The 53146-nt window shown below is 64.6% G+C and carries 66 protein-coding genes and 1 pseudogene (1 of these 67 cut by a window edge); 51 read left to right on the top strand and 16 right to left on the bottom strand.

Going from position 1 to position 53146, the window contains the following annotated elements; genetic code table 11:
• Positions 1-51, bottom strand: partial view of a CTP synthase gene (gene pyrG, locus G9Q80_RS24110; protein ID WP_043137979.1) — the start only. It extends 1593 nt beyond the left edge of the window; only the first 51 of its 1644 coding nucleotides appear in the window; it begins with the start codon at positions 49-51; its stop codon lies off the left edge, out of view.
• A gap of 334 nt (positions 52-385) precedes the next feature.
• On the opposite strand from pyrG, the gene G9Q80_RS24105 reads away from it, so the two are divergent.
• Positions 386-775 carry a hypothetical protein gene (locus tag G9Q80_RS24105; RefSeq protein ID WP_088715481.1) on the top strand — a complete coding sequence of 130 codons (390 nt, stop codon included), beginning with the start codon at positions 386-388 and terminating at the stop codon, positions 773-775.
• A 60-nt stretch (positions 776-835) separates the two neighbouring features.
• Here G9Q80_RS24105 and secG read toward each other — a convergent pair whose 3' ends face one another.
• Both secG and G9Q80_RS24095 read right to left on the bottom strand, forming a co-directional pair.
• Entirely contained in the window at positions 836-1219 is a 384-nt protein-coding gene (gene secG, locus G9Q80_RS24100) for a preprotein translocase subunit SecG (protein ID WP_043137974.1), read from the bottom strand.
• Positions 1220-1315: 96 nt separating this feature from the next.
• Positions 1316-1600 (bottom strand): hypothetical protein, encoded by a 285-nt coding sequence (locus G9Q80_RS24095; protein ID WP_088715482.1) that lies wholly within the window; start codon positions 1598-1600, stop codon positions 1316-1318.
• A 131-nt stretch (positions 1601-1731) separates the two neighbouring features.
• Here G9Q80_RS24095 and nthA point away from each other — a divergent pair, with 131 nt between their 5' ends.
• The 3 genes from nthA to G9Q80_RS24080 are packed head-to-tail and all read left to right on the top strand — an operon-like array spanning position 1732 to position 3325.
• On the top strand, positions 1732-2352 hold the full coding sequence (nthA, locus tag G9Q80_RS24090; RefSeq protein WP_088715483.1) for a nitrile hydratase subunit alpha: 621 nt from the start codon (positions 1732-1734) through the stop codon (positions 2350-2352).
• Positions 2349-3023, top strand: a complete 675-nt coding sequence (gene nthB / locus G9Q80_RS24085) for a nitrile hydratase subunit beta (protein ID WP_088715484.1) — start codon at positions 2349-2351, stop codon at positions 3021-3023. Before nthA ends, nthB begins: the two co-directional genes overlap by 4 nt.
• On the top strand, positions 3020-3325 hold the full coding sequence (locus G9Q80_RS24080; RefSeq protein ID WP_069209109.1) for a nitrile hydratase accessory protein: 306 nt from the start codon (positions 3020-3022) through the stop codon (positions 3323-3325). Before nthB ends, G9Q80_RS24080 begins: the two co-directional genes overlap by 4 nt.
• 3 nt (positions 3326-3328) lie before the next feature.
• Here G9Q80_RS24080 and guaD read toward each other — a convergent pair whose 3' ends face one another.
• Positions 3329-4615 carry a guanine deaminase gene (guaD, locus tag G9Q80_RS24075; protein ID WP_088715485.1) on the bottom strand — a complete coding sequence of 429 codons (1287 nt, stop codon included), beginning with the start codon at positions 4613-4615 and terminating at the stop codon, positions 3329-3331.
• Between the two features lie 107 nt (positions 4616-4722).
• Between guaD and mgtE the strand changes: the two genes are divergently transcribed.
• On the top strand, positions 4723-6117 hold the full coding sequence (gene mgtE, locus G9Q80_RS24070; RefSeq protein ID WP_043137958.1) for a magnesium transporter: 1395 nt from the start codon (positions 4723-4725) through the stop codon (positions 6115-6117).
• Positions 6114-6677 (top strand): 5-formyltetrahydrofolate cyclo-ligase, encoded by a 564-nt coding sequence (locus tag G9Q80_RS24065; protein WP_088715486.1) that lies wholly within the window; start codon positions 6114-6116, stop codon positions 6675-6677. Before mgtE ends, G9Q80_RS24065 begins: the two co-directional genes overlap by 4 nt.
• Positions 6678-6681: 4 nt before the next feature.
• Here G9Q80_RS24065 and G9Q80_RS24060 read toward each other — a convergent pair whose 3' ends face one another.
• From G9Q80_RS24060 to G9Q80_RS24025, 8 genes are all read right to left on the bottom strand, one after another.
• Positions 6682-7617: a DMT family transporter gene (locus G9Q80_RS24060; RefSeq protein ID WP_088715487.1), complete on the bottom strand. Its 936-nt coding sequence runs from the start codon at positions 7615-7617 to the stop codon at positions 6682-6684.
• Between the two features lie 106 nt (positions 7618-7723).
• Positions 7724-8659, bottom strand: a complete 936-nt coding sequence (locus tag G9Q80_RS24055; protein ID WP_069209113.1) for an AEC family transporter — start codon at positions 8657-8659, stop codon at positions 7724-7726.
• 179 nt (positions 8660-8838) lie between these two features.
• Positions 8839-9639, bottom strand: a complete 801-nt coding sequence (locus tag G9Q80_RS24050) for an MBL fold metallo-hydrolase (protein ID WP_088715488.1) — start codon at positions 9637-9639, stop codon at positions 8839-8841.
• The gene (locus tag G9Q80_RS24045; RefSeq protein ID WP_088715489.1) at positions 9636-10439 is read right to left on the bottom strand and encodes a TatD family hydrolase; all 804 of its coding nucleotides are present in this window, start codon (positions 10437-10439) and stop codon (positions 9636-9638) included. Before G9Q80_RS24045 ends, G9Q80_RS24050 begins: the two co-directional genes overlap by 4 nt.
• 64 nt (positions 10440-10503) lie before the next feature.
• Positions 10504-11352 carry a hypothetical protein gene (locus G9Q80_RS24040; RefSeq protein WP_088715490.1) on the bottom strand — a complete coding sequence of 283 codons (849 nt, stop codon included), beginning with the start codon at positions 11350-11352 and terminating at the stop codon, positions 10504-10506.
• Positions 11349-11750: a biopolymer transporter ExbD gene (locus G9Q80_RS24035; protein WP_088715491.1), complete on the bottom strand. Its 402-nt coding sequence runs from the start codon at positions 11748-11750 to the stop codon at positions 11349-11351. Before G9Q80_RS24035 ends, G9Q80_RS24040 begins: the two co-directional genes overlap by 4 nt.
• A 4-nt stretch (positions 11751-11754) precedes the next feature.
• Complete coding sequence (locus G9Q80_RS24030; RefSeq protein WP_088715492.1) at positions 11755-12132, bottom strand: ExbD/TolR family protein; 378 nt, start codon at positions 12130-12132, stop codon at positions 11755-11757.
• A 3-nt stretch (positions 12133-12135) separates the two neighbouring features.
• Positions 12136-12798: a MotA/TolQ/ExbB proton channel family protein gene (locus G9Q80_RS24025; protein ID WP_229754769.1), complete on the bottom strand. Its 663-nt coding sequence runs from the start codon at positions 12796-12798 to the stop codon at positions 12136-12138.
• An 85-nt stretch (positions 12799-12883) separates the two neighbouring features.
• Between G9Q80_RS24025 and G9Q80_RS24020 the strand changes: the two genes are divergently transcribed.
• Both G9Q80_RS24020 and G9Q80_RS24015 read left to right on the top strand, forming a co-directional pair.
• The gene (locus G9Q80_RS24020) at positions 12884-13492 is read left to right on the top strand and encodes a hypothetical protein (protein WP_133066412.1); all 609 of its coding nucleotides are present in this window, start codon (positions 12884-12886) and stop codon (positions 13490-13492) included.
• Positions 13480-14202 carry a hypothetical protein gene (locus G9Q80_RS24015; protein ID WP_088669805.1) on the top strand — a complete coding sequence of 241 codons (723 nt, stop codon included), beginning with the start codon at positions 13480-13482 and terminating at the stop codon, positions 14200-14202. Before G9Q80_RS24020 ends, G9Q80_RS24015 begins: the two co-directional genes overlap by 13 nt.
• 1801 nt (positions 14203-16003) lie before the next feature.
• Here the strand turns inward: G9Q80_RS24015 and G9Q80_RS24010 are convergent.
• From G9Q80_RS24010 to G9Q80_RS24000, 3 genes are all read right to left on the bottom strand, one after another.
• Positions 16004-17233 carry a hypothetical protein gene (locus G9Q80_RS24010; protein WP_133066413.1) on the bottom strand — a complete coding sequence of 410 codons (1230 nt, stop codon included), beginning with the start codon at positions 17231-17233 and terminating at the stop codon, positions 16004-16006.
• 558 nt (positions 17234-17791) lie between these two features.
• Entirely contained in the window at positions 17792-18646 is an 855-nt protein-coding gene (locus G9Q80_RS24005) for a hypothetical protein (RefSeq protein ID WP_088715495.1), read from the bottom strand.
• A gap of 268 nt (positions 18647-18914) precedes the next feature.
• Complete coding sequence (locus G9Q80_RS24000) at positions 18915-19589, bottom strand: S24 family peptidase (RefSeq protein WP_157903838.1); 675 nt, start codon at positions 19587-19589, stop codon at positions 18915-18917.
• A 470-nt stretch (positions 19590-20059) separates the two neighbouring features.
• On the opposite strand from G9Q80_RS24000, the gene G9Q80_RS23995 reads away from it, so the two are divergent.
• From G9Q80_RS23995 to G9Q80_RS23950, 11 genes and pseudogenes are all read left to right on the top strand, one after another.
• Positions 20060-20509, top strand: a complete 450-nt coding sequence (locus G9Q80_RS23995; protein WP_088715498.1) for a hypothetical protein — start codon at positions 20060-20062, stop codon at positions 20507-20509.
• A gap of 11 nt (positions 20510-20520) precedes the next feature.
• Complete coding sequence (locus G9Q80_RS23990; protein WP_088715499.1) at positions 20521-20778, top strand: hypothetical protein; 258 nt, start codon at positions 20521-20523, stop codon at positions 20776-20778.
• Positions 20771-21037, top strand: coding sequence for a hypothetical protein (locus G9Q80_RS23985; protein WP_088669798.1), 267 nt, complete (start codon positions 20771-20773; stop codon positions 21035-21037). Before G9Q80_RS23990 ends, G9Q80_RS23985 begins: the two co-directional genes overlap by 8 nt.
• Complete coding sequence (locus G9Q80_RS23980) at positions 21034-21273, top strand: hypothetical protein (protein ID WP_088672212.1); 240 nt, start codon at positions 21034-21036, stop codon at positions 21271-21273. Before G9Q80_RS23985 ends, G9Q80_RS23980 begins: the two co-directional genes overlap by 4 nt.
• Positions 21266-22147 carry a ParB/RepB/Spo0J family partition protein gene (locus G9Q80_RS23975; RefSeq protein ID WP_088715500.1) on the top strand — a complete coding sequence of 294 codons (882 nt, stop codon included), beginning with the start codon at positions 21266-21268 and terminating at the stop codon, positions 22145-22147. Before G9Q80_RS23980 ends, G9Q80_RS23975 begins: the two co-directional genes overlap by 8 nt.
• Positions 22144-22755: pseudogene (locus tag G9Q80_RS28340) on the top strand (DNA-binding protein); the annotation flags it as partial. The gene G9Q80_RS23975 and the pseudogene G9Q80_RS28340, both read left to right, overlap by 4 nt.
• 145 nt (positions 22756-22900) lie before the next feature.
• Complete coding sequence (locus G9Q80_RS28335) at positions 22901-24244, top strand: transposase domain-containing protein (protein WP_232788228.1); 1344 nt, start codon at positions 22901-22903, stop codon at positions 24242-24244.
• 14 nt (positions 24245-24258) lie between these two features.
• Positions 24259-25008 (top strand): AAA family ATPase, encoded by a 750-nt coding sequence (locus G9Q80_RS23965; protein ID WP_157903839.1) that lies wholly within the window; start codon positions 24259-24261, stop codon positions 25006-25008.
• Complete coding sequence (locus G9Q80_RS23960) at positions 25005-25547, top strand: hypothetical protein (RefSeq protein ID WP_232786171.1); 543 nt, start codon at positions 25005-25007, stop codon at positions 25545-25547. Before G9Q80_RS23965 ends, G9Q80_RS23960 begins: the two co-directional genes overlap by 4 nt.
• Complete coding sequence (locus G9Q80_RS23955) at positions 25544-25912, top strand: hypothetical protein (RefSeq protein WP_069210835.1); 369 nt, start codon at positions 25544-25546, stop codon at positions 25910-25912. The genes G9Q80_RS23960 and G9Q80_RS23955 overlap by 4 nt, the downstream gene beginning before the upstream one ends.
• The gene (locus tag G9Q80_RS23950) at positions 25905-26558 is read left to right on the top strand and encodes a DUF3164 family protein (RefSeq protein WP_232786170.1); all 654 of its coding nucleotides are present in this window, start codon (positions 25905-25907) and stop codon (positions 26556-26558) included. The genes G9Q80_RS23955 and G9Q80_RS23950 overlap by 8 nt, the downstream gene beginning before the upstream one ends.
• A 32-nt stretch (positions 26559-26590) precedes the next feature.
• Here the strand turns inward: G9Q80_RS23950 and G9Q80_RS23945 are convergent, their stop codons facing one another.
• Complete coding sequence (locus tag G9Q80_RS23945; protein ID WP_184757103.1) at positions 26591-26767, bottom strand: hypothetical protein; 177 nt, start codon at positions 26765-26767, stop codon at positions 26591-26593.
• 42 nt (positions 26768-26809) lie between these two features.
• On the opposite strand from G9Q80_RS23945, the gene G9Q80_RS23940 reads away from it, so the two are divergent.
• The 32 genes from G9Q80_RS23940 (at position 26810) to G9Q80_RS23785 (ending at position 52870) form a co-directional block, all read left to right on the top strand.
• Positions 26810-27256, top strand: coding sequence for a regulatory protein GemA (locus tag G9Q80_RS23940; protein ID WP_088715502.1), 447 nt, complete (start codon positions 26810-26812; stop codon positions 27254-27256).
• Complete coding sequence (locus G9Q80_RS23935; protein WP_088715503.1) at positions 27253-27516, top strand: hypothetical protein; 264 nt, start codon at positions 27253-27255, stop codon at positions 27514-27516. The genes G9Q80_RS23940 and G9Q80_RS23935 overlap by 4 nt, the downstream gene beginning before the upstream one ends.
• Positions 27513-27896 carry a hypothetical protein gene (locus G9Q80_RS23930; RefSeq protein ID WP_069210831.1) on the top strand — a complete coding sequence of 128 codons (384 nt, stop codon included), beginning with the start codon at positions 27513-27515 and terminating at the stop codon, positions 27894-27896. Before G9Q80_RS23935 ends, G9Q80_RS23930 begins: the two co-directional genes overlap by 4 nt.
• A gap of 68 nt (positions 27897-27964) precedes the next feature.
• Positions 27965-28591: a holin-associated N-acetylmuramidase gene (locus G9Q80_RS23925; RefSeq protein WP_232788229.1), complete on the top strand. Its 627-nt coding sequence runs from the start codon at positions 27965-27967 to the stop codon at positions 28589-28591.
• Positions 28582-29127 (top strand): 3TM-type holin, encoded by a 546-nt coding sequence (locus G9Q80_RS23920; RefSeq protein ID WP_088715505.1) that lies wholly within the window; start codon positions 28582-28584, stop codon positions 29125-29127. Before G9Q80_RS23925 ends, G9Q80_RS23920 begins: the two co-directional genes overlap by 10 nt.
• A gap of 19 nt (positions 29128-29146) precedes the next feature.
• Positions 29147-29500, top strand: coding sequence for a DUF2730 family protein (locus G9Q80_RS28600; RefSeq protein ID WP_069210828.1), 354 nt, complete (start codon positions 29147-29149; stop codon positions 29498-29500).
• Positions 29497-29796: a VpaChn25_0724 family phage protein gene (locus G9Q80_RS23910; RefSeq protein ID WP_069210642.1), complete on the top strand. Its 300-nt coding sequence runs from the start codon at positions 29497-29499 to the stop codon at positions 29794-29796. Before G9Q80_RS28600 ends, G9Q80_RS23910 begins: the two co-directional genes overlap by 4 nt.
• A 1-nt stretch (position 29797) precedes the next feature.
• Complete coding sequence (locus G9Q80_RS23905) at positions 29798-30364, top strand: phage protein Gp27 family protein (protein WP_088715506.1); 567 nt, start codon at positions 29798-29800, stop codon at positions 30362-30364.
• Positions 30361-30609, top strand: coding sequence for a hypothetical protein (locus G9Q80_RS23900; protein WP_088715507.1), 249 nt, complete (start codon positions 30361-30363; stop codon positions 30607-30609). Before G9Q80_RS23905 ends, G9Q80_RS23900 begins: the two co-directional genes overlap by 4 nt.
• A 5-nt stretch (positions 30610-30614) precedes the next feature.
• Positions 30615-32243, top strand: a complete 1629-nt coding sequence (locus G9Q80_RS23895; RefSeq protein ID WP_232788230.1) for a hypothetical protein — start codon at positions 30615-30617, stop codon at positions 32241-32243.
• A 152-nt stretch (positions 32244-32395) separates the two neighbouring features.
• Positions 32396-33223 (top strand): DNA adenine methylase, encoded by an 828-nt coding sequence (locus G9Q80_RS23890; protein WP_088715508.1) that lies wholly within the window; start codon positions 32396-32398, stop codon positions 33221-33223.
• 3 nt (positions 33224-33226) lie between these two features.
• Entirely contained in the window at positions 33227-34852 is a 1626-nt protein-coding gene (locus G9Q80_RS23885; RefSeq protein ID WP_088715509.1) for a DUF935 domain-containing protein, read from the top strand.
• A complete protein-coding gene (locus G9Q80_RS23880; protein ID WP_088715510.1) occupies positions 34845-36245 on the top strand; it encodes an ADP-ribosyltransferase domain-containing protein in 1401 nt (466 codons plus the stop codon). Before G9Q80_RS23885 ends, G9Q80_RS23880 begins: the two co-directional genes overlap by 8 nt.
• Positions 36246-36254: 9 nt before the next feature.
• On the top strand, positions 36255-36524 hold the full coding sequence (locus tag G9Q80_RS23875; protein ID WP_088715511.1) for a hypothetical protein: 270 nt from the start codon (positions 36255-36257) through the stop codon (positions 36522-36524).
• Positions 36517-37041, top strand: coding sequence for a phage virion morphogenesis protein (locus tag G9Q80_RS23870; protein WP_088715512.1), 525 nt, complete (start codon positions 36517-36519; stop codon positions 37039-37041). Before G9Q80_RS23875 ends, G9Q80_RS23870 begins: the two co-directional genes overlap by 8 nt.
• A gap of 392 nt (positions 37042-37433) precedes the next feature.
• On the top strand, positions 37434-38507 hold the full coding sequence (locus tag G9Q80_RS23865) for an MvdC/MvdD family ATP grasp protein (protein ID WP_168246590.1): 1074 nt from the start codon (positions 37434-37436) through the stop codon (positions 38505-38507).
• Positions 38501-39259, top strand: a complete 759-nt coding sequence (locus tag G9Q80_RS23860; protein WP_133066414.1) for a hypothetical protein — start codon at positions 38501-38503, stop codon at positions 39257-39259. The genes G9Q80_RS23865 and G9Q80_RS23860 overlap by 7 nt, the downstream gene beginning before the upstream one ends.
• A 191-nt stretch (positions 39260-39450) precedes the next feature.
• A complete protein-coding gene (locus G9Q80_RS23855; RefSeq protein ID WP_088715515.1) occupies positions 39451-40455 on the top strand; it encodes a phage protease in 1005 nt (334 codons plus the stop codon).
• Positions 40455-40892, top strand: a complete 438-nt coding sequence (locus G9Q80_RS23850) for a hypothetical protein (protein ID WP_088715516.1) — start codon at positions 40455-40457, stop codon at positions 40890-40892. The genes G9Q80_RS23855 and G9Q80_RS23850 overlap by 1 nt, the downstream gene beginning before the upstream one ends.
• Before the next feature lie 13 nt (positions 40893-40905).
• Positions 40906-41799: a Mu-like prophage major head subunit gpT family protein gene (locus G9Q80_RS23845; protein ID WP_088715517.1), complete on the top strand. Its 894-nt coding sequence runs from the start codon at positions 40906-40908 to the stop codon at positions 41797-41799.
• Positions 41800-41809: 10 nt separating this feature from the next.
• Complete coding sequence (locus G9Q80_RS23840; RefSeq protein WP_088715518.1) at positions 41810-42271, top strand: HI1506-related protein; 462 nt, start codon at positions 41810-41812, stop codon at positions 42269-42271.
• A 97-nt stretch (positions 42272-42368) separates the two neighbouring features.
• On the top strand, positions 42369-42797 hold the full coding sequence (locus G9Q80_RS23835; protein ID WP_088715519.1) for a gp436 family protein: 429 nt from the start codon (positions 42369-42371) through the stop codon (positions 42795-42797).
• Positions 42797-43231, top strand: a complete 435-nt coding sequence (locus tag G9Q80_RS23830) for a phage tail terminator protein (protein ID WP_088715520.1) — start codon at positions 42797-42799, stop codon at positions 43229-43231. Before G9Q80_RS23835 ends, G9Q80_RS23830 begins: the two co-directional genes overlap by 1 nt.
• Complete coding sequence (locus G9Q80_RS23825; protein ID WP_157903841.1) at positions 43228-43374, top strand: hypothetical protein; 147 nt, start codon at positions 43228-43230, stop codon at positions 43372-43374. The genes G9Q80_RS23830 and G9Q80_RS23825 overlap by 4 nt, the downstream gene beginning before the upstream one ends.
• A gap of 3 nt (positions 43375-43377) precedes the next feature.
• Positions 43378-44310, top strand: a complete 933-nt coding sequence (locus G9Q80_RS23820; RefSeq protein WP_088715521.1) for a phage tail tube protein — start codon at positions 43378-43380, stop codon at positions 44308-44310.
• Between the two features lie 13 nt (positions 44311-44323).
• Complete coding sequence (locus G9Q80_RS23815; protein ID WP_088672189.1) at positions 44324-44635, top strand: hypothetical protein; 312 nt, start codon at positions 44324-44326, stop codon at positions 44633-44635.
• 104 nt (positions 44636-44739) lie between these two features.
• Entirely contained in the window at positions 44740-44985 is a 246-nt protein-coding gene (locus tag G9Q80_RS23810) for a DUF1799 domain-containing protein (RefSeq protein WP_210426243.1), read from the top strand.
• A 12-nt stretch (positions 44986-44997) separates the two neighbouring features.
• Positions 44998-47292: a coiled-coil domain-containing protein gene (locus G9Q80_RS23805; RefSeq protein WP_088715522.1), complete on the top strand. Its 2295-nt coding sequence runs from the start codon at positions 44998-45000 to the stop codon at positions 47290-47292.
• Entirely contained in the window at positions 47292-47942 is a 651-nt protein-coding gene (locus G9Q80_RS23800) for a hypothetical protein (RefSeq protein WP_069210611.1), read from the top strand. The genes G9Q80_RS23805 and G9Q80_RS23800 overlap by 1 nt, the downstream gene beginning before the upstream one ends.
• Positions 47939-48607 carry a hypothetical protein gene (locus G9Q80_RS23795; RefSeq protein WP_139132370.1) on the top strand — a complete coding sequence of 223 codons (669 nt, stop codon included), beginning with the start codon at positions 47939-47941 and terminating at the stop codon, positions 48605-48607. Before G9Q80_RS23800 ends, G9Q80_RS23795 begins: the two co-directional genes overlap by 4 nt.
• The gene (locus G9Q80_RS23790) at positions 48600-49007 is read left to right on the top strand and encodes a DUF6950 family protein (protein ID WP_043145022.1); all 408 of its coding nucleotides are present in this window, start codon (positions 48600-48602) and stop codon (positions 49005-49007) included. Before G9Q80_RS23795 ends, G9Q80_RS23790 begins: the two co-directional genes overlap by 8 nt.
• A complete protein-coding gene (locus G9Q80_RS23785) occupies positions 49004-52870 on the top strand; it encodes a hypothetical protein (protein WP_088715523.1) in 3867 nt (1288 codons plus the stop codon). Before G9Q80_RS23790 ends, G9Q80_RS23785 begins: the two co-directional genes overlap by 4 nt.
• Positions 52871-53146: the final 276 nt, after the last annotated feature.

The raw sequence follows: 53146 nt of genomic DNA, 5'->3' as shown, positions 1-53146 counted from the left end.
CTTGCCAAGCGAAGAGACCACACCGCCGGTGATGAAGATGAAGCGCGCCATCTGGGTAACCCCGTGATTTTTGCAGGCAATCGCCTGCGTTCCTGCAAGTTCAGACGCGGCTTGTACCGGATGTGGCACCAGCTGCAACACGGGATTTGAGACATAGTGGATTCGCGCGGATTTGTCCAGATGACCGCTAGATGCTGTTGCGCTGCATGGGCGATCTGCAAGGGATTGTAGGCGGTCTGTCGCCTTGTCGGGGTATTCCTGACTGCTGGCCTGCCGGGGGCAACTGCTAGTCTCGGCAGGGAAATCAGGAACCGGCGTGGGGCCGCTGGCGGCCTTGTCCTTGGCCCCCGACAGCAATGCGCGCCGACAAGCAGGAGACAGGATCATGGCCCTGGAAATCTACTTTGAAGGAACACTGAACGGTGAGGTCCTTGCCGAGCGAGAAGCCATTCAGGACGGTCGCGGTCTGCGATCCGATGGCGAGCTGGTTCAGGCGGTCCACGATACGTCCGAGACGGATGCCTTTGTCTTTGCCAGTGGCGGGACGGCGCCTTCGGGCGGGTTCTCCGACGTCTCCGGTCTGGGGGCAGAGGTGACCGTGGCCGAGTATCGGGACGGCACGGAACACTCTCCGGAATGGACCAACCCGAAAGATGGCGATCCTGGGCATACGGCGGCAGGGTCCGATCCCGAATGGCGCTATGTGCCAGTCCGCCGGTTTTTCGAGGACAGCGACACGGATTTGGGCCTGTCGTGGGACGACGGCCTGTTCTGATCGCCGCCCCGCAATGAAAAAGGCGGCCCCGAAGGCCGCCTTTCCTGAAATCGAGTGGTCTCAGTCGGCGCGCGGAACCAGCGGCGCATCCGCGTCTCCGCCGTCTGCCGAGGGCGGCGGGACCAGCGCGTTCGGGTCGATCCCGTCAAGGCCGGGGGCCGGTGCCGGCGCATCGGTTGCGGGTTCCTGCGTGCCAAGCCGATCCAGGATCGAGCTGCCCGAAGCATTCTGGGCGGCGATGATCGTCAGCGTGATCGAGGTGATGATGAAGCCCACGGCAAGAATCCAGGTCAGCTTGCCCAGTGCCGTCAGCGGGGCCCGCTGGCTCATGGCGCCGCCGCCGCCGCCGATCCCCAGGCCGCCGCCTTCGCTGCGCTGAAGCAGCACGACGCCGATCAGGCCGAGAGCCAGAAGAAGGTGGACGATGAGGATGACGTTTTCCATGGGGCCTGCGCCTGTTGGGTCGGTTTCGGGGTCATGTAGGCGAAGCGTTGCCCCGGTGCAAGCAATGAAACCGAAAGCCGCCCGGCCCCCGGTCGGTCACTCCGCGGGTTTCACCGGCGGGACGCCAAGCGAGATACAACTGGTCGGGGCCTCCGGGGTGCCCGCCGTGCAGACAACGCACCAGTCCTCGCCGGGTATGCAGCAGTTCACTACGGATGGGCTGGTGGAATGTTTCCACGGGGCGCCTTTTTCGGCTTCGCACTGGGCAATCAGCTCTGCGGCCCGCGCGTCCGTCAGATCGAATGTGACGATCGCAGCGGCCGGGCCGGCGCCAAGTGTCATTACAAACAGGAGGCTCGACGCAAAATATACCTTGATCATGAAATGTGTTTTCCCTTCCGATGGATTTGAAGTTCCGGGACCGTGACACAGGACCTGGCGGCTGTCACCCTTGGTTGCGTCCCTCTAGGGGGGGGCTTGCGCGGTGGCTCCGGTCGGGGCAGGCTTTGCCAATGCCCCACGATCACGCCGACGACGCCCCGCCGCACAGTCTCTTGCCCCCTGACCCGGCGTTGCGGGTCAAGGCGCTGGAAACGCTCTTGACCCGAAAGGGTCTGATCGACCCCGCTGCGCTGGACGAGATCATCGAGATCTATGCCCACAAGGTCGGGCCGAGGAACGGCGCGGCGGTTGTGGCGCGGGCCTGGACCGATCCGGACTTTCGCAAGCGCCTTTTGGAGGATGCGACGGCGGCGGTGGCCGAGTTGGGGTTCACCGGGCGACAGGGCGAACATGTGGTTGCCGTCGAGAACACGCCGGAACAGCACAACATGGTCGTCTGCACCCTGTGCAGTTGCTACCCGTGGCCGCTTTTGGGCATTCCGCCGGGGTGGTACAAATTCGATGCCTACCGGGCGCGGGCGGTGCGCGAACCGCGCAAGGTGCTGGCCGAATTCGGCGTGACCCTGCCAGAGGGGCAGCGCGTGCGGGTCTGGGATTCGACCGCCGAGGTGCGCTATCTCGTGCTGCCGATGCGGCCCGTCGGGACGGACGGGCTGGACGAAAGCGCGTTGGCGGCTCTGGTCAGCCGCGACGCGATGATCGGCACGGCGCTGGTGGAGGCGCCTGCATGACCCGGGTTCATGACATGGGAGGGCGGTTCGGTGACGGTCCGGTGCAGCCTGCGGCCGGGGACGCGCCTGTCTTTGCCGAAGAGTGGCACGCCCGCGCGCTGGCGGTGACCCTTGCGGCGGGGGCGCTGGGGCAATGGACGCTGGACCGGTCGCGCTTTGCCCGTGAATGCCTCGCCCCTGCCGACTACCTGGCGTTTTCCTACTACGAGAAATGGCTGGCCGGGCTGGCGGACTTGCTGGTGGCACAAGGGGTGATCACCCGGGATGAATTGGCGGGAGCGGAGGCTGCGCCGTCGCCCCTGGCCGAGCGCCGGCTGCAAGCCGAGTCGGTTGCCGGGACATTGGCGCGCGGCGGGCCGGTTTTGCGCGAGGGTCCCGCGCCGCACTTTGCGCCCGGCGACCGCGTGCGCACGCGTCGTCCTGCACGCAATCTGGCCGTGACGGGTGGACATACACGCCTGCCGGGGTATGCCGCCGGGTTGACCGGGGTCGTGGAGCGCGCGCATGGGTGCCACGTCTTTCCCGACACAAACGCGCATGGATTGGGCGAACAGGCCGAGCCGCTTTATACCGTGGTTTTCGATGCAGCCGAGGTCTGGGGCGCCGCGGAGGCGCCCGGGGATACGGTCAGTTGCGATCTCTGGGAAAGCTACCTGGAGCCAGAGACATGACAGAGCCCGTCTTCGGGGCGCCCTGGCACGCGCAGGCCTTTGCGCTGGCCGTGTCTCTGGAAGCGGGCGGGGCCTTCACATGGCCGGAATGGACGCAGGTTTTCGGCGCGGTGCTTGCGGAACATGGTTTGTCGAAAGAACTGGACGGTGGCGATGATTATTTCATCGCCTGGGTCGCGGCGCTGGAGCGGATCTGTACCGAGAGGGGGATCGCCGGGGCCAAGGACCTCAGTGCGCTACGGGATGCCTGGGAGAAAGCCTACCTGACAACGCCACACGGAGAACCGGTTCGGATCGCCTGAGCCTCAGACCACGCGCCGCCCTGCAACGTAGGTGGCCGCGATGGCGCGGTCATCCCCCATCATGATCGTCGGAAACAGCGCCTCCCAGAGGTCTTTCGCCCGCGCGCTGCGCTGCGCGATGGCCGGGGTCGAGGCGAGGTCGAGCGCGATGAAATCCGCCTCCATCCCCGGGGCGAGGCTGCCGATGCGGTTGTCGAGGCGCAGCGCCCGGGCCGAGCCGGTGGTGGCCAGCCAGATCAGTTCCGCCGGGTGCAGGGCATGCCCGCGCAGTTGTGCGACCTCGTAGGCGGCGGCCATGCTGCGCAACATGGAAAAGGACGATCCGCCGCCGGTGTCGGTGGCAAGGCCCACGCGGTGGCCCGCACGCGTCAGCCCATCCATGTCGAAGAGGCCGGAGCCGATGAAGGTGTTCGACGTCGGGCAATGGATCAACGCGGCGCCGGTCTCGCGCAGGCGGTCCTTCTCACGCGGCTCCAGGTGGATGGCATGGCCATAAAGGCCGTTTGCGCCCAGGAGGCCATGCGCCTCGTAGGTGTCGAGATAGTCGCGCGCTTGCGGAAAGAGCGATTTGACCCAGGCTATTTCATCCGTCTGCTCGCTGAGGTGCGTCTGCATCAGGCAGTCCGGGTGTTCGGCCCAGAGAGCGCCCAGGGCCGAGAGCTGCTCGGGCGTGGAGGTGGGCGAAAAGCGGGGCGTGATGACATAAGAGGCACGGCCATTCCCGTGCCAGTGCGTCAGCAGCGCCTTGCTGTCGTCATAGGCGGATTGCGCGGTGTCCAGCAGGCCCTCGGGGGCGTTGCGATCCATGCAGGTCTTGCCCGCCAGGACCCGCATGCCGCGCGCCGCGGCGGCCTCAAAGAAGGCGTCCACCGAGGCCGGATGGATCGTGCAGTAGCTGCAAACCGTTGTCGTGCCTTGTGCCAGCAGCAGATCGAGGTAACGGCCCGCGATTTCCGCGGCATAGCCCGGGTCGCCAAAGCGCATTTCCTCGGGGAAAGTATAGGTGTTCAGCCAGTCGATCAGCCGTTTACCCCAGCTGGCGATCATGGCCGTCTGCGGGTAGTGCGCATGGGCATCGATGAACCCGGGCAGCAGCAGGGCTTGCCCGTGGTCCGTGGTGCTGGAAAAGTCACCCCGCCGCAGCGCCTCGGCGCCGCCGACCTCAGTGATCACGCCATCCTCGATCACCAGTGCGCCATGCCTGTCGTGCCGGGCCGCGCCCGGCCCCTCGACAAGGGGATCGGCGGTGAAGGTCAGGGTCTGTCCCAGGTGCAGGTGGCGTTTGCTCATGCAAAAAATCCTAGGCAGGTCGCGAAGAAAGGTAAATCGCCATAGTCCCCCTGTCGCCCGCCGACAGCTTGTCATAGTGTCGGGCGACGACAGGTGGAGGGCAGGGCATGGCCGAAGAGCTGGAGGCAGAAACCACCGAGACAGCAGAGCGCGACGACGCCTATGCGCTCGACCGCAAGGCCGTTGCGGCGATTCTCTATGCGGTGGATGTCGAGGACAGGGAACAGCTGGTCGAGCTGATGGAGCCGCTGCACGCGGCCGACATCGCCGACCTTCTGGAACAGATCAACGCCTATGATCGCGGCCGGCTGATCCGGCTGTACGACAAGGAGTTCGACGGCGAGATCCTGTCGGAACTGGACGAGGCGCTGCGCGAAGAGGTCTTTGCCGCGCTGACGCCCTCGGTTCTGGCGGACGCGGTGCGCGAGCTGGACACCGACGACGTCGTCGACCTGGTCGAGGACCTGGAAAGCGATCAGCAGGACGCGATTCTGGATGCGCTGGAAGCCGGCGACGCGGCTGCAGTCCGCCAGTCGCTGAGCTATCCCGAATTCTCTGCCGGGCGCCTGATGCAGCGCGAGGTCGTTATGGCGCCCGAACACTGGAGCGTGGGCGACGCCATCGACTACATGCGCAGTTCCGACCGGCTGCCGGAACAGTTCTACCATGTCGTGCTGGTGGACCCCCGGTTGCGGCCCGTGGGCAACGTGACGCTGGGCAAGATCATGTCGTCGCGCCGCGACGTGTTGCTGAAATCCATCGTCGAAGAGACCTTTCACACCATCCCCGTCACGCGGGACGAGGGCGAGGTGGCCTATGCCTTCAACCAGTACCACCTGATCTCGGCGCCGGTCGTGGACGACAACGAACGACTGGTCGGTGTCATCACGATTGACGACGCTATGGCGGTTCTGGACGAGGAAAACGAGGAAGACATCCTGCGCCTAGCCGGGGTCGACGGTGAAAGCCGGCTGTCCGACCGGGTGATCGAAACGACGAAGCGGCGCTTCCCCTGGCTGGCGGTCAACCTTGTCACGGCGGTGCTGGCCTCGCTGGTGATTGCCCAGTTCGAGGCGGCCATCGCGCAGGTGGTGGCGCTGGCGGTGCTGATGCCCATCGTGGCCTCGATGGGCGGCAACGCCGGCACGCAGTCGCTGACGGTGGCGGTGCGCGCGCTGGCCACCAAGGACCTTACCGGCGCCAACATCTGGCGGGTGATCCGTCGCGAGGTGGCGGTGGGGCTGATCAATGGGCTGGCCTTTGCCGTCATAATGGGAATCGTGGGCATCCTCTGGTTCGGCTCGTTCCAGCTTGGCGGGGTGATTGCCACCGCGATGGTGATCAATCTGGTGATTGCCGGACTGGCGGGGATCGTGATCCCGGTTATCTTGGACAAGGCAGGGGTGGACCCGGCCCTGGCCTCGGGCGCCTTCGTGACCACGGTGACGGATGTGGTCGGCTTTTTCGCCTTTCTGGGACTGGCAGTGGTGGTGTTGTTATGACGACTTTGGAAGACCGCAAGGCGGCAGCGCGCAAGGCGGCCTTTGCCCGCCGGAAACCGGCGTTTGAAACCCAGGCGCCCGGCGCCGCCGGCAAGTTGAGCGAGGTGCTTGCGGGGTATCGCGGGGCGCCTCTGTCCGGCTTTTTGCCGATCCGCACGGAAATCGACCCTGTGCCCGCGATGGCCGAGGCGTCCGCGCATGGCCCCGTCGGCGTGCCGGTGATCGAGGCCAAGGGGCAGCCGCTGAAATTCGCCCGGTGGGAGCCGGATTGCACCCTGGTCGACGGGCCGTTCGGGGCACAGATCCCGGAACACCAGGTCTATTTCGAACCGGAGGTGCTGATTGTGCCGCTGGTCGCCTTTTCCCGCGATGGCGGGCGGTTGGGCTATGGGGGCGGGTTCTACGATCGCACGCTGGAACTGTTGCGGTCGCGGCGGCCGACGCTGGCAATCGGGTTCGCCTTCGGCGCGCAGGAGGATGCGGATCTGCCGCTGGAGGAAACAGACCAGCCGTTGGACCTGATCGTGACCGAGGCCGAGGTCATCACCCCGGCGCGCTAGGCCCTCAGACCGGCGGCGGCGGTGTCTTGGCGCGCAGTTCCAGCCGCCGTTCCCTTTCAAAGACATAAAGCCCGGAGGCGACGATCACCGCGATGCCGACCCAGGTCAGCGGTGTCGGGAAATCGCCGAAGGCGAAATAGCCGATCACCGTGGCGCCGACGATTTCCAGGTATTGCAGCGGTGCGATGGTCCCGGCGGGGGCCAATCGCAGCGCATAGGTCAGGAACAGGTGCGAGATCGTCGCGACCACGCCGACCCCGACCAGCGTCCAGATCGCAAAGCCCTGCGGCCGGATCGGATCGAACAGCGCGTTGCCCGTCCCCTCCATCAGCAGCAGGGGCGGTACGATCAGAACGGTCGCGGCCAGTGCGGTGTGCCCTTGCAGGACAAGCGGATGCAGGCGCCGCGCCATAGCGCGGGTCATCAGCATGTAGATGGCGAACAGTGCCGCCGTCACCAGCGGCAGAAAGGCCACCAGTCCCAGGTCGGAAAAGCTGGGCCGGATCACCAGCAACGCGCCGCCAAAGCCCACGGCACAGGCGCTCAGCCGCCGCCAGCCAACCGGTTCCCCGAGAAAGACGGCGCCCATGAGGATCAGTACGAAAGGCTCGACGAAGAAGATCGAGATCGCGTCGGCGATGGGCATGTAGCGCAGCGCGGTAAAGAAACAGCCCGTGGCCGCCAGCAGCGCGGCGGCGCGGGCGACATGGCGGACAAGATCGCCCAGGGTGACCTTTTGGCTGTGGCCGAGAATGGCGGCCAGCGGCATCAGGATCGCCACCTGGATCGCAAAGCGAAAGGCCAGGATCTGCGGTACGGGCACCTCTGCCGGTGTCGCCTTGGCCAATGCGTCCATCATCGGCGCAAAGGTGCAGAAGGCCAGCATGAAGAGAATGCCGATGGTGGTCCGGTCGACGCTTTGTTGGGCTTGGGTGGTCATGGGGCCTCGCTGAACCGGCGCAAGGATCGGCGCGCCTTGTAATCGGGTCTTGTCGAAATGCGACGGGGGCGGGCGATTGCGGGCGGGCAAGATGTGTGGTGCACGGTCATGGCAGGATCGACAGCCAGATCCACGCGGTCAGCACGGACAGGGTGGTGGCGATCAGGACCGCCGAGGCCGCCACGCGCCGCGCGCGCCCGTAGAGGTTGGCAAAGACGTATGAGTTGATCCCCGGCGCCATCGCTGCGGTCAGAACGGCGGACCGGAAGGCCGAGGTCGACAGGCCGGTCAGCGTGCCCAAGGTCCAGGTGATCGCCGGATGCAGCACCAGCGAGATTGCGCAGATATAGGCGATGACCCGTCCGTCGCCCTGCGGCTTGTAGCGGCAAAGCACGCCCCCCATGCCGAACAGGGCTGCGGGAAGCGCGGTGCGGATCAGCATGTCCAGCGCATCGGTGGCCACGGTGGGCAGCGAGAGGTTCAGGAGGTTCGCGATGAGCCCCAGACCGATGCCGATCACCAGTGCGTTGCGGAACATCGCCCGGCCCACCTTGGCCGGCAGGGCGCGGTTCGAAATCCCGGCCGCCCTTGCACGGGCGATCTCCATCGCGGTGATGCCGATGCCGTAGCAAAAGGGCGAGTGCATTGCGACGATGACATAGTTGGCCTGCAGGGCATCGCTGCCATAGGCGCGTTCGGTGATCGCAAGCCCCATCATCAGCGAGTTGGCGAAGAGACAGCAGAACCCGATGGCCACCGCATCCTCCCAGTCGCGCTTGAAGAAATAGCGCGCACCCAGCAGCCCCGCGACAAATCCCGTGGCCGACCCGGTGTAGAAACTGACCAGCAGCCAGGGATTGAAGTCCGGGCCCAGTTCCAGCGTCCAGATGGCGCGGAACAACAGGCAGGGGATGGCGATGGTTTGGGTAAAGCTCATCAACCCGTCGACGCCGCTGTCGGAAAACCAGCCTTTCCAGACCGCGGCATAGCCGGCGCCGATCACCAGAAAGACCGGCAGGATCACGTCGAGCAGCGCCTGCATGTCGGGAAGCCTTGGGGAATGAATGCGTCAGAGGCGCGGAATGCGCGTGGGCAACCTCACATAGCTTGCCCCGAGGTGCAACTGCCGGCCGCGGGGTCGGGCCGCTACATGGGTTCTGAACAGGACAGCGCCATATCGTCCGGGCTTGCCCGTCGTGACTGCCGAGCAGCAGGAAGAGGCTAAAGTGCGTAGCGGATCACCTTGCCGTCATAGGCCGGGGTGATGTGGTCCGGGGTCTCGGCCTCCACCTCGGCATAGTCGAGGTCGATGTGCATGTTGGTCAGAACCGCGCGGCGGGGGGCCGCACGGGCGATCCACTCCAAGGCCAGGTCAAGATGCGCATGTGTCGGGTGCGGCGTGCGGCGCAGCGCGTCCAGCACCCAGCAGTCCAGGTTTTCCAGATGCGGCCAGGCCGCGTCCGGTATCGTCGCCACGTCCGGTAGGTAGGCCAGATCGCCGATGCGAAAGCCAAGCGCGTCGATGCTGCCGTGGTTGACCTCGAAGGGGGTCAGGGTGACGGGGCCACCGGCGCCCTCGATCGTGACGGGGCCGTTGATCGTGTGCAGGTTCAGGATCGGCGGATAGGGCGAACCCTCGGGCTGGACGAAGGCATAGGCGAACCGGGACAGCAGGTCGTCCTGCGTGTCGCCGTCGGCCCAGACGTTCAGCCGTTCGCGGGTGTTGAAGACGATCTGGCGCAGATCGTCGAGGCCGTGTGTGTGGTCCGCATGGGCATGGGTATAGACCACGGCATCCAGTCTTCCGATGCCGGCGTCCAGCAGCTGGTCGCGCATGTCGGGCGTGGTGTCGATCAGAACGGAGGTCGTGCCGTCCTGAGTTTCGCGCTCGACCAGCATGGAACAGCGCCGACGGCGGTTTTTGGGGTTCTGTGGATCGCAAGCCCCCCAGTTTCCGCCCAGCCGGGGCACGCCGCCGGAAGACCCGCAGCCAAGGATCGTGAAACGCAGTTCTCCTGTCATGCAGCGCGCTCCCAGAGGGCGGCCTTGGCAAAGAGCGTGTCGAAATTCGCCTCTGTCCGGCGGGCGAATTCCTCGTAGGGCAGGCCAAAGACCTCGGCGCCCTTTTGCGCGGTATGGGCGACATAGGCCGGTTCGTTGCGCTTGCCGCGATGGGGCGGTGGCGCAAGATACGGACTGTCGGTTTCCACCAGGATCCGATCCAGCGGCGCATTGGCAAAGATGTCGCGTAGGTCCTGCGACTTGGGAAAGGCGGCGATTCCGGACATGGACAGGTAGAACCCCAGGTCCAGCGCGGCCTTGCCGAGCGCGGCACTGGAAGAGAAACAGTGCATGACGCAGGTGTACTCCTGCGCCTTGTACCCCTCTGTCAGGATACGGGCCATGTCGTCGTCCGCGTCGCGGGCATGGATGATCAGCGGCAGGCCGGTTTCCTGCGCCGCCTCGATGTGGATGCGCAGGCTGGTCTTCTGCACCTCGGCGCTTTCGGCGGTGTAGTGATAGTCCAGCCCGGTTTCACCGATGCCGACGAATTTCGGATGTTTCGCAAGCGCCGCCAGTTCGTCCACCGTGGCCAGGGGCTCTTCGGCGGCGGACATCGGGTGCGTTCCGGCTGCATAGAATACGGGCTCATGCGCCTCGGCGATGGCACGGACCTGGGGTTCGTTGCGCAGGCGGGTGCAGATGGTGACCATGCGATGCACGCCCGCGCGCAGGGCGCGGTCGATCACCTCGGGGCGCTCCTGGTCGAAGTCGGGGAAATCGAGGTGGCAATGGCTGTCAGTAATGGCGGGAACGGTCATGACGGCTCCTTGGTTGACGGTGGTATCTAGGATGCCGCCGGGAGGGTCAAGGTGGGGGCGCCGGTCAGGGGGCGCCCAATCCCGAGGGCCGCGCGACCGGGCGCGGCAGGAAGGGGGCGGGCCGCACGAAGGGGCGTGCAATCGGGCGCAGCGTGGTCACGGGCGCCTGTGCCGTGGGTGGGCCAAGTTCGGGGTCCGGCAAGTCCGGCTCCGGGGGGCTGAGGGGCGGCGCGGGCGGTTCAGGCACCGGATCCGGTCGTGGCTCGAGGCGGCGCGCCGGTTCCGGCCCCGGCGAAGGCGGCGTGACCGGATCGGGCGTCGGCTCTGGTGCGGGTTGCGGATCGGGCGTGACGGCAGGCGACGCCTCGCGGACCGGCCCTGCCGGAGGTGGAGCCGCAGGTTGAGTGTCGATCCGGGGCAGGGCATCGGTCTTTGGCGCGACGATCCCGATGCCGGGCGCGCGCGGGGCGGCGGGTGCGCTCCGCAGGGCCGCGCGCGAGGTTTGCAACTCGGTGGCGGAAAAGGGGGCGGGCAATCGCGGTGCCTCTGGGGCCGGGCCGCTGGACGCAGGCCGCGGACGCGGTATCGGGTCGGCCTCGGGCGGTGCGGTGGGCACGGCCGGCATGCCGGGGGACCGGGGCACCGGCGTGCGCGTCGGTGTCAGCGGCCCCTTTGCGGGCGCCACCGGGGCGGTCTCGTCAGGCGGGGCATCGGGCGTTTCCGGAACGTCCGTTTCCGGCGGTCGATCCCAGGCGGCGACAAGCTCGCCCAGTTCCGCAGAGACCGGGACCAGCTTCAGGGCCGGATCAGAAGACTCTTCGTCCGGCAGCGCGATCAGCGCGAGTGCTACGGCATGGATGACCAGCGCCAGACCCAGGCAGACCAGGCCCTCGAATACGCGCCGCCCCGTCATTCCTTGGCCTCCCCGATGGTTACCAGATCGACACGGCCCGCCCCCGCCTCGGCGAGGCGGGACAGGAGGCGGGCCAGCAAGGCGGCCTGGGTCTCTTGCCCGGTCTGCAGGCGCACCAACCCGCCTGACGCTGCGGCACTTATGGCCTCTTCCCCGCGCAACGTGCCGAAGGTGACCATGCCCGACGGCGCGAGGATGAGAACGCGCTGCATCTCTGCGGGACTGTCGACCGCCAACTGGCTGCGCCTGGCACTGCCGGGATCGGCAAAATGCGCCGCCAGCAGAAAGAAGATCAGCAGCAGGAAGACCACGTTGATCATCGGCACCACCGGTTCGCGGCTGGGCCTGGCCGTGCCGGGCCAGAACCGGCGGGAGGTGCTGAGACGGGATCGGAACATAGATCTATTCTACCACGGTCAGCCCAGTCAGCCCGGCCTTGCGCAAGGTCTCCAGCACCTCGATCAGGCGCGCGACGCCGGTGCCGTGGGCAGGGCGGACCACGACGATATCCTGTGGTGAGGCCATCAACGGGGCCAGCGCGCCGGGCAGGTCCGTGACCGGCTGTCCGTTGAGCGTGACGCCTTGTGGCAACACGCTGATCAGCCGGGGCGGGCCGCTGTAGGCGCTGCCGCCCTCTGTGCTGGACAATAGCAACGACAGCCCCTCCGTCCCGCCGAACCGCGCCACCAGCATGAAGAAGACCAGCAGCAGGAAGACCACGTCGATCATCGGCGTCAGGCTGGGGCGGCGGCGGCGCGGGGAGGTGGGAAGGTTCAACATGGGTCAGGCGGTCTCCGGGGTGTCCTCTTCTTCCCCGGCATAGGCCCAGGGGGTGGTGAAGACGCGGGTCACGATGTCCTCGAGATCATGGGCCAGTCGATCCGCCATGCCGTCGAAGACCGAGAGCATGACGCTGGCGGGGATGGCGACGGCCATGCCGGCGGCGGTGGTCAGAAGAGCCTCCCAGATGCCGCCGGCCAATGCCGCCGGGTCGGCCTGCTGTCCGCTGTCCTGCAGCGCCTGGAAGGCGTCGATCATGCCCAGCACCGTTCCCAGCAAGCCGATCAGCGGCGCGATTGTCACCACGAGGTCAAGCATCCGCAGGCCAAGACGCGTTTCGGTCAGCACGGCCCGGGCCTGGCGGGCCGCCTCTTCGCGGGCGTCTTCCTCGGGGATCGAAAGGCGCGCCTGCATCGCGGCCTGTGCCACGCGGGACCGCGGCGCCGGATCAAAGGAGATATGGCTCATCGCCAGCGTGGTCTGCCCCTGGCCCCAGAAGCGCAGGGCGGTTTCGGCCCCGGCGCGTTTCCAGGTGCCCAGGCGCAGGAGTTGCCACAGTTTCCAAAGGATGAGCGTCAGCGTCAGCACCGAGAGGACCGCAATGGCCCAGAGCGCCGGGCCGCCGCGGTCGAGGACCTGGGTGAATGTGTTCAGGCTGTTCATCATGGTCGGGTCTTCCTGGAGCGACGATCGGGGCCTGTGACAGTGTTCTCATGAAATTGCACCTGGGGCGAGTGTTGCTGTGCCCCTGTTGGATGACATTCATTCTTACAGTGAAGGCGGAATAGGGGCGGATGAGGCGGCCGAGACCGACCCGGACATCGTGATCGCCGGGCCGACCTACCCGGTGCCCCACGCGGACGCGGTCCACCTGGACGGGGCCGGCGGGCGCGACTTCGGCCTGCAGTTCGGCAAGGTCATGTTCAAGCGGCTCTGGCGCGGCGAGGACTGGCACCCGGTGGAGCCGCGCCGGATCACGCAGCACAGCGCGCGGGTCCTGTCCTGCCGGTTCCACGTTCCCGAGCCGCCCCTGGTCTTCGACACCGCGACCGTCACCGACCCGGGCGACTACGGCTTCGTGGTCGAGGACGACAGCGGCACGGTGGCTATCTCGGAGCTGCGCATCCTGCGCGACACGGTGGTGATCACCACCTCGGCCGACATCGGCGCCAACCCGCGCCTTTCCTATGCCTACTACGGCACTGCCGGCAACGGCGGCGGCCCCGCCACGGGCTGTCGCGGCAACCTGCGCGACAGCGACCCCCACCACAGGCCCCAACGGCGCGAGGCTGTGGAACTGGGGCGTGATCTTCAACAAGCCGATCCCCTACGAGAAAGGAGCCTGACATGGCCACCCTGATCCGCCTTTCCGGAGTCACCACCGACAACGAGACCCTGCCGAGCCTGGCCGACTACGGCAGTCAGCCGCAGACCGGCCTGATCGACAGCATCAAGATGACGGCCGACATCACCGCGAACAGCGTCGCGGGCGGCGCTGCCCTGACCGACCAGTCCACCGCCACCGGCGGCAACGTCGCGACCTGGGCCGACGGCATCGCCACGCTGCCGGATCTCTCCGGCACGGGCGAGTACCACCGGTTCCAGATGACCAACGACTATGCCTCGCTGAACCGCACGCTGGCGGTGATCTACCGGGTGCCGGACACCAGCCGGTCGCAGACCCTCTTCGGGGTCTCGAACGGGTTCAACCTGTTGTCGAGCGACAGCCTGACGCTGAACTTCAACGACGGCGCCAACCAGAACGTGGACGTCGGTTCGGTCACAGCCAATGTCTGGAACAGCGTGATCGTGACCGAGGACGATACCGGGCTGCGCCTGGTGCACAACGGCGGCGCTATCCAGGCGGTCAACTGGGCCGACTACGCGGCCACGCCCGCCACGACCAACGTCACGATCTTCGGGCGCAACAGCGACACCTTCTCGCCCTATGGCGAGTTCGCCTTCCTCTCGGCCCACAACGTCGCGCTCAGCGACGCGGACCTTGCCAACTACGCCGCAGGGCTGGCCGCCTTCGCCGCCGGCGTGAAGGGCATCACCATCGGGGGGTGAAGGGGGTGTTGAAGGGGCAGGGGGTGAAGAGGGTGTTGAAGGCGCCTTCAACACCTCCGCCAGAGCGCGGTTTTGAAAGCGTCAGCCCCGGAAGGTCAAAACCGCGTTGCTGTAAACCTTGGTGTAATTCACTGCAAAACTTAGCGTCACTGTTAGGTGACACTTATTCTTACAGTGAAGGCGGAAGAGGGGCGATGAAGGCGGCAGAAGCCGGATCGGCCAATGAAATAAGGGCTTTCACAGGGGTGGAGGGTGACCCAGCGCGCCGCACCGGAGTTTTTCAGTCACACACAAAACTCGGCATTGCGGGCAGATTTGCGTCCCTGGGACCGAATCTTGGACTGTCGAGCTTTGGAAGGCTCAACCCCCTTTCAAACCTAGTTTAATTGGGGCGACGGGGCCGGTTGACTGACAATACCTGGATGATTCTGGAGCTGGAACTGGGACGGTCTGCGCCCGGTTCCATCTTGGCGTCCCAGAAAGAGGTTTTCGGAAGTGAAAACAAAGCTCTGGCGGAGCTCTTGATGCATTGGGGGCTGATCTCATCTGGGACGTGATTTCGGCCCATCTTGAATGTGCATAATCACGATGGAATTTCGGCGCCTTGACCGAACATACTCTGTTTGACAATTCCAGTTCAAAGACAGGTTCCTGGGCGGTTTCAATATCGCAGCACTGGCGATCCCAGAGGGTTGATTTCTGCCGCTGTATCTGGTTTGTGTCACCCGGAGAAGTTCATGTAAGGATTTGGAATTGCTAAATTTTAATGGATTTTGCCAATGCATTGTTGTTGCGGTGATCGTAGCTCTTCCGACCGCCACGTTTTCAGAGGAACCGCGTCAGTCGTTCCAGATCGCCCAAAGCTACAGTTGTGGTGGAACGTGTGGTCGGTTCGGAAGCTGTAGAGAGGCGGTCTACCAGTGGTGCGTATGTGGATACAGGCGAGCGGATGGCGACGGTGATGGCGTGCCCTGCGAGTCGCTCTGCGGGCAAAGTACGCGTTCCAATCTAGAAAGAGTTAGGCAGTATATGCGTGAATTCGGCTGTAGATGAGCCTGAGCGGCAATCATGAGGAATTGAACAGCCGGAATGCAGAAGTAGCTAAGAAGACCAGGTAGCCCCAGCCTAAGATTAGCATTAGGGCAAGCCCCAATCGACGGAAACGAGGTGGCCGCTGGTTTACGTTGGCCGGGCGGCCACCTCGAACTTGCATTGCATCCAAATGCAAAGGGACTTGGTTTCTTGCCATGCTTGGAACCTACACGCTCAAGGTTAATCCACAGTTAACTCTGTACGGACGGCGCCTTAACTACTTCTTAAGTTCGAACCACCTACGCTCAAGTTGTCTGCAACGTTTTGGGTACTCTCTATGCGCGATCATTCTTGGCTGCTTGAAGTCCTTTCCGACGTCGAACTGTACGCGCGCGGCAACGACTTACCCGATTTGGCGGAGGCGCTTCCCGCCGTGAGAAAGCTGGCCAGGCGCGAGATTGCGGCCATTCCATCACGGAAATCTGGTGGCTTTCCTATGAAGGGAGAGAACTTTGTAGTCATCGCGGACACCAGAGAGCCCAGCCCCTGTCCTGACCGGTAGTGGTCGCAGACAACTGACGGGCTTTTTATGCCAAACCAGATCCGCCGACGAAGGTTAGGGCGGGATGCCGTCGTTCGCTGCAGACTGCACGAAGGTCCGCAATGTCGCCGCTTGGCGCCGATCCGTGTCCTGCTTCGAAGAAGGCACCTTTCACACAAAGTGTTCCAAGAACAGGAGTTTGGCTCAAACAAGCTTCCGTTTGTCGCACTAGCGCCTACCCTTACGCTTTCGAGCTCTCTGCGCTCGCCGTTGCTTGCGGTTCAAATCTGGCCGTGAGGGGCGCGCGCCCGATATTTGGGTCATGATGTTGTCGACCGACGGAAACTCTTCCCCTTGATAGCGGCTTTCATTGAGGTTTTGGAGAACTCCCGCGTTTTCACAGTCTTTTCTTATCGCTGCCCGCTCATCATCAGTCCATTCATGTTGCTCAGCATAGATCATATCTTCAGATATGCCTGAACCTTGGTGTGGGGGCTCGCGCGAGATGCCAACTACACGTTTGAGGTGAGCGTGGCGTTCAAGCAGGCCTCGCGCGTAAATCAGCGAAAGGCCAGACCTCATCTCGCGGTATTTTTCATACCCTCCGCTTTTCTCCATCCAATCAAGATATTTCACTGTGAGGATGAAGAACGCGGTTTCGTTATCCTTTGATCCTTCAGGGCTCATCATCACGCGAGCAAATATATCGGACTTCTTTCCTTTCTCCAACGCGCCGATGACAGCTTCGGAATGAGCTCTCCGTATGAACCGAGGCACAAGTGCCATGAATCTAACAGCGAGTTCATTCTTCCGAAGGTCGAAGTCGTATCCCTCAAGCGTGATCGAGGTCCCATCGAGCATATGGTTTGTGAAAGCTTCGATAAGCCGATCCCAGAGGTAAGAAACCTCGTCTGCCCTCTTTTTTGCCTTGTATTGCGGGTTTTTGGTCAAGTCTGAGTAGTGCAGGTGGTCTATGGTGACCGGAGCGTCTTTTTCATCGACCACAAAGTCGTGGTCACCCTCGTCATTGATACGGGTTGAGTAGTAAGCGAGAAGGTTCTCCTCCCCATGCGCCTCCCTGAGTTTCCCGGATCGTACAAAACCTTCTTTTTTTGAAAGGTAGTCCGTGAAGTCTCGCACCGTGTCGAGTTCTGACATTACCACGTCGAGTGCAGCCTCATTGAAGACATGCACGAATGAGCCTTCGGGATCGATGTCGCCGATCGCAAATGGCAATGGACAGGTTTCGCCTCGCTTTCTCCAATAATGGTCACCGACAATGTTCGGGATTATTTTCAGACTGCTAGAGTGTCCCGAAGTGAAATCATGGCATGCCCCGGCGCATCCGTTGGCGACGACAACTCTGTGAACTTGCCGGGTTTCATTCGCAGGAAGATCAATCGGAAAGCGGACAGAACACGCCTTGTCCAAGAAGACCCGCTCCGGAAAGTCAGCCAACCATCGCTCCGCCCCTTTGGTTTGCTTTGCCGAGTCTCGGATTGCACGCTTCGCCCATCGAGACCATGCGACTTCGACATCACCACTGGGCCAATCAATCGTTTTCTCGCTGAAAATTATGACGTGTTCCCCGCACACGACCAGTAGGTCACACAGCTCCTTTCCGTCACCAGTCCCACCTATTTTCTGATCTCTATATGGGCTTGAGTAAGACCAAAGGTTCAGAAAAGACCGATCAGCCAAGCGTGCCAGATAGCGCTCAGAGTCAGTGAAACCTTCAGATTTCAAAACCGGCGGCCTGAGCTGTTCAGGTCGCTCGTCAATGCCGGAAGGCTTTCGCTCCATAGTTCTATTCCTTAAGGCACGCATTCATTTCCTGACTATCGCAACCTAAGGCACCTCCACAGCGAACGACAGCGAATATAATTCAAGCATCACAGATCAACTAAAACTTGTGTTCGAAGCGGTCATCAGTACCAGTTTGCACGGACGTCGGCATTGGGCCGTCTACGCTGGAAAGGGCACTGCGCAGTCGGACCACCCTTCGCGCTACGCTGCTCAGTCGTCAAACAGCTTATTGCATTTTTCATGCCTACGGGATAACAATGCTGCCCCTTCGGGATAACTACAACCGAGCGCATGGAAATCTCGTTCCCCTTCTGTATGAACGGCAAGAACCCTCGCGGTCGGCGGATCTTCTTTGATACAAAGATCGATGTTCGTCGGGTAAAGCGGGAAGCCCAAATCAAGCGCGTATGTGTTCAGCATACAATTCGCCAAAGAGTATCGCGAATTCGGGTCAAATACTTCAACTGCAACCTCGGCGACCCGTGGAGCACCCAGCGTTCCGAGCTTTCGCCGCAAAGCTTCGTTCCGTTGGTGAAAGTAGACAACTTCGCCCCCCCAGTTCCCTAAAAGAAGCTCGACCCCTCTATCTGTCACGCCGATCGGCGATGGGACGCAGAAAAATCGGTTCTCTCTTATCTCTTTCTGCGTTTTGAGCGAGCTTCCTTCTAGCAGTATTTCAAACTCTTGATCGGTAAGAAGGCGACGGCGCTTGAGCTCGGCCAACCGGGCTTGCATTCTTTCCGCAGTCGAAAGTTCAATCGCGCCCTTCATGGCAGCGACTTCAAAGTCGAGCAGTCGTGTGTAATGCCAGACGCGAATTTGGCGTCCTGCGAGAGCGCTGGCAATGTGGATTTGCAAGTCTTCGAACTGGCTAAAGTACCGGTTTCCTTGCAATTTCTCCGCCAGATGCTCGTTGTTGTCGAGACTTTCCAACCGTTCATCCTCACGGTGGTATTCTTCTAAAAGCGCTTGGTTTTCATGTAGAAATGCGAGAATTTCACGCCCGAACGTACTGCTATTCCAAACATCGACCAATTCAATGTCGGAAACATCGAACTTGCTCATCCCGACTTCCTCAAAACGACATCCCACGACCTCAGCGGCAAAGTTTTCCAAATTTTTCAGTTGTTCAAGTAGTCATTGCCTCAGTTGTTTCCGCCGACCACTCTGCGTTTGGCGAGTTGATATTTGCGCAAATGTTGCAGTCGCGATGAATGTCTCTCCTAGAAGGCCACGTCACATCATTGAAATCCACCGTTTTATGGCGGCTATGGGGGCTGGAACGGTCATCCGATGCGCTTGGATTGAAATTCGGCTTCGGGCCGGTTGACTCCTACCTCCACAAATGCCCGGACCACACAACCTCGCCCAAGATGTTCTGTGAGATCGCGTTCATGGCAGGGCCGGTATGGTACTCGGGTGGATAGCGTTTTTGATCGGGGTTGTCGCTGCGGGCGATGATCGTCGCGGCGCCTGGTATGAGCTCCAGGCGCTTGACCCGCGTGCCGTTGTCCGGGTCGTTGTAGACGTAGAGTTTACCCGCGGTGATCTCTTTCCGGTGCCGGTCGATCATGACCAGGTCACCGTTGGAGATTGCCGGCGCCATGCTGTCCCCGCGCGCGGTGATCAGGATGCAGCGGTCTGGGCGGATGCCAGTTTCGATCAGCCAGTCGCGTGGAACAGCGAGGTGATCTTTTGGCGGGGCGTCGAGGTTGACCACGCCGTGTCCGGCCGCGGCGCTGGCGTCGTACCTGGCGATGGTGGAGAAGCGTTCGCCGTTGAGCTCTGTGGTTGGTTCAACGGAGCGCGGTGGGCCGAAGGAGATCTCGATCCCAAGCGCTTCACAGACTTCAGAAATTTTTGCGAGCTTCGGACCGGCGCCGTTTTTATTCCTCGGGTTTAGAATGTTCCTGAGTGTGTCGGGTGGCAGGTTGTAGGCTTGCTCAGCAGCAAATGGCTTCATGCCCAGCTGTTCAAGCCGGTCTCTGATTGCTTGTTCGAACCGCATCTTAACATCCATGTCATCGGTACATGTACCGAGTAAAATTCTCCTTGACTATCGGTAAGTGTACCAAATACTAATTTGGTATGAATACCGAGGCAGAGTAATGAAATCAATCCGCAACCTTGTGACCGACGTTTTGACGTTGGCGGGAGCGTATACAGCGCACACCGGTCTGGCAGAGAGCACAGTCTCGACCTTGGCCTTGAATGACGGAAAGCGTCTTCGTGTGTATCGCGAGGGCACTCCAAAGGGGCGGCCAGCTTACATCACGCCAGACCGCTTCCTTTCCGCCCTGACCTGGTTCTCCGAGAACTGGCCGTCCGACTTGGAGTGGCCAGCGGAGATCGAGCGTCCCGCCGCCGAGACCGCCAGCAAAGGAGCCGCGTGATGCCGCACGGCTGGTGGATCATCCCCTTGGCCATTGCCGGGTTTTGCCCGTGGCTGGCCGTTCTCAAGCTGACAGGAGTGCTGTGATGCTGGCCCGTGCCGACGTTGTCCTGCGCGCGCATATGGCGGGCGCGGGCCTCACCGACCGCGAGCGGATCGCCCTGGGTGCCACGCTGATCGAGACGGTGATCGATCCCCGCTATCACCCCGAACTGGCCTACACGGTCACGCATCTGCGCGACCATGCCGAGGCGCTCCGGGACGCTTTCTTTGACCTCGAAACACCGGGCGGGCCTGGCACAGGCAAGGCCACCACTCACGAGCAGATGGGCCTGTCCGGATCCTGCGGCGCGCGTGCGCTGCAGCCCCTCACGCCGCGTGCCGCCAGCTCCTCCCGGGGGCGCGCGGCGTGGGATCGGATCGTCCGCGCCGAACGGTGGATCAGTGACAGCTGGATCGGCGACGGGATCGCCGGTGTCTGCATCGCGATCCTGCTGATCGGCGCGTTGTTTGCCCCCCTGTTCCTGCCCGTTTGAAGGAGCGTTCAATGCCCCCTGAAACCCGGAAAAACCTGTGCGACCTGCGCTGTCTGATGGCACAGGCTCGCGCCCATCGCCGCCTCGCCTCCACGGCTCAACGCCTGGGCCAGATTGATACGGCTGCCCAGAACATCGGGGATGCCCTGGCGCTGGAACGCGACGCCATCGACCGGCTGAACGCCTTGGAGGCCAGCGGCACGCTGATCGCCATCGAGGCCCTGGTGGCCAGCGCCACCAGCTATGCACGGGAGCGGCGCCATGTCTGATCCGTTCGAAGTCAAGAAGACCGGTTACGGCTGGGCGGTGTTCGACCGCCGGACGCGCAAGAAGGTCACCAACCAGGTCAGTTCGCGCGATGTTGCCGATGAGCGCTGTAAGCAGTTGAACCACGACGCGCGCCGCCGCCGTCGCCCCTGCCTTTGCTGCAGCGCGCCCTTCATCAGCGAAGGACCGCACAACCGCATGTGCAACGGGTGTCGGCGCGGAGCGGATCCCTTCGACCGCCGCCAAGGGCTGTCCGCATGAACCATGCCTCGATCAAGTCCGCGCGGCTGCAGCGTGTCCTCAAGGTGCTGAGCGACAAGCGCGAGCATTCCACGCTGGAGATCATGACGCGGGCCAAGGCGCCCGCCGTCAGCGCGATCATCTCCGAGCTGCGCTGCATCGGCGCGAAGATCGACTGCACCCGCCGCAGCGACGGGCCGAATGGCGAGCCCCGCTGGTACTACAAGATGACGAAGGGGCCGCGCGCCGATGGGTAAGATCATCACCACGATCACCGAACTTCCGGTGGATGAGATCGACATGGGCAATCGCCTGCGGCCAGTCAGCGTCGCCGGGGTCGAGGCGCTCAAGACCTCGATCCGCGAGTTGGGCGTGATCAAGGACCCGATCCATGTTCGCAAACTGAAGAAGGGCGGCAAGATCGTCCTTTTGGCGGGCGGACACCGACTGACTGCCGCGCGCGAGCTGCGCGACGAAGGGGTCGACGGCTACGAGACGATCAAGGTCACCTGCTGGAACTGCACCGACGACTTCGCGCAGTTGATGGAGATCGACGACAACCTGGCGGGCGCCGAGCTGTCGGCCCTGGATACGGCTGTCTTCCTGGCGCGTCGCAAGGAGGTTTACGAGAAGATGCATCCCGAGGCCAAAGCCCAGATCGGGGCAGGCCTCGTGGCTAAGCGCTGGGATACGGCGGACACGATGTCCGTCGTATCCTTTGCCGAGGCCGTGGCGCAGACGATGGGCGTTTCTGACCGCCATGTGCGCCGCCTTGTGCGGGCTGGGACGGTGCTGGACCCGCGTGACATTCAACTTCTGCGTAGCGCTCCGAAACCGGTAGCGCTGGCCGATTTGATGGAACTGTCGAAGATATCCGAAGTGACAGATCGATACGACGTGGTCGATCTCATGTCCAAGGGCGAGGCCAAAAGTGCCGCCGACGCCGTGCGCCAGGTGAAGGCCGCGCGCGGTGAAGGCCCTGCGCCGAAGGATGCCACCGACGCGAGCTATGCCCGGATAGTTGATGCCTGGAAGCGCGCCAACAAGGCCGCGCGTCGTCGGTTCCTGGAGGAGCATGGCACCGAGGTTTGGTCGCTTCTGGATGAAATGGACAAGGGGCTCTCCGAATGACGACCGCCCCCGCCAAGACCTGGTGGACGGCCGCCGAGATTGCCGAGGCCTGTCTGCCAGACATGCCCACGACCAAGCGGCGCGTGAATGATCTCGCCCGTCGTCATGGCTGGGCCAGCCAGCCCGGCAAGGTGCGCCGCCGCAAAGGTCGGGGCGGGGGCCTCGAATACCATGTCAGCCTGTTCCCGACGCGGGCCAAGGTCGCGCTGAGCAAAATGCATGGACTGCATGACCCGGCCCCGGAGACGCCCAGGCGGTCCCGCGACCAGGCCTGGGCGGAATTCGACAAGCTGAAGGCCAAAGTCAAGGAAACCGCCGAGATGCGCCTCACGGCGCTGCGCGAGGTCGATGCGCTGGAACGCGCGGGCATGACCCGCACCGAGGCAGTGCGCGCCGTGGCCCGGCAGACGGGCAAATCGGAAAAGACCCTCTGGAACTGGCTGGCCCTGGTCGAGGGCATCGCGCCCGAGGATTGGCTGCCCTACCTGGCGCCCGCGTCAGGCAAGGGGCGCAAGACGCAGACGCCGCTGGATGACGCGTTCCTCGACCTGGTGAAGACCTACTTCCTGACCAAATCGCAGCCGCCTTTGACAGCGGCCTATGACTGGGCCGAGGAAGTTGCGCAGAAGGAAGGCATTCCGGGTGCGCCGCACCATTGCCGAGACCGTGCCCGAACATGTGCAGGTCTACCTGCGCAAAGGCGCTCATGCGCTGAGCCGGTATTTTCCGCACCAGACTCGCGACAAGACCTACATGCACGCGATGGAGGCGGTGCAGACCGACTATCACAAGTTCGACGTCTTCATCCAGTTTCCGGACCGCGAGAAGCCGGGCCGGATCCAGATGATCGCGATCTCCGACATCTACAGCGGCAAGTTCCTGGCCTACCGCCTTTCGGAGACGGCGAACGGGCACACGGTCCAGCTCGCCTTTGGTGACCTGGTCCGCCGCTACGGCATCCCGCAGCACTGCCTGATGGATAACGGGCACGAGTTCGTCAACAAGGTGATGACCGGCCAGACCGAGCACCGGAAACGCTTCAAGCTGGTGCAGGGTGAGGTCCTGGGCCTCTTCCCGCTCCTGGGGATCGAGCTTCATTTCGCGACGCCGGGCTGGGGCCAGGCGAAACCCATCGAGCGCGCCTTTCGCGACCTTTGTGACCGCGTCGCCAAGAACCCGGCCTTCGTCGGGGCCTACACCGGGCGCAACACGGTCGAGAAGCCGGAGAACCACGGCGCGCGGGCCATCCCGCTGGAGGACTTCCGCGCGGTCCTGGAGCGCGAGATCGCGGCGCATAACGCCCGGCGGGGCCGGCGGTCGGAAGTGGCCAATCAACGGTCCTTCGACGAGGTGTTCAACGAGAGCTACGCGGCCTCACCAATCACCAAGGCAACCGAGGAACAACAGCGCCTCTGGCTGATGCGGGCCGAGGGTGTCCGGGCGGATCGCAAGAATGGCGAGGTCTCGATCTACGGCTCGCGCTACTGGGCCGAGTGGATGTGGCAGATCGCGGGCAAGGACGTCACCGTTCGGTTCGACCCGGATGATCTGCATGCCGGGCTGCTGGTCTACCAGATGGATGGCACCTTCCTGGGTGAGGCGCCGGTCAAACGTGCGGGTGGGTTCCTGTCGGTGGCGGATGCCAGGGAACACAACCGCGACAAGAAGGCGTTCAAGCGCCTGACGCGGGAACAGGCCCGGATCGAGAAGAAGATGACGGATGCGGCCGCGTCCAAGCGGCTGGCGGCGGCGCGAGAGGATGCGCCGGGCGACGGGTTGCCGGATGCGGGTGTGATCCGCTTGCCCAAGATCCATCCGGCCGCGCCCAAGGGCGGGCGCCGCAGGGCCGAGGTTCCCGAGGAGGAAGAGCGCCTGACGGCCCGGGTCACGAAGCTGGAACAGCGCCGCGCCTCCCCGAAACCGGACGAGCGCGATCCGGACGAGGATTTCGCGCGGGCGCTGGAGCTGGAGCAGATGCAGGACGATGGCCAGCCCATGACGCCCGAGCAGGCGGACTGGCTCGCCCAGTACCAGACAACCTCGGAATACCGCTCCCGTCTGCGGATGCACCGGGCGCTGGGCAAGAACAACGAATGAATAAGGAGCAGAACATGCAAGGCGATCTGGCCCCCCTCCGCAACGTCGCGGCCCTGCTGGAAATGGTCGACCAGCTGCAGCACCGCAGCGTCACGCTGCCCGGGATCGGTGTTTTCTTCGGGCGGCACGGCGCGGGGAAAACCTCGGCAACGACCCTAGCCGCGAACGAGTACAACGCCCATATCGTGCAGGCCAAGAGCACCTGGACCCGCCAGCACATGGCCGACGTGCTGCTGGAAGAGCTGGAGATGAAGGGGGTGCGCGGCACGCTGCCCCGCAAGGCCGACGCGATCAGCCGTGCCCTGGCGCTCTCCGACCGCCCGCTGATCATCGACGACGCGCAGTACCTCATGAAGTCCGGCATGATGGACGTGGCCCGCGACATCTACGAGGGCTGTTTCACGCCGCTGATCTTCGTGGGGGAGCCGGACTTCGAGGCGAACCTGACCAAGTGGCCGAACATCTACGACCGTGTCCTGGTCAGCACCGAGACCTTGCCCTGCAACGCGGCCGATGCTGGCCACCTGGCGCGCATCTACTGCGCCGGGGTCGAGGTCTCGCCCGACGTCCTCGACGAGTTGCTGCGCCTGACCGATGGCAGCGCGCGCAAGCTGAGCGTCAACTTCGAGAGGATCCGTGAGGCGGCGCGACGGCGGGGGCAACGCCAGGTCGACACCGACTTCCTGTCGCTGGTGAAGCTCCACGGGATCGGCGGCGCGATCAGCGCCCAGTTGGTCAACCAGCGCAAGCGGGGGGCGGCATGAGCCAGGACTTCCGCAGCCCGATGGAGCGCGATGCCTGGCGTAAGGTCGAAGGGCTGGCCGAGTTCCATTGGAAGGACCTCGAAGAGATGAACATGTGCGCCGAGACCGCGCAGAAGTTCATGCGCCGCTGGGCGCGCCTGGGGTGGATCCGGGTGTCCCGCAAGGACGGCCATCGCAAGATCTACGTCAACGCTGCCCGGGCGATCCCGGTTGTGCCGTCGGTCAAGGCCGATCCGACGCCCGAGGGAAACATGTGGCGCGCCATGCGCCGCATGCCGAACTTCACCCCGACCGACCTGGCGGCGCACGCCAACGCGGGCGGTGTCGAGGTCACAGTCGAGAAGGCCCGCTCCTACTGCCGGTCGCTGCTGGCGGCGGGCTACCTGAAGGTGCGCGAGACCGCGATCCCGGGCAGGCGTCAGCCGCGCTACCAGTTGATCCGCAACACCGGCCCGCAGGCCCCCGTGGTGCGCCGGGTCAAGGGCTTGATGGACCCGAACGAGGGCGAGTTCCAGCCGTTGAACGGTGGGACATCATGAGCGCGCTGGAGAAAGCCCGCATCGGCTGGGGGCCGGAGTTGCCGACCTGGATCCGCGAACTGGCCCAGGAATGCGACCGCACCAGCCAGAACAAGGCGGCGCGCCGGATCGGGCGCAGTGCCTCCCTGGTCTCGACCGTCCTCTCCCGGACCTACACGGGCGACATGGCGGCGGTCGAGGAGAGGGTGCGCGGCGCCCTGATGGGCGAGACGCTGGTCTGCCCGGTCCTGGGCGAGATCGACAAGAAAGTCTGCCGCGACTGGCGCGGGCGTTCGACCGCCTTCTCGTCGCGCAACACCCGCGCGGTCCAGATGTTCCGCGCCTGCAATCGCTGCCCCATGAACAAGGAGAACGGGAATGCCTGACACCCCCATGACCGAGCAGAGCAAACCCGGCGTCATCGACGTCGATGGGACCCCGCACATGAAGGACGCGAAGGGGCGGCTGCAGCCGCTCTCGACCGTCAAGGCCCAGGACCAGCTGCAGGACGAGGTGGTCCGCAAGGTGATCGGCTACGCCAGGGAGCTGAGTTGCCAGGTCAGCCGGTTCAAGAACCACACCTTCGAGGACCTCTCCGGCTTCGAGGCGCTGCTGGCGCAGGAGTACGGTGAGACGCGCGGCGGTGCGAAAGGCAACAAGACCTTCATGAGCTTCGACGGGTGCATGAAGGTCCAGGTCCAGGTGGCCGACCAGATCGACTTTGGCCCCGAGCTGCAGATCGCGAAAGACCTGATCGACGAGTGTCTGAACGAATGGGCCGCGGATGCAGGCGACGAACTGCGCGCTGTCGTGACCCGCGCCTTCAACACCGACAAGGCGGGTCAGATAAACCGCGCCGAGATCTTCATGCTGCTGCGCCTGGAGATCGCGGACGAGCGTTGGAAGAAGGCGATGGAGGCGATCAAGGACGCCATGCGCGTCGTCGGCTCCAAGACCTACGTCCGCTGCTACCAGCGCGACCACGGCGAGGCGCCCTGGGAAGCCATCACCATCGACCTGGCCAAGGCGTGAGGGAGCGGGTGATGCGCCGGACCTTTGTCAGGTCACATGTTCCAGTAGAAGGTCTCGTCGGGTCCGCCGGGCCAGAGCTTTCCGGGTTGGGCAATCGCGATGGTGGCCCCGCTCATTGCCAGGGCCTCGGCCTCGGTTTCTGCGCGCGCGTAGCCCTGCCGCCTGTCGGGCAGGTCGCGATCTACCTGGATCATGATCTTGAACACCATTCGATGACTTTCCGGCAACCGAGTTAACACGGGGTTACTTTCATGACCGCCAATATGATCCGCACCATTCAGGTCGGTTGCCGCCAGCTCGGGATCGACGCGGACACCCGGCACGATCTGCAGTTGCGCCTGGTGGGCAAGGCGAGCCTTTCGGAGATGTCCGACGATGAGCGCAAGCGCATCCTGGACGAGCTGAAGGCGCGCGGGTTCCGGCCGTCCTCGGGCAAGCGCCCCAAGGCGCCCCGCGCCGATCTGCGCCTTGTCCATGTTCTCTGGGCCAAGCTGGGCCATGCGGGTGAATTGAAGGACCCGACGCGCAAGGGGCTGAACAAGTTCATCCAGAAGCGCTTCGGCGAGGCCTGGGGCTTTGTCCCGGCCGACATCGACGGGCTGCGCGATCACGACAAGATCGACGCGGTGCTGCAGGCCCTGATCCAGTGGGGGAAGCGGGCAAAGATCGATTTCGAATGGTCGAGGATCGGCAAATGAAGAAGCCGCGCCACAGGGTCACCGATCATGCCTTCCTGCGCTACCTGGAGCGGGTGCAGGGCATCGACATCGAAGCTGTCCGGCGCGAGCTCGGCGCGCGGATCGACGCCGCCTGCGAGGGCTTCGAGGGCATGTGCGCGGTGAACATCGAGGGCATCTCTTTTCGCCTGAGCCAGAACGGCAATGTCACCACTTGTTTCGAGCGGAACCGCCCCGAGAAGGGCCACAGCGGCCCGCCCCGGAAACGCGACATCGAATGACCGAGCCGGTGGCATATCCGCGCCACCCGGCGCACCTGGATCCCTATATCGAGGTCCTGGGGCCGCGCATGGCGGTCAGCTTCCTGGTCATGTTCGGTGGCTCTCCTCTCTATTTCCCCGACGATCCCCGCGGCCGCAGTGCGGCCGAGCAGCTGATCGGCGCGGAAAAGCTGCGGGAGCTGAGCGGGCGCATGCCCTCGAACAGGGTCACGATCCCGATGCCGAAGAACTGGCTGATCCGGGCATTGCATGCCGAAGGCCTGTCGATGTCGCAGATCTGTCGTGCCCTGAAGACCAGCTATACCAACGTCAAGCGCACTCTCAGCGAGACGCGTGCGCTGCAGCCTCCGACGGATCCGGACCAGCTGTCCCTCTTCTGACGACAACCTTGCCAACGTAAACAGCCGTTTCAACCCGGCATTCTGACCCCGTTCAACGGGGGTATCAGATGTCCAGGAAACATGACGTGCGCCGGATGGCCGAGGAGATCGTCGCCCGTGAGGGCGGGTTCGTGAACGATCCCGACGATCCGGGCGGTGCGACCAAGTACGGCGTCACGATCCACACGCTGCGCAACATCCCCTGGGGGGATCTGGACGGAGACGGCGACATCGACGTCTTGGACGTGCGCGCGCTCTCGCGGGAGCATGCCGTCACGATCTTCGAGGAGCGATACTTCTTCGGGCCGCGCATCGACGAACTGCCCGAGGCGCTGCAACCCACCGTCTTCGACATGTATGTCAATGCGGGCGCCAACGCGGTGAAGATCCTCCAGCTTCTGCTCTGTGAAATGGCCCCGCCAGAGATCGCCATCGATGGCGTGATCGGTCCCCGGACCATCGCCGCCGCGAACCGGGCCTGGGAGCGGGCCGGGGCGTTCCTGGTCGATGCCTACGGGATCGAACGGCGCAACTTCTACTTCCGCATCGCCGACCGGCGCCCGGCCAGCCGCAAGTACGCCCGCACCCGGGCGGGTGGCAAGGGCGGCTGGATCAAGCGCGCCGAGGCGTTGATCTCGCCCGAGTACCACATGACCGATGCGCAGTTTCAGGCGCGGGTGGCGGCATGGGGTTGATCGGGCAGATCCTCTCCACGCTCTTCGGCGGTGACCGCAACGCGGTGCGCGAGATGGCCGAGGTGTTCCGGGTCAACGCAGAGGCCGCGTCGAAACGCGGCCATGACCTGGACAGTGCGGCGCTGGAGCAATTCGCCGCCGAGTTCTGTCAGCGGACGCGCCGCACCTGGTGGGACAGCCTGATCGACGGTCTCAACCGTTTGCCGCGTCCGTTGCTGGCGCTTTGGGCGCTCTGGGTGCTGGTCTGGACCCCCTATGACCCGGTCTTCATGGCGCAGGTCTTTGCCGCCTGGGCCGTGATCCCGCAGAGCGTCTGGGCGGTGATCCTGGTGATCGTCACCTTCTTTTTCGGAGGGCGCCAGCAGGTGAAGGGCCTCGACTTCCAGCGCGACGTGGCGGGCCTCCTGACCCAGACGCAAGCCGTCCTGAAGAGCCGCGACAGCCTGCGCGCCCTCGACGGCGATGAGACGCCCCAGGCCTCCGATCCCGTGCTTTCCGACAATCCCGCTCTCGATGCCTGGCGGGCGTCGAAGTGATCCAGAAAGGACCCGCCTTGTGAGCTATGACCTGATCAAAATCCTCCTGGATGGCGCCGCTCTTGTCATCTCCCTGGTCGCGATGTCCGTCGCGGTGATGCGCACGCGCCAGTCCGCGCTTGATGATCGCCTGAAGACCGGATCGGGGCGCATGGATGACCAGGACAAGCGGATCAGCTCGCTTGAACAGACGGTTGCCAGTCTGCCTGCCAAGGAAGATCTGCACGGGCTGGAGCTGCGCTTTGGCGAGTTCGGCGCGCAGCTTTCCCGGATCGAAACCACCGTCTCGTCACGCAGCGAGGAGACGAAACGTCTCTACGTCGCGGTTGAGCGGATCGAGAACTACCTTTTAAACATCGGGGGCCGGCCATGAGCTACGCCGAAGAACTGCAGCAACACGCCCGCCTGGCGATCCTGCGAATGCTGGAGGACGCGCCGCGCTACACCTCCAATGTCTCGATCATGACCGATCTTCTTCCGCGCTTCGGGATCACCTATTCGCGCGACCAGGTGGTGACCGAGCTGAGCTGGCTGGCCGAACAGGGCATGCTGACCACCGAGGAGCTGGCGGGCGGCTTCATCGTCGCTACCGCCACCACGCGCGGCGTCGAGATTGCCCAGGGCATCGCCAAGCATCCCGGCGTCCAGCGCCCCCGGCCGGGAAGCTGACATGCCGCCGCCCAAGAAGCTGGACCTGATCCCGGAGGAGCTGCGCCGCTGGCTGGCCGAGGAGCTGCGCGACCGGGGCTTCGCCGACATCGTCGATGTCACCGAGGCGCTGAACTTCCGTCTGCAGGAGGCGGGTCTTGAACTGTCGGTGGGCAAGACGGCCGTCGGCGATTTTTCCAAGGCGCTGAAGGATCAGCGCGAAGCCTTCGCCATCGCCGAGACCCTGCTGTCGGATCTCGACATCGAGGCCGAGGGTGAGCTGCACAAAGTGCTGATGCAGATGATCGCCACCAGCGCGATTCACATGATCCAGTCGGTTCGTGCCGAAGATCAGCACCTCGACCCCAGGGACCTGATGAGCCTGGGCCGGATGCTCAAGGACCTCATGAGCAGTTCGGGCATGCGCGAGAAGCTTCTGGCCGATGAGCGCGCCCGTGTCGCCCGCGAGGCGCGCGAAGTGGCACAGGCGGAGATGGACGAGGCGCTGGAGGCCACGGCCACCGAGGCAGGACTCTCTGCCGAGATGCTCGACCGCCTGCGCAGGGGCGTGCTGGGGCTGCGGTCGTGAGCCGGTCGCGCGCCCAGGTCAATGCGATCCTCCTGGTCGGTGACCACCACTGGCGCAAGGGGCCGAAATGGCGGGCCGCACTCGCCTGGTGCCTCGGTCGCCGCGAGGTCTTTGTCACCCACCTCGGCGATGCCGCCAAGGTGCGCTGGTGGCGGGGAGAACCCTACCTGGTCTCGCTCAGGCCTCGGCGCCCGGGGCTGCCAGGACGGGTCCTCCCGGCCGAGGCGACACCGTCGAAGAAGTGACCGCCATGACGCAGCCTGTCCTCTCCCGCAATCCCGAGGAACTCCCCGCCGATCTACCGCGCGGCGGGGACATCCCGGCGGATCTCGACCCGCTTGCCGAGGGCATCCTCATGGAGCACCAGAAGACCTGGCTGGAGGATACCTCTGACCTCAAGGTCTGCGAGAAAGGGCGCCGGACGGGGATCACCTTTGCCGAGATGCTGGGCTGCACCCTGATCGCCGCCGCCAAACGCTCCGCCGGCGGGCAGAACTGCTTCTACATCGGTGACACCAAGGACAAGGGCCGCGAGGCCATCGGCTATGTCGCCCATTTCGCCAAGGTGGTGGCCGGCGAGCTGGGGCAGGTCGAAGAGTTCCTCTTCGAGGACCAGCAACCCGACGGCACGACCAAGCAGATCGCGGCCTACCGCGTGCGCTTTGCCTCTGGCTTCCGGGTCGAGGCCTTGTCGTCGAACCCGGCAAACATCCGCGGCCTTCAGGGCACCGTGGTCATCGACGAAGCGGCCTTCCACCGTGACGTGCGCGAGGTCATCGATGCGGTGAACGCCCTGCTGATCTGGGGCGGCAAGGTGCGGGTGATCTCCACCCACAACGGGCACCTGAACCCGTTCAACGAGCTGATCCGCGAAGCCCGGGCCGGCAAGAACGGCTTCGAGGTCCACACCTACACTTTCGGCGACGCGGTGTTGAACGGTCTCTTCAACCGGGTCTGCCTGATGAAGGGCGAGACCTGGTCGCAGAAGGCACAGGACGCCTGGGAGGCGCAGATCCGCAGCTCCTACGGCGCGCGCGACGCCGCGATGAAGCAGGAGCTGGACGCGGTCCCCTCGGAGATGGCCGGTGCCGCGCTGACGCGGGTGCAGATCGAGGCCTGCCTGGTCGAAGGCGCGCCTTTCCACCGCTGGCACCAGCCGGACGCCTTCAAGAACGCACCGGAGGAACAGCGCAAGGCCGAGACCTTGGCCTGGTGCGAGGAGCATCTGAAGCCGGCCCTCGACAGCCTGGACCCGAAGCGGCGGCACAACCTGGGCGAGGACTTTGCCCGGTCCGGCGACGCCACCGACATCGTGATCCTGGAAGAGGGCGAGGACCTGCGCCAGCGCTGCAGGCTGATTGTCGAGATGCGCAACATCCCCTTTGGCCAGCAGAAGCAGGTCTTCTTCTACATCGCCGACCGTTTGCCCCGCTTCATGAAGGGGGCCGTCGACAAGACCGGCAACGGCGCCTACCTCGCCGAGGAGGCTGCCATGCGCTACGGCAGCCGGATCGAGGAGGTGAGCTTCAGCCGCGAATGGTACGCCTCCGAGATGCCCTCCTACATCGAGGCCTTCACCGACCGCACCATCGAACTGCCGGCCCATGCCGACGTGCTGGCGGATCACCAGGCGCTGCAGTTCGTGGACGGGATCATCCGCGTGCCGCGCGACTTCCGCTTCAAGGGCAGCGACGGGCTGGACCGTCACGGCGACAGCGCCGTGGCCGGGGCGCTCGCCTGGTACGCCAGCCGGCAGACCGGCACCGAGATCGCCTACCAGCCGGTGACAGAACGCCGGGACGGTCCCGAGGACAGGGACAATGACCGGCCCTGGTGGCGCCAGCCGCTGGGCGCGCGCCTGCGCGGGGGGATCCTCTGATGCCCGCGCTGACAAAAGGCCCAAAGGGGCCGGGAGCAGTACCAATGCTCCCGACACGGGGAGCCAGCTATGCCACCCCGCCGACCGTCACAACCGTCCGGCCGCCCGATGTAGACCCTGCACGGCAAGCGGTAAAGAGAAGGTTAACCGACATGAGCGATCCAGAACTGCGCCAGGCGCGCCCCATCGCCCCCTACCTGGGCGGCAAGCGCAACCTGGCGAAACGGATCTGCGCGATCATCGACGCCACCCCGCACACCACCTATGCCGAGCCATTCGTCGGCATGGGCGGGATCTTCCTGCGCCGTCGGCGGGCTGTGCGGGTCGAGTTCATCAACGACTTCAGCCGCGAGGTCTACACGCTGTTCCGGGTCCTCCAGGAACACTACGTCGCCTTCCTGGACCTTCTGCGGTTCCAGATCACGACACAGGCAGGGTTTGAACGGCTGATCGCCGTCGATCCGGACACCCTGACCGACATGCAGCGCGCTGCACGGTTCCTCTTCCTGCAGCGCTGCGCCTTCGGCGGCAAGGTCAGCGGGCGGAACTTCGGCCTTTCAACCGACCGTCCCGCCCGGTTCAACCTGACCACGCTGGAGCCGGACCTCGAAGCCCTGCACGAGCGCCTTGCCGGGGTCACGGTGACCTGCCTGGACTTCGCGGAGTTCATCAGGCGGATCGACCGCGAGGGGACGCTCTTCTACCTCGATCCGCCCTACTGGGGCAGTGAAGGCGACTATGGCAAACAGGCCTTCACGCGCGAACGCTTTGGTGACCTGGCCGATCAGCTCCGCCACGCCAGGGGGCGGTTTCTCCTGTCGATCAACGACGTGCCGGAGGTGCGCGAGATCTTCGACTGGGCCGAGCTGGCGCCGGTCCGGACAACCTATTCCGTCGCCAGGGGCGCAGCCCAGACCGGCCGGGGCGAGCTGCTGATCTCGAATTTCCCGCTCTCGGCCGATCCACCCGCAAAGGAGTGACCTATGACCCAACTGGTCGATCAATGGGGCCGCCCGGTCCGTCGGCGTGAGCTGACGCGCGAGGTGGCAGGCCCCTCCCTGACCGGCGTCCGTTCGCCGCTCACCGGCTATCCCGGCGACGGGCTCGATCCGCGCCGCCTGGCGAACATCCTGCGCGAAGCGGACGAAGGGCATCCCGAACGCCAGCTGGAGCTGGCCGAGGCGATGGAGGAGCGCGACCTGCACTATGTCGGCGTGCTGGGCACGCGGAAGCGGTCTGTCACCCAGCTCGACATCACGGTCGAGGATGCCAGTTCGGAGGCGACCGACAAGCGGATCGCCGAGGATCTGCGCACCTGGCTCCTGCGCGATGAGCTGGAGGAGGAGCTGTTCGATATCCTCGACAGCATCGGCAAGGGTTATTCCTTCACGGAGATCATCTGGGAGCAAAGCGCCGGTCAGTTCTGGCCGGTGCGTTTGGAGGCCCGGGACCCGCGCTGGTTTCGGTTCGACCGCCGCGATCTGAAGACGCCAATCCTGATCGGTGAGAACGGCCAGGACGAACCGCTGCCGGCATACAAGTTCATCCATCCCCGGATCCGGGCCAAGAGCGGGATCACGCCCCGGTCTGGGATCTGTCGGGCCGTGACCTGGGCCTATCTCTTCAAGATGTACACGCTGCGGGACTGGGCGATCTTCACCCAGACCTATGGCCAGCCCCTGCGCGTGGGCAGGTATCCGGTGGGAGCTTCCGAGAAGGACCGGAACACGCTGTTCCGGGCTGTGGCGAACATCGCCGGGGACTGTGCCGCGATCATGCCCGAGGGCATGGAGATCGAATTCGTGGAAACCGGCAATGTCGGCGCCTCGGTGGATCTCTACGAGAGTCGGGCCGACTGGCTGGACAAGCAGGTCTCGAAGGCGGTGCTGGGCCAGACCGCGACCACTGACGCCGAGGTCGGCGGGCTGGGGTCCGGCAAGGAGCACCGGATGGTGCAGGAGGACATCGAGCGGGCGGACGCCAAGGCGCTCTCCGGCGCGCTCAACCGGGACCTGGTGCGGCCCTGGGTGGATCTGAACTATCCCGGGCACGGTCGCTACCCCCGGATCGTCATCGCCCGGCCAGAGGCCGAGGACCTTGCCAAGTGGATGCAGACCGTGGGGGAGGCCGTGGATCGCGGGCTGGCCGTGGCAGAGGACGATGTCTATGCCAAGCTCGGCCTGCGCCGGCCCTCCGAAGGGGCCAAAATCCTGCGTCCCGGGGGGCAGAATGCGCCGCAGGCGCCGGGTCAACCGGGGGCAGGGGACGGAAACCCTCCTGAGAGCGCCGTTAAATACCCATTGAATACCCTTGCCGCTCTTTCGGCGGCGGTTGGCCGTGACGACGAGAGAGGCCGCTCAGCGGGCGGCACAGCGCCTCTCGACATCGCGGTCGACCAGCTGGCCGAGGAGGCCGCACCTGAGATCGAGGCGATGCTGGGGCAGATCGAGGCGATGATGGGCTCGACCGAGAGCCTGGAGGAGTTGCGCGAGATGCTGCTGGGGGCTTATCCGGCGGTTTCGCAGGAGGCGCTGGCGGAGGTCCTGGCGCAAGCCTTCATTGCGGGCGATCTTGCGGGGCGCCTGATGGCCGAGGACGGCGATGGCTGATCTCGCCACGAGTTTTCGGAAGCCGTTCAAGGAACAGGTGGCGGCCTTCCGGCTCCGCCTGGGCAACCATGTGCCCACGGCCAAGTGGGACGATCTGTGGAAGGCGCAGCACGACCGCGCCTTCATGGTGGCCGGTGCCGCCAAGGCGGACCTGCTGGCGGACCTTGCCAAGGCCGTCGAGAAGTCCATCGCCGAGGGCACCAGCCTGGAAGAGTTCCGGCGTGACTTCCGGCAGATCGTCGAGCGGCGCGGCTGGCATGGCTGGACCGGGGAGGGCACGAAAAAGGGCGAGGCCTGGCGCACCCGGATCATCTACCAGACGAACATGCGCACCAGCTACGCCGCCGGACGGCATGCTCAGTTGGTCGAGGGCGGGTTCAAATACTGGGTCTATCGCCACGGCGGCGCGCTGGAGCCGCGCGAGCAGCACCTTGCCTGGGACGGCTTGATCCTGCCGGCCGACCACCCGTTTTGGGCCACGCACTATCCCCCGAACGGCTGGGGCTGCAGCTGCTATGTCGTCGGCGCCCGCTCGTTGCGGCAGGCGATACGCCTCGGCGGCAACCCGAAAGTCACACTACCCGAGAACTGGCGGGATCTGAACCAGAAGACCGGCGAACCGGATGGGATCGATCGAGGCTGGGGCTATGCGCCGGGTGAGAGCATAGTGCAGGAGGTCTTTGCGCAGATGAAGGGCAAGGCGGTCAACCTGCCGCCCAAGCTGGCTGATCAATTCACGCGGGACATTGAAGAGCCTGCGCCTCCGTCGCTGCCCACATTGAATGACGTCTACACCCAGGTGCTTGGGGATGCAGGAAAGGCCACGGATCACGTCAGTGCATTGCGCAATCGGGTATCGCAACATGTCGACGCCTCTCTGACACTGGATCAGAAGGTCGCCATCAACGTCTATACAGGGCATGAATACGGGGCGATCAATGCGGCCTTGCGCAATGCCCAGGAGGGGGCGGAGACGTCCGGCTATCTTGCACTGGCGACCCTCATCGATGATGCCTTGCACCAGCTTCCCGACTACACGCAAACGGTTTGGCGAGGCGTCTACGCCAAGCCGGGCACGGATCTTCGCAACGTCTTTGCCGGAATGCGCAAGGGACGCGTCGTCGAGTTCCGCAGCTTTACCAGTACATCCAGAACGGCCGAGGCTTCATTCGGCGGCGGCATTCGCCTTGAAATTGAGAGCGCGACAGGCAAGAGCATTGAACACCTGTCACGACACCCCAATGAACAGGAGGTGCTGTTTGCACGCGGGACCCGGTTTCGCGTCCTGCGGAAATGGACGGAAAAGGGCACAATCCACATCAGGCTTCGCGAGATAAGACCCGGGGAACGGCCTGGTCCCAATCCTGTGGCGCTGAGTCTGGAATTCGGATAGAATGATCCAATGGCAGATCGCGTTCCATTCCTGCCCTCGGAGACAGACCGCGCCCGGTGGGCTGCGGCCGGTTTCGACGTGACCGGCGCCGATCTGCGCTTCACGGCATTGCTTGCAGATCTGACAGGTGATCCTTCCGATTACCTGCTGACCGAAGCCTGGGCCCAGACTGAAGAACGGGCCGCACGGGACGCCGGATTGGGAGACGATCCGGAGTTCTGGCGGATCTTCGCAGCCACCAAGCACATCCAGCCCTCAATGACTGTTGTCGATGGTTGACGGCTTCACCGTCGAAGTTACGACAGACACGCTGCGGCCGGCCTTGGCGCAGGCGTATGAGGCTCTGGACGATCTGACTCCGCTTCTTCAGGACATAGGCGAATTGATGGTCGAGCGGACCAAGGGCAACTTCAAGTCGGGAACCGCGCCCGACGGAACGGCTTGGGCGCCGCGCAGCCAGACAACGCTGGAAGCCTATGCCGCGCGGGGCGACACGCCGAAAGGTGGCCCGCTGGTCGGGGTGACACGCGCGCTTTCGTCCAGGTTTGCCTATGAGGTTGCGCCGGGACACGTCGACTGGGGATCGAACATGATCTACGCCGCCGTGATGCAGTTCGGCGCGGCCCAGGGGCAGTTCGGCGCGCGGATCGGCAAGGACAAGAATGGCCGCGATTTCTTTATGACGATCCCCTGGGGCGACATCCCGGCCCGGCCCTTCCTGGGCATAGGTCCCGAGGATGAGACGGCCCTCCTGGAGACCATTGAAGACTATCTTCAAGGCCTGATCGAAGACTGATCTCATGCACAGTAGCTCCGATGCCTCTATCTCGGATGTTGCGACAGACGCGGGACGGGAGGGCGGGAAGAAGCCGTTCGCTGCACCCTGGACGGACGGCAGAGATGCGCAGCAAGCGGACTTTGTGAATGTAGCAGCGGATGCGCAACGGTTGGGTGCGAAACAGTCCAGTATCCCTATCCGAGTGACTCATCGTATGCCTTGCAGTTTCTTCACTGACGCGGACGCTGGACAAAGCCCGATAATGACAGCATCGTTCGTGTCGGCTACACTCTTCGATATACAGCATCCTCAAGCATGCACCGAGAATAGGATTATTATGCACGCCCTTCTAAAAACCACCCGTCGAACGCTAGCGCAGCCCCACGGTGTTCGGCCGGAGAACGCAGTTTATGACTTTGAGAGAGGTATTTGGCAAGGAGAGTCCGGGCCATTGTGTAACGATTCCAAGTACATACCTCAGAGCAAAAAAAACGATATTGAAACGGGCGAAGATCAAAAAGGACAGTAGATTGATCCGCGATGTTCAGGTTTTAATATTGTCTAGTGAGCTAGACTTTTCGACTGATCGAATCTGCATTCGTCTCAGGGAGAACGGCACGCAATTTCTTCGATTAAATAGAGAAAGTCTTTCGGATCACGCACTTTCTCTAAACCCATCTGGCCACGTTCTAACTTGCAGCACCGAGGCAGGCACATGGAGCGTCAGCAACAAGCTTCTGTCTGTATGGTGGCGGCAGGGCACCTTTGATCGGAAATTCTCTGAACCCCAAGCCTCCCTCGAAGATCAAATCTCGAAAACTCAATGGTCTGCTTTTATGCGATCTATGATGGTATTCGACAAGGCGAGGTGGGTGAATCATCCATCGCAAACCTATCGCGCTGAAACTAAGGCGGTCCAACTTCTGGAAGCTTCGCGTGTCGGGTTTGAAGTTCCAAGGACATTGATGACGAATGACAGGAACGCTAAGGTCGAGCAGAGCATAGGGTCTGAGATTGTGTTAAAGAGCATTGACACTCTTCTTTTGAGGCAAGGGGATGATCAGCTCTTTGGCTACACTCAGCCCGTGAACTGGGAGGAAGTTTCCAATGATTCGCTTCATATTGCCCCGGCTACAGTCCAACACTTCATATCCAACAAAATTGACTTGCGTGTAACCGTTGTCGGAGATCAGCTATGGTGTGTTGGTGTCTTCAGCTCCGAAGGTCAGATATCCGGCGATTGGCGACTGACGCCGAAGAGGCAGTTGAAAATTCAAGACTTTGACCTACCGGTACCAGTTTCTCAAAAGTGCATAAAATTGACAAAGGCACTTGGCCTCACATTCGGCGCTATCGATTTGGCTTACTCAAACGGCAAATACTGGTTTGTAGAAATTAACCCGACTGGGGAATGGGGGTGGATTGATTTTGACGGGCGAGCAATATCCAATTCAATTGCCGACCTTCTGGCGGGCGAATGTTGAAACATATGTGCGCCACCTTAAAGTGGATTATTTCTCGTCCGAAGGTCATCGCAGCTTCTTTAGTTGCTCCGCTTCATATGAAGCTGGCAAATCGAGATGTTGCCACGAAAAAATTGTGCGAGCTACCGTTTCGAGAGCTCAGCAACAGCCAGCTTGATGAGCTAATACAATCTGAATGGCAAAGAGCAAAAGAAATTGATGAGAAGCTTTTCAAGTTAACCGCGGCGTTGTCCATATCCGTTGCCGTGGCTGGGTTAGCAGGAACTACACTGCTACAAACGCTAAGCCACTCCGACATGAAGTACCCTATAGCGATCATCTTCCTGATATCCAGCCTTCAATTTATTATTGGTGTATACATCGGGTTCTCTGGGGGCATTCCTAAGCCCAGATACGGCTACGGAGCGGGGTACTTATCAAAGATATCAGGCGACGATGAGAGCGCACGTCTGGAAAGGGTTAATGCGGCCTCGGCGTTCCAAAGAGACAACATAATTCGATCCAACGAGGCGACCGCGGCGACTATATCGATCAGGAACGGCGTCATAATGCTGGCACTCGCCCTCTTTGCCAGCCTGCTCACCGCAATGATAGATTCGTCCGATGACAATGAACGCGCGAGAGAGAAGATCTTTCTAGTCCTCAACATTAAACGCGACGAAGGCTCGTTATCATCCAACTCGGAGCAACTCCTATTCAATCTGGCAACTGGTTCAATCTGGCAACTGGCTGAAGCTCCAAGTCCGAGCTGACACCGGTCATTCGCCGCACCTGGCACGAAGGGCGGCTCAGGGCCGGTGTCACGCATGTCGGCAGTTCTAGAGCTGATGCTCTCACCAAAATTGCGCTGCCCTTCCTTCCAGAACGCACCGGCAGCTCCATGAGACACTGCAGCACGACCTTGCCAACGTAACAGGGGCGCGGCGCCGGGCATTTTGCCCTCATGAACACGCGTCCCGATATTTCGTCCTTCGAGGCGGTGGCTCTTTCGCTGGAAGGTGAAGCCCCGCCACAATGGATCCAGCTCTTGCCTGCGCCGGGCAAGAAGTTCCGCTCTATCGATGGGCGGGGCCCCTGGTTCTACGACAGCGCCGAGGAGCTGATCGCCGCCAGCACCGCATCCGGTGAGCGGATCTTCATCGACGTGAACCACGCCACCACGCGCTCCGCCCCGAAAGGCGGCGATGCGCCGGCCGTGGGTTGGATCGAGGAGCTGCAGGGCCGTCCGGACGGGATCTGGGGGCGTGTGACCTGGAACAGCAAGGGCGCCGAGCTGATGGCCGACCGCGCCTATCACGGCATCTCGCCGGTGATGTCCTTCAACAAGGCCACCGGCAAGGTGGCGCGGATCTTCCACGCCTCCCTGACCAATACCCCCGCCCTGGGCGGGGCCATCGCTTCCCTATCCGAGGAGACAGACGACATGAGCATGGCCGCAATCGCGAAGGCCCTGGGCCTCGCGGATGATGCCGGTGAGGACGCGACCCTCGCCGCCATTTCCAAGCTGAAGGAAGGCGCGGAGAAGCCCGCCGAGCTCGCCACCCTGGCGCTTGCACTGGGGGCCGAGGAGGGCGCCAGCGTGGCGGAGCTGACCGTCCTGGCCAAGGCGGCCGTGGCGAATGCCGGCGACGCCGACCAGGTCGCCGAACTCACCGCCCAGCTGGACGAGCTGCGCGCCGATCAGTGGCTGGACAAGAAGGTCGCCGAAGGCTGGGCCATCGACGCCGAGTTCCGCGCCGAGCTTTCGGCGATCTGGCTGGAAAGCCCGGATCGCGCCGAGAAGGTGGTGACCCGGATGAAGAAGCTCTCGCCGACCCATACCGCCAAGCCGGCCCCGAAGGGTGAGGCCATCACCGAGCTGAGCATCGACCAGAAGATTATCGCAGAGCAGATGGGCTACTCCGAGAAGGAGTATCTTGAGCTTCTGCAGGCAGAGGAGGCAGCCTGATGGCCGCACTGACCGCAGACCGCAACACCGCCCGTTTCGAGGGTGACATCCGCCAGGGCGACGTTGCCGCCTCGACCCTGATCTATGCCGGCGCCCTGGTGATGCGGGATGCCTCGGGCAACCTGGTCGAGGGCCAGACCGCCACGGGCCTGATCGGTGCCGGCCGTGCCGAGGAGCGGGTCGACAACTCCGCAGGGTCGGCGGGTGACCTGACCTGCGATTACCGCCCTGGCATCTACCGCTTCGCCAACTCGGCGGCGGCGGACGAGATCACCAAGGCCGAGATCGGCGACGTCTGTTACGCCGTCGACGATCAGACCGTCGCCAAGACCGATGGCACCTCCACGCGCTCGCCCGCCGGGCTGATCGAAGGTGTCGACGCCAACGGGGTCTGGGTCCGCCTGGACGAGGCCCTGACCGCCGCAGCCGCGGCTTGAGAGGACCCCTGACATGCTCATCAATGCCGCAAACCTGAACAGCCTGCGCGTCGGTTTCTCCGGGGCCTTCAAGAACGGCCTGGGCATGGCGCCCAGCCAGTGGAACCGGATCGCGACCGAGGTGCGCTCCTCGCAGACCAGCCAGAAATACGGCTGGCTGGGCCAGATGCCGAACGTCCGCGAGTGGATCGGGCCGCGCGCCGTCCAGAACCTCGAACAGCACGACTACTCCATCGAGGAGAAGGGCTTCGAACTGACGGTCGCGGTCAAGCGCCGTCACGTCGAGACCGACAACCTCGGGATCTATGCGCCCATGTTCACCGAGATGGGGCGGTCCACCGGGGCCAAGAAGGACCAGCTGGTCTATGCGCTGCTGAAGGCGGGCTTCACCACCGAATGCTACGACGAGCAGAACTTCTTCGACACCGACCACCCGGTGAAGGACGAGAACGGCAACGACACCACGGTCGCCAACACCGACGGCGGATCGGGCACGGGCTGGTTCCTGCTGGACACCTCGCGCGCGCTCAAGCCGCTGATCCTGCAGATCGGCAAGGAGTTCAAGTTCGTTTCCAAGGACCGGGACCAGGACGACAACGTCTTCGACAACGACGAGTTCGTCTATGGCGCCGACGGCTACATGAACGTGGGCTTCGGGTTTTGGCAGATGGCCTGGGGGTCCAAGCAGACCCTGAACGCCGCCAACTACGCCACGGCCCGCGCCGCACTCTCGGGCATGAAGGGCGACTATGGCCGCCCGCTGGGCCTGATGCCGAACCTGCTGGTGGTGCCACCCTCGCTGGAAAGCGCCGCGCGCAAGATCCTCAACTCCGACTACGCCTCGGGGGGCGAGACCAACGAGTGGAAAGGCACCGCCGAGCTGCTCGTTGTGCCCTGGCTGGCGTGAGGGGTGAGCCATGACCCGCGAGGAGCTTGACGCACGCGCCGCCGAACTCGGGATCTCCACCAGCTCGCGCTGGAAGGACGAGACGGTGGCCGAGAAGATCGCCGAGGCCGAGGCAGAGCAGGCCGGATCGGATACCACGCCGGAAGGGACCAGCGACGGCCCTGGGCCGGTGCAGGGGGCGGGCGAAGGCGCCGCCCCCACGGAACCCGCCGACGAGGAAGACCAGGGGTCCGCGCCCGTCGTAGAAGCGGCGGCGGCGCCTCAAGAGGTGACAAAGCCTGCCACACTCGACCCGGAACAGCCGCCCGAAGGCGTGCTGACCGTCATCGGCCCCAGAAAGGGCCGCTGGCGGGCCGGGCGGCACTTCTCGCCCGAGCCGGTGAAGATCCCCCTGGCCGAACTGAGCGATGACGAGATCGCCATGCTGGCCGGCGATCCGAAGCTCACCCTGTCCGGTCTGCCTCAAGACTGACACCGCGCGCCGTGCCGGGGGGCGCGGCGGGCCACTTTCCCGGCGGCTGCGCCCCCGCGCCGCCGGGGCTTTTCACCCCTGTTGAACGGTCCTTCACATGCCCTATTGCACCCAGGCAGATCTCGAAGAGCGCTACGGCACCGAGCTGTTGATCGATCTGACCGACCGGGGCGAGCTGGCCACGGGCACCATCGACGCCGACACGGTGACCCGCGCGATCTCCGAGGCGGACGCGCTGATCGACGGCTACGTCAAGGGCCGCTACACGCTGCCCTTCGCCGTCACGCCCGACCCGATCCCGAAGATCAGCCGCGAGATCGCGATCTACACGCTGCATGTCTACGAGCCCAACGAGAAGATCGTCCGCGACTACAGCCAGGCCATCAAGACGCTGCAGGAGATCGCCAGGGGCAACGTGATCCTGGACGCCGATGGCGTGACCCCCTCCGAGACCGGGGCCGGCGGCGTGCGCGTCAACGACCGCGAGCGGCCCTTCACGCCCGACAACCTCAAGGGCTTCATCTGATGCTGGCCGAGGTCAAGGCACGCCTGGAGGCGCAGGTCCCGGAGCTGGACGGCCGGGTCGGTCTCGCCGCCGAGTTCACCGCCATCCTGAAGGACGGCCGTGTCCCGAGCGGCGGCGTGAACGCCTATGTCCTGCCCGGCACGACGACGGGCGTGCCCGCCCAGACGATGGGCGCCGGTCTCTTCATCCAGCCAGTGCGGCGCGGCGTCTCCATCGCGACCTTCGTGCAATCGACCGACGCGCGCGGCCAGCGTGCCCTGGGTCGTCTCGATGGCTTCCTGGCGGACATCCAGGAGGCGCTCTGCGGCTGGGCGCCGGGGGACGAGGTCGGCGTCTTCGAGCTCTCGGCCGAGCGACCGGCGCCCTCGCAACGTGGCCTCATGGCCTTTGTCACCGAGTTCCGCATCAACGACCAGCTGAGGATCCCCACATGACCAGGCTCCCGCAATCCGGAGGCAGCTTCACCCGCACCGAGAAGGGCGGCCTGAAGCAGACCGTCAAGCCCCCCAAATCCGCGCCACGGCCCGAGCCGCCGAAACCGCCCCAACCGGCGCAGCCCGCCAAGAAAGAGGCCTGATCCATGCCGATGTACTTCCGCAAGAAGATCCTGCTGGCCAAGATCGAGGCCACCTACGGCACCGACCCGACTCCGACCGGCGGGGCGAACGCGATCCTTGCCTCCGAGATCAGCATCCAGCCCATGCAGGGCGCCGATGCCGACCGGGGTCATGACACGCCCTATCTCGGGGCCAATGCCACGATCCCCTTCGACCTCCACCAGGTGATCAGCTTTAAGGTCGAGCTGGAACCCTCCGGCACCGCCGGGACCGCGCCGGCCTGGGGGCCGCTCCTGCGCGCCTGCGGCTGCGCCGAAACGATCACTCCGGGCACCGACGTGGTCTACAACCCGATCTCGGACGCTTTCGAGAGCGTCACGCTCTACCTGCACATCGATGGGCATCTCTTCACCCTGACCGGTGCGCGGGGGAACTGCGACGTCACGGTCAATGCCAGCGGTATCCCGGTGCTGGGGTTCACCTTCACCGGCCTCTGGACCAAGCCCGCCGCCGGCACGCTGCCCACGCCCGACTTCAGTGCCTGGCAAAAGCCGCGCATCGCGTCGAACACCGCTACGCCGCTCTTCACCATCGGGAGCGAGGACATGGTGATGCGCAGCTTCAAACTGGGACTGGGCAACCAGGTGGAAGGGCGGTTCCTGGTCGGCGCCGAGGAGATCGTCATCGTCGACCGGTCCGACATGATCGAATGCCAGGTCGAGGCCGTGGCGCTCTCGACCCTCGATCCCTGGGCGCTGGCGCAGGACCAGACCGCCGTCGCGGTGGCGCTGACCCACGGCACCGGCGCCGGCCGCATCGCGGCGCTTTCGGCCCCGACCTGCCAGGTCCAGCGCCCCGGCAATCCGACCGAGGCGCAGGGCATCATGGAATGGCCGCTCAACCTGGTCCCGCTGCCCGGCTCGGGCAACGACCAGTGGACCCTCACCCTGACCTGACGGAGATCCCGCAATGGCATTTCGTATCGCCGAAGAACGCACCATCACCCGGACTGTCCAGACCGCCGACGGTCAGGACTTCCGCGCCGTGTTCGTCATCCTGCCCGACGAGGAGATGGGCGCGGTCAGCGCGGGGGGCATCGAGGGCGAGAAGGCCGTCATGCGCAAGATCATCCGGCGCCTCGATGACATCGAGGGCGCGGACAAGAAGCCGATCCCGCATTCGCCGGAGCTGCTGGAACAGGTGATCGGCTTTGCCGACCTGCGGATCGCGCTCCTGCGGGCCTACAACGAAGGCCGCATCGAGGCCCGCCAGGGAAACTGAGATGGGCCGGGCGGGCGCTGATCGAGGGGCACTTCTCGGACCAGTCCGGCCCGGCCCGCCAGGTCGACCAGGACGCGGCCTTCTGGGGCATCCCGCCCGAGCTCTTGCGGGCGGAGGACGCCGAGGAGGCGCTCTGGCCCGAGCATGTCGCCGCGCTGGAGGCCTTTGCCGTGGTCAGCACCCAGTGGCGGATCGAGCCGCGCTTTGGCGCCGCGACCCGCTGGCTGGGCCTGGACTACGCCGCCGCCGAGGCCGGGCTGCGCCTTGCGGGGATCGAGGTCACGCCCGGCCTCTGGGCGGACATCCGGCAGATCGAGCAGGGCGCCAAAGCGGCCTTGAACGGGGATTGAACGGGGGGTGACATGACGCTGAACATGCATGCGCGCCTCACGGCCAACGGCAAGCAGGCGCAGGCGGAACTGGCAAAGACGGGCCAGGGCGCGCGCGGGCTGAAGACCGAGGTCGACGCCCTGGGGCAAAGCGGCCAGGAGGCCTCGGCCGACTTCGTGGCCCTGCAAAAGCAGCTGGAGGCCTACAAGGTCGACCTGGTCAACCTGCGCAACGAGCACGCGGCGGCGAAGAAGCAGATCGACGGTCTGCGCGGCGAACTGACCAAGCTCAAGACGCAGGCGGGACAGGCGCAGGCGGACATCGGCAAAACCGCGCAGGCGGCGGGCCATCTCGGCGACGAGATCGAGGATGTCGGCCGCAAGGCCCCGCGCGCGAACCAGGCGGCATCGGCCTTTGCCGGCGGCGGGTTGCGCCAGATGTCGATGCAGTTCAGCCAGGTCGCGCAGCAGGGCGCGGTGACGGGAAATTACCTGCAAGCCCTGGCGATCCAGGCTCCTGACCTTGCGCTCGGCTTTGGCACCGTTGGCATTGCAGTTGGCGCACTTGTCCCGATCCTCTTCGGACTGTCGCAAGGTCTTTTCGATGTGGGGGAAGAGACAGAGGATCTCACGGACCAGTTGGACGCGCTGGAGGCTGCGGTCAAGAAGTTCCAGAACGCATCCCGCGATGGCGCACGTGGTCTCACCGATCTGCGCGACGAATACGGTGCCCTGACCGATGAGGCGCAGGCATTCTTCGAGATCCAGCGCGAATTGGCCAGGATCAATGCGCAGCAAGCTTTCGGCGCGGCGATGGGCGGGCTGGCTGAGGCCTTCAGCCTGGGCAGCGCGCTCGGTCTCAGCCCCCGACAGGTGGCTGATCAGGCAAAGGCCTTGCGCGATGCGCAGGCCGAACTGGACAGGCTGAACGCGGGGGTCGGCGAGTTCTCCGACAAGCAGTTGGTGGCCGCAATCCGGCGCACAAAGGAGCTTCGCAAGGAGATCCGCGACTTGCGCGATGTTGGCCGGGCCATCGACCAGCTCGCTGAAAAGTTCAACATCTCGGCTGAAGCGGCCACCGAGTTCGCCAAGCTGTTGTCAGAGGTCGATGCCGCGAAAGGTCCCGAGGAACAGGCCGCCGCCGCGCAGAAGCTCGCTCAGCATCTCTACGATGCCACGGATGGCCTGAAGGGCGCCGACAAGGAGACGATCTCACTCTACCAGAACCTGCTGGATGTCGTGAAATCGGGTCTGGATTTTGCCTCTCTAGACCTGTCGTCGGGAGTCGGCGCCGCTGCCGATGAGGCCGCTCGCCTGGCTGACAACCTGGCACGGGCGTCGCTTGCGGACACGATGGCCCGGAACATGGCCGGTGCCGCCGCTGCTGATGCAGCCCGACGCTTCAACGAGAACCTCCCCAAGGGGATGACGACCGGCACCGGGATCACCTTGCTGGACCTGGAGTATGGCGACTGGACGCCACCGGGCGGCCCGCCCCGGGAGCCAAAGCGATCCGGCGGGGGCGGGCGCTCCGCCAAAACCGAACGCGACGCCGTCCGAGACCTGATTGCGGCCAGGCGGGACGAGCTTGCCATCCTGCGCGAGAGCGACCCGGTCCAGCAGGAGATGATCCGCCTGCGCGGTGACCTGGCCGGGGCCACGGATGCAGAGCGGGCAGAGGTCGCCAAGCTGATCGCCTCGATCCAGAAGGAGGAACTGGCCAAGGCGCAGGCGGCGGAGACCTCGGAGTTCTTCCGCACCAGCTTTGCAGACCTGATCCCTGACCTGGTGCGCGGCGGTGACGATGCCGCCTCCGCCTGGCATCGCTTTGCCCGGGCGCTGGAGGATGCGGCCTGGCAGGCCCTGCTGCTGGGGGAAGGCCCACTGATGGGCTTGTTTGGTGGCGGAAGTGGCGGATCCGGTGGTGGACTTTTTGGCTGGATCGGCGAGATCCTGAACTTCGCTGATGGCGGGATGCACTACGGGCAGGGCGGGCCACGCGCGGACAAGAAGCTGGTTCGCGTCAGCCCGGGCGAGTTCACTGTCAATGCCGCCGCCACGCAACGCCACCGTCCACTGCTGGAGGCGATCAACGCCGGCACGCCGATCCCAGGTTTTGCCGACGGCGGTTCGCTTTCGTCGCCTATGGCGATGCCCGGGGGGCGCGAGGGCGTCGTTGAAATCCGCGTCTACACCGAAGAGGGCACGGTTGCGGAGATTGCACGCAACGAGGCCGGGGCGGTGGTCCGGACGGGATTTGCCGAGTACGACCGCGTCCTGCCCGACCGGGTAGCGGAGATCCGGCGCGATCCGAGGGTGCGCTACTGATGGCGATCACCTTTCCCATTGATCTCGCGACCTTCTGGGATGGCCTGGGCATCCACATGTATTCGTTTCGCCTGGGCGAGGCGATGAGCGTTTCGGAAACCGGCGGCGGCGAGGTGTTGACCGCGCGCATGGGAACGCGGCTGTGGATGGGCGAGGCCTTTGTGCCGCCGAACAGGGATCACGACCAGGTTCTTGCGCTGATCGACTTGATCCGGCAGTCCGGGGCGCCCTTCCTGATCTATGACCGTCGCCGGAAATTCACCCAGGCAGATCCTGGCGGCGCGATCCAGGGCGCCGCAGTCTGCCGCGTGGCAAGCGTGGCGGGCAACGCCCGCGAAATGACCCTCACCGACCTGCCGTCCGGCTATGTGCTGACGCCGGGCGATCATCTTTCGATTTCCTACGGCTCGACCCCGATCCGGTATTTCCTGGCGCGGGTGGTGACGGGCGGAACCTTTGTCGGCGCGCCGGCGCAAGTGACCGTCGAGGTGGTGCCGGGCATCCCCGAGGCGGTGGCGGCCGATGACGTGGTGCGGCTGATCCAACCGATCTGCAAGGCGGTCTACGTGCCCGACAGTTTCAGCGGGCTTCGCCGCCGGTCGGCCTTTGACGAAGGCTTTTCCTTTGCATGGAGGCAGACAGTGCGATGACCTATCCCGTTGTGGCGCGCGGTGCGCTGGCGCTCGAGGTGCTGATCTGGATCGAGGCCAAGGATCGCGAGACCGGGACGCCGCAGGCGATGGGCCTGCATACCGGCCTCGAGGATCGGGCCTTTGTGATCGATGGCGATCAGCGGACATACACCGGCGCCGGGGCCGTGCTCGAGGTGGCCGACCTGGTATCGCAGGTGGGCCTCGGGGTGCAGATGCAGACGGCGGGCCTGGCCCTTGTCACCGATGAGGTGCAACAGCTCATCCGGGGATATGACGCCCGGCAGGCGCCGGTCGAAATGCACCTCGCGCGCTTCGATCCCGAGACAAACGCCCTGATCGAGATTACCCGCGTTTTCAAGGGCTGGCTCGATGAGGCCACGCTGCGCGAGGGCGTCAAGAATGGCGAGGCCTCGCTCTCGGCCCGCCTGGCAAGCTCGGCCCGCGCCCTGACCCGCCGCGTGCCGCTGCGGCGGTCTGATGAGGCGCACCGCGCGACCCATGCCGGGGATCGGTTCTTTCGCTATGCGGACGTGTCCGGGGCCGTGGGTGTCTGGTGGGGCATGAAGCGCGGCGGCGGCAAGGGCGGGGGCCAGTCGTTTGCCGAGAAGCTGGCAGGCATTTCGTCCCGCTTGGAAAACCGGGGGAGCGCGGCCGATGGTTGAGCGCCGCAAGGATTGGCGGCCGCGCCTGGCCGCATATCTCGGGGAGGTTGCCCGCCTGCGGTTCCGGCCCGGCGAGCATGATTGCGCCCTGTTCGCGGCCGGGGCCGTCGAGGCCATGACCGGCACCGACCTGGCGGCGGGGTGGCGCCGCACCTATCGCACGCTCGAGGATGGCCTCGCGCTCCTGGCGCAGGAGGGGCACGGCGATCATGTGGCGCTTGCCGCCGCGCACCTCGAGGAGGTCGCGCCGATCCGCGCCCAGGTGGGCGATGTGGCGGCCGTGCGTGAAGGCGAGGCGCTGGCCCTGGGGATCGTGCAGGGGCCGTCAATCTATGTGCTGCGGCCCTCGGGCCTGGGCCTTGTGCCCCTGACAGATGCAGAAAGGGCGTTCCGCGTATGATCCGCCTCAATATCCTTGTTCTGGCGCTGGCCTTCCTGGTGGTGGGCGCCGATCCGGCCGCGGCCGAGCCGGTCAGTGCGGCGATTGCCGCGGTCGGCTCCTGGTTCGCGGGGCTTGGCGTGATCGGCCAGGCGCTTGTGCGGCTGGCCGTGGGCCTTGTCCTGTCCAAGCTGACGCAGGCCAAGCTCAAGGCGCCCGAGGCGGCGGGCGGCCTCAAGACCGAGGCCACGCTCACCGGGGGCGACAATTCCGAGGGTTTCGTGCTGGGGCGCTATGCCACCGCCGGCGCCTTTGTCGCGCCCCCCCTGAGCTGGGGCTCGCGCCGCGCGCAACTGGTCTATGTGATCGATCTTGGCCTGCCGGGGCAGGTGGTGTCCGGCATCTATGTCAACGGCGAGCGCCAGGCGTGGAGCGGTGTGCAGGACGGTAAGGGCCGCGGCGAGCTGAACACGGGCGGCGCCTATGATGGCCGGGTGTGTCGTTATCTCTATGACGGCACGCAAACCGCCGCCTCGCCCTATCTCCTCAACCGCCTGGGCAGTGATCCAGACTTCCCTTGGACCCCCGACATGGTGGGCAAGGGGCGATCCTATGCGGTCCTGACGTTTATCCTGGACAAGGGCGACAAGGCCAAGTTTTCCGGCCTGCCGACCGTGCTTTTCGAGATCGAGGGCGTGCCGCTCTACGACCCGCGCAAGGATGGCAGCGCGGGCGGTTTCGGGGCGCATCGCTGGAATGACCCCGCGACCTGGGAGCCGACCGAAAACCCGGCCGTGATGATCTACAATATCCTGCGCGGGATCGCCTTGCCGAACGGGGCCACCTGGGGCGGGCGCGCCACGGCCGAGGATTTGCCCCTGGCGACCTGGGCCGCGGCGATGAATGAATGCGACCTGTCCGTGACCGTCGAGGACGGCGGCACCGAGCCGCAATATCGCGCCGGCACCGAGGTGCGCGTGGCGCAGGATGAGCCGGCGCAGGTGATCGAGGATCTTCTGGCATCCTGTTCGGGTGAGCTGGTCGAGGAGGGGGGCACCTGGTATATCCAGGTCGGCGCGCCCGCCCTGCCGTCCTATTTCTTCACCGATGCGGACGTGGTGATCTCTCGCCCGCAGGAGCTTGACCCGTTCCCCGGCCTGGCGGACACGACCAACGCCGTGGCGATCACCTATCCCGAGCCGGTGATGGCCTGGCAGACGAAAGAGGCGCCGACCGTCCTGCGGCCCGATCTCGAGCTCGAGGACGATGGCCGCCGGCAGATCGCAAGCCTGCCCCTGCCGACCTGTCCGCACGCGATCCAAGCGCAGCGCCTCGCCAAGAGTTACCTCGAGGATGCCCGCCGGTTCCGGGTGCACCGCCTGACCCTGCCGCCGGATGCGGCGCATGTGCCGCCGCTTTCAACCGTGGCCTGGACCAGCGCCCGCAACGGCTATGCGGCCAAGCTGTTCGAGGTGCAAAAGAAACAGGTGCAACTGCGCACGCTCCTGACACAGGTGGCCGTGCGCGAGCGCGATCCCGGCGATTACGATTGGAGCGCCGCGGATCAACTGCCCTATGACGTGCCCCCGGCCACGGTCACGACGCCTGAGCCCTACGCGCTCGAGGGGCTTTCGGTTGTCGCCGGTGCGATCTCTGACGGCACCACGGGCCGCCGCCCGGCGGTGATCGCGACCTGGACCGAGGACGGCGCCGGGGGCGTCGATTACGAGGTGAGGCTTTCCGGCGGCGAGGTGATCGCCCAGGGCCGCGCCCCGGCCGAGGCCGCGCGCCTGGTGGTGGCCGAGGGCGTTCTGCCGGCCACCGATTACGAGGCCCGCCTGCGTCCCGCCGGCGAGGAGGAGCTCTTTGACTGGTCCGATTGGCTCGAGGTCACGACGCCCGATCTGCGCCTGACCGAGGCCGACCTGGCCGATACCCTTGCGGGCAAGATCGATGAGGCCTTTGACCGCCACGACGCGGCGCTTGCCGATGCAACCGGCGTGATTGCCGAGCTGCGGGACGCGGCCATTGCCAGCTTTGGCCCGCTCGACCGCCCCACCGCCCTGGCCGACGATATCCCCCGGCTCGAGACCGGCCTCGAGGAGGCTTATCAGCGGCTCATGGGGCTGGAATGGGCGCAGTTCGGCACCAACAAGACACTGGCCGGCGCGGGCATCTTTGTGGACAGCGAGACCGGCGCGGTGCGGATCGCCGCATTCGAGCGCGCGGAGGCTCGCGTCTCGAATGTCGAGATCAACCTCTCGGCCGTCGAGGTGGCGCTCGAGCTCAAGGCAACGGTGGCCTATGTCAACGACACGGTGAGCCAGGCGATTTCCGAGGCGGTGCTCGACCCCTCTCAAATCCCGCTTCTCGATGATCTCGATCTGCGCATCACGGATGCAGAGGTCAGGCTCGACGCGGCCGAGGGTACGATCACCACGCTGACCGATACCCTGACGGTGGCGGGCGGCCTTGTCAGCATGACCACGGTCACGCAGGAGCTCGACAGCCTGCAAGGCCAGATCAACCAGCGCGTGACAACCGCCACGTTCGACGGGCTCGAGGACCGCGTGACCACGGCCGAGGGCAGTCTCACGGCGCTGGGGGATACGGCGGCGATTGCCGATGCGGTCGAGGTGATGCGCCAGCTTTACGACGACAGCGCCGACGACACGCAGCGCCGGATTGCCGATCTCTGGGACCGCTGGACGGGCGACGAGGCCGTGCGCCGCGCGACAGCACAGGGGCGCCGCGATCTCTCGGCGCGGGTGGATGCTGGCCTCGCGGCCGAGGCTTCCGAGCGGCTGGCGCTCAAGGCCGCGCAGGAGGCCACGGCCGCCTCGCTGGTGGAGGAAAGCACGGCGCGCGCGGCAGAGGATGAGGCGCAAGCGGGGTTGATCGCCTCGCTGCAAGCGACCCTGACCGGCGCGCAGGGCGAGATCACGGTCAACGCGGGCGCGATCTCTGGCCTCGACACGCGGGTGACGGCGGCCGAGGGTGAGATCACTTCGCAAGCCTCCTCGATCACCTCGCTGCAAGCCGGTGTCGCCGCAGCCCAGGGGGCGGCCGACGCGGCGCAGGCGGATGCGGACGGCAACGCCACGGCGATCTCTGGCCTCGACACGCGGGTGACGGCAGCCGAGGACGAGATCACCTCGCAAGCCTCCTCGATCACCTCGCTGCAATCCGGTGTCTCCGCAGCCCAGGGCGCGGCCGATGCGGCGCAAGCGGATGCGGACGGCAACGCCACGGCGATCTCTGGCCTCGACACGCGGGTGACTGCGGCCGAGGGCGAGATCACCTCGCAAGCCTCCTCGATTGTCTCGCTGCAATCGGATGTTGGCGACAACAGCGCGGCGATCACGAACCTGCAAAACACCAAGGTGGACGGCGCGGGCGCGGTCTCGGCGGTCGAGGCAACGATCTCGGCCGAGTATGCCAGTCTTACCGCGATGGCCTCGGCCACCGCCTTTGCCAAGGCCCAGGCGGATGGCATCGCGGCCGGCTATGTCTGGCGGCTGAACGGGCAAAACCTGATCGAGCTGGTGAGCGTGTCAGATGGCACTAGCGGCCCGGTGAGTACCTACAAGATCGCGGCTGATTATGTCGAGATCACCGGGGTTGCCCAAATTACCACCGCCGTGCTCGATCAGCTCTTTGCCGATAACATCGTGGCGGGGCGGCTGACGGTCACGGGGTCGATGGTAGCAGCCGGCGCGATCACCGCGGACAAGTTGAACGTGACCGAGCTTTCGGCGGTTTCGGGCACGCTCGGGACTTTCCAGACCGCCCCCACTGGCGAGCGCACGGTTATCTCCGACGACAAGATCGAGGTCTACGACGCCGCTGGGGTGCTGCGGGTGAGAATTGGGAACCTGACATGAAACCAACAAAGCCAGTGCCGCGGACTGTGATCTCCGAAGGCAAAGCAGAGATTTATGACGAGAAGGGCGTCCTGCGCGTGAGGATCGGAAATCTGACATGAGTTACGGCTACCAGATCAATCGCGCCGACGGCACCGAGCAAGTCGGTTCTGACAACACCGTGTTTCGGCACCTGGTGACGGAGACATTCACCTTCGACGCCGACGAGACACGGTATGTCGATGACATTCCGAGCGACCTGTTCACGGTCCAGATCACACCACACGCCGCAGCCAA

The organism is Mameliella sp. LZ-28, from assembly GCF_012274245.1.
Lineage (GTDB): Bacteria > Pseudomonadota > Alphaproteobacteria > Rhodobacterales > Rhodobacteraceae > Antarctobacter > Antarctobacter albus.
The sequence above is the reverse complement of the archived record's forward strand: the minus strand, read 5'-3'. Positions and strand labels throughout refer to the sequence as shown.

Bases quoted from the DNA above. Each gene is read 5' to 3' on its own strand.
- G9Q80_RS24105 (WP_088715481.1), top strand. From the start codon at position 386: ATGGCCCTGGAAATCTACTTTGAAGGAACACTGAACGGTGAGGTCCTT.
- secG (WP_043137974.1), bottom strand. From the start codon at position 1,219: ATGGAAAACGTCATCCTCATCGTCCACCTTCTTCTGGCTCTCGGCCTG.
- G9Q80_RS24095 (WP_088715482.1), bottom strand. From the start codon at position 1,600: ATGATCAAGGTATATTTTGCGTCGAGCCTCCTGTTTGTAATGACACTT.
- nthA (WP_088715483.1), top strand. From the start codon at position 1,732: ATGCCCCACGATCACGCCGACGACGCCCCGCCGCACAGTCTCTTGCCC.
- nthB (WP_088715484.1), top strand. From the start codon at position 2,349: ATGACCCGGGTTCATGACATGGGAGGGCGGTTCGGTGACGGTCCGGTG.
- G9Q80_RS24080 (WP_069209109.1), top strand. From the start codon at position 3,020: ATGACAGAGCCCGTCTTCGGGGCGCCCTGGCACGCGCAGGCCTTTGCG.
- guaD (WP_088715485.1), bottom strand. From the start codon at position 4,615: ATGAGCAAACGCCACCTGCACCTGGGACAGACCCTGACCTTCACCGCC.
- mgtE (WP_043137958.1), top strand. From the start codon at position 4,723: ATGGCCGAAGAGCTGGAGGCAGAAACCACCGAGACAGCAGAGCGCGAC.
- G9Q80_RS24065 (WP_088715486.1), top strand. From the start codon at position 6,114: ATGACGACTTTGGAAGACCGCAAGGCGGCAGCGCGCAAGGCGGCCTTT.
- G9Q80_RS24060 (WP_088715487.1), bottom strand. From the start codon at position 7,617: ATGACCACCCAAGCCCAACAAAGCGTCGACCGGACCACCATCGGCATT.
- G9Q80_RS24055 (WP_069209113.1), bottom strand. From the start codon at position 8,659: ATGCAGGCGCTGCTCGACGTGATCCTGCCGGTCTTTCTGGTGATCGGC.
- G9Q80_RS24050 (WP_088715488.1), bottom strand. From the start codon at position 9,639: ATGACAGGAGAACTGCGTTTCACGATCCTTGGCTGCGGGTCTTCCGGC.
- G9Q80_RS24045 (WP_088715489.1), bottom strand. From the start codon at position 10,439: ATGACCGTTCCCGCCATTACTGACAGCCATTGCCACCTCGATTTCCCC.
- G9Q80_RS24040 (WP_088715490.1), bottom strand. From the start codon at position 11,352: ATGACGGGGCGGCGCGTATTCGAGGGCCTGGTCTGCCTGGGTCTGGCG.
- G9Q80_RS24035 (WP_088715491.1), bottom strand. From the start codon at position 11,750: ATGTTCCGATCCCGTCTCAGCACCTCCCGCCGGTTCTGGCCCGGCACG.
- G9Q80_RS24030 (WP_088715492.1), bottom strand. From the start codon at position 12,132: ATGTTGAACCTTCCCACCTCCCCGCGCCGCCGCCGCCCCAGCCTGACG.
- G9Q80_RS24025 (WP_229754769.1), bottom strand. From the start codon at position 12,798: ATGATGAACAGCCTGAACACATTCACCCAGGTCCTCGACCGCGGCGGC.
- G9Q80_RS24015 (WP_088669805.1), top strand. From the start codon at position 13,480: ATGGCCACCCTGATCCGCCTTTCCGGAGTCACCACCGACAACGAGACC.
- G9Q80_RS24005 (WP_088715495.1), bottom strand. From the start codon at position 18,646: ATGAGCAAGTTCGATGTTTCCGACATTGAATTGGTCGATGTTTGGAAT.
- G9Q80_RS24000 (WP_157903838.1), bottom strand. From the start codon at position 19,589: ATGCGGTTCGAACAAGCAATCAGAGACCGGCTTGAACAGCTGGGCATG.
- G9Q80_RS23995 (WP_088715498.1), top strand. From the start codon at position 20,060: ATGCTGGCCCGTGCCGACGTTGTCCTGCGCGCGCATATGGCGGGCGCG.
- G9Q80_RS23990 (WP_088715499.1), top strand. From the start codon at position 20,521: ATGCCCCCTGAAACCCGGAAAAACCTGTGCGACCTGCGCTGTCTGATG.
- G9Q80_RS23985 (WP_088669798.1), top strand. From the start codon at position 20,771: ATGTCTGATCCGTTCGAAGTCAAGAAGACCGGTTACGGCTGGGCGGTG.
- G9Q80_RS23980 (WP_088672212.1), top strand. From the start codon at position 21,034: ATGAACCATGCCTCGATCAAGTCCGCGCGGCTGCAGCGTGTCCTCAAG.
- G9Q80_RS23975 (WP_088715500.1), top strand. From the start codon at position 21,266: ATGGGTAAGATCATCACCACGATCACCGAACTTCCGGTGGATGAGATC.
- G9Q80_RS28335 (WP_232788228.1), top strand. From the start codon at position 22,901: ATGCACGCGATGGAGGCGGTGCAGACCGACTATCACAAGTTCGACGTC.
- G9Q80_RS23965 (WP_157903839.1), top strand. From the start codon at position 24,259: ATGCAAGGCGATCTGGCCCCCCTCCGCAACGTCGCGGCCCTGCTGGAA.
- G9Q80_RS23960 (WP_232786171.1), top strand. From the start codon at position 25,005: ATGAGCCAGGACTTCCGCAGCCCGATGGAGCGCGATGCCTGGCGTAAG.
- G9Q80_RS23955 (WP_069210835.1), top strand. From the start codon at position 25,544: ATGAGCGCGCTGGAGAAAGCCCGCATCGGCTGGGGGCCGGAGTTGCCG.
- G9Q80_RS23950 (WP_232786170.1), top strand. From the start codon at position 25,905: ATGCCTGACACCCCCATGACCGAGCAGAGCAAACCCGGCGTCATCGAC.
- G9Q80_RS23945 (WP_184757103.1), bottom strand. From the start codon at position 26,767: ATGGTGTTCAAGATCATGATCCAGGTAGATCGCGACCTGCCCGACAGG.
- G9Q80_RS23940 (WP_088715502.1), top strand. From the start codon at position 26,810: ATGACCGCCAATATGATCCGCACCATTCAGGTCGGTTGCCGCCAGCTC.
- G9Q80_RS23935 (WP_088715503.1), top strand. From the start codon at position 27,253: ATGAAGAAGCCGCGCCACAGGGTCACCGATCATGCCTTCCTGCGCTAC.
- G9Q80_RS23930 (WP_069210831.1), top strand. From the start codon at position 27,513: ATGACCGAGCCGGTGGCATATCCGCGCCACCCGGCGCACCTGGATCCC.
- G9Q80_RS23925 (WP_232788229.1), top strand. From the start codon at position 27,965: ATGTCCAGGAAACATGACGTGCGCCGGATGGCCGAGGAGATCGTCGCC.
- G9Q80_RS23920 (WP_088715505.1), top strand. From the start codon at position 28,582: ATGGGGTTGATCGGGCAGATCCTCTCCACGCTCTTCGGCGGTGACCGC.
- G9Q80_RS23910 (WP_069210642.1), top strand. From the start codon at position 29,497: ATGAGCTACGCCGAAGAACTGCAGCAACACGCCCGCCTGGCGATCCTG.
- G9Q80_RS23905 (WP_088715506.1), top strand. From the start codon at position 29,798: ATGCCGCCGCCCAAGAAGCTGGACCTGATCCCGGAGGAGCTGCGCCGC.
- G9Q80_RS23895 (WP_232788230.1), top strand. From the start codon at position 30,615: ATGACGCAGCCTGTCCTCTCCCGCAATCCCGAGGAACTCCCCGCCGAT.
- G9Q80_RS23890 (WP_088715508.1), top strand. From the start codon at position 32,396: ATGAGCGATCCAGAACTGCGCCAGGCGCGCCCCATCGCCCCCTACCTG.
- G9Q80_RS23885 (WP_088715509.1), top strand. From the start codon at position 33,227: ATGACCCAACTGGTCGATCAATGGGGCCGCCCGGTCCGTCGGCGTGAG.
- G9Q80_RS23880 (WP_088715510.1), top strand. From the start codon at position 34,845: ATGGCTGATCTCGCCACGAGTTTTCGGAAGCCGTTCAAGGAACAGGTG.
- G9Q80_RS23875 (WP_088715511.1), top strand. From the start codon at position 36,255: ATGGCAGATCGCGTTCCATTCCTGCCCTCGGAGACAGACCGCGCCCGG.
- G9Q80_RS23870 (WP_088715512.1), top strand. From the start codon at position 36,517: ATGGTTGACGGCTTCACCGTCGAAGTTACGACAGACACGCTGCGGCCG.
- G9Q80_RS23865 (WP_168246590.1), top strand. From the start codon at position 37,434: ATGACTTTGAGAGAGGTATTTGGCAAGGAGAGTCCGGGCCATTGTGTA.
- G9Q80_RS23860 (WP_133066414.1), top strand. From the start codon at position 38,501: ATGTTGAAACATATGTGCGCCACCTTAAAGTGGATTATTTCTCGTCCG.
- G9Q80_RS23855 (WP_088715515.1), top strand. From the start codon at position 39,451: ATGAACACGCGTCCCGATATTTCGTCCTTCGAGGCGGTGGCTCTTTCG.
- G9Q80_RS23850 (WP_088715516.1), top strand. From the start codon at position 40,455: ATGGCCGCACTGACCGCAGACCGCAACACCGCCCGTTTCGAGGGTGAC.
- G9Q80_RS23845 (WP_088715517.1), top strand. From the start codon at position 40,906: ATGCTCATCAATGCCGCAAACCTGAACAGCCTGCGCGTCGGTTTCTCC.
- G9Q80_RS23840 (WP_088715518.1), top strand. From the start codon at position 41,810: ATGACCCGCGAGGAGCTTGACGCACGCGCCGCCGAACTCGGGATCTCC.
- G9Q80_RS23835 (WP_088715519.1), top strand. From the start codon at position 42,369: ATGCCCTATTGCACCCAGGCAGATCTCGAAGAGCGCTACGGCACCGAG.
- G9Q80_RS23830 (WP_088715520.1), top strand. From the start codon at position 42,797: ATGCTGGCCGAGGTCAAGGCACGCCTGGAGGCGCAGGTCCCGGAGCTG.
- G9Q80_RS23825 (WP_157903841.1), top strand. From the start codon at position 43,228: ATGACCAGGCTCCCGCAATCCGGAGGCAGCTTCACCCGCACCGAGAAG.
- G9Q80_RS23820 (WP_088715521.1), top strand. From the start codon at position 43,378: ATGCCGATGTACTTCCGCAAGAAGATCCTGCTGGCCAAGATCGAGGCC.
- G9Q80_RS23815 (WP_088672189.1), top strand. From the start codon at position 44,324: ATGGCATTTCGTATCGCCGAAGAACGCACCATCACCCGGACTGTCCAG.
- G9Q80_RS23805 (WP_088715522.1), top strand. From the start codon at position 44,998: ATGACGCTGAACATGCATGCGCGCCTCACGGCCAACGGCAAGCAGGCG.
- G9Q80_RS23800 (WP_069210611.1), top strand. From the start codon at position 47,292: ATGGCGATCACCTTTCCCATTGATCTCGCGACCTTCTGGGATGGCCTG.
- G9Q80_RS23795 (WP_139132370.1), top strand. From the start codon at position 47,939: ATGACCTATCCCGTTGTGGCGCGCGGTGCGCTGGCGCTCGAGGTGCTG.
- G9Q80_RS23790 (WP_043145022.1), top strand. From the start codon at position 48,600: ATGGTTGAGCGCCGCAAGGATTGGCGGCCGCGCCTGGCCGCATATCTC.
- G9Q80_RS23785 (WP_088715523.1), top strand. From the start codon at position 49,004: ATGATCCGCCTCAATATCCTTGTTCTGGCGCTGGCCTTCCTGGTGGTG.